The organism is Companilactobacillus mishanensis, assembly GCF_003946505.1.
In the GTDB taxonomy this organism is placed as follows: Bacteria; Bacillota; Bacilli; order Lactobacillales; family Lactobacillaceae; genus Companilactobacillus; species Companilactobacillus mishanensis.
The window spans coordinates 1-57,671 of the sequence record NZ_RHON01000005.1; the positions used below are offsets into that span (position 1 = coordinate 1).

Consider the following 57,671-nt stretch of genomic DNA (forward strand, 5'->3'; position numbering starts at 1 on the left):
CTCCAAGTTATCGCTCTCGCTCTAACTCTTTGGCGCCGTTGCTCTGTCGCAACAACAAATAATATATTACCAATTCACTTTGTCTCTTGCAACCCTTTTTTACAAAAAAAATCAGAAATTATTTGCTGTTAGTAATTTGCTTCATTGCATCCCTTATCCAGGTGCTTTTTTGGTCTTTTATAGTCTGATATCCGATTGAATTCTTGTAGTTCGTCCAAAAATGTTTGTGTAGGATTGGTCTACCGTATTTAGTATCTTGTAATGCTCTTATAGATAAGCTGACTTTCTGATTGTATTCATCTATATCCATTACTACTACTTCTACTCTATCACCGACTTTGTACTCATTTTCAATGTCAGTTACAAAACCATGCTTCAGTTCTGAAATATGAACCAGTCCCTGTTTTCCATTCGCTAAATTAACAAAAACCCCGTATGGCTGTATCCCTGATACTTTTCCTGAAATCCGATCGCCAATTTTCATAGCCTATCTCCTTTATCTTTTATACAATTCTGTGTCACAATGTCTTTATACCTATATCATATAGAAAATGGTGACAATTAAATGACAGACACAATCTATGACATCGTAATTATTGGTGGAGGTCCAGCAGGAATGTTTGCTGCTTATTACGCCTCACTAAGAAAACTTAAAGTTGCTCTCGTAGAGAGTTTACCTAATTTAGGTGGTCAACCGCAAACTTTATATGCACAAAAAGAGATTTTTGACGTTGCTGCCTTACCTAAAGTATCTGGTACTGAATTAACTGATCAACTTATACAACAACTGAATTTTCTAGACGTCGATCAATTATTGAGCACTTCAGTAACTGATATCAAACAAACTAATGATAACATTTGGTCACTTACGACTAATAACGGAACAATTAATACTAAGTCGATAATAGTAGCAATTGGAAATGGTGCATTCAAACCTCGTAAGTTAACTTTTGATTATGATCCTTCTATAGAAGAAAACAATCTTTGCTATTTCGTAACAGACATTGATGAATTCAAAGATAAGAACATCGCAATCGCTGGCGGTGGAGATTCCGCAGTCGACTGGGCCATCCATTTAAATGACATTGCGAATGAGACTGCCTTGATCCATCGCCGTAACAAATATCGTGCTATGGAATCTAGTGTAGATAGTTTGAACGACTCAGATGTTGAACAACTCAATCCTTACATAATAAAAGATGTTAAGTACAACAACGATGACAATAAGAAAATCGATGTTACTTTGAAGAAGATCAGAGCCGACGAAGAAAAAGTTATTACTATAGATAAACTTCTTGTTAACTATGGCTTCGTTTCTGATTCAAAAATTCTAAAAGATTGGAATTTAGAACTTGAAGGTCCTTTTATAAAAGTTACCCAACAAATGGAAACTAACCTACCAAACGTTTTCGCAATCGGAGACATTGTTACATACCCTGGTAAATTACAACTTATTGCAACTGCCTTTGCTGAAGGTCCTATGGCCGTCACTAAAGCAATCAAAAACATTTATCCTAACAAAGACTACTTCGAACACAGTACTTCACTATTCAGTTAATAAGATCTGAATTTTTCGAAGTCTTTAATGTTATTTTAAGGTAACCTGTTATAATGGAGTTTAATTTGAATTTAATGGAGTTGATTGATTGAGTTACGTTATGAGTCTAGTCGACTTTATTCTCCATATTGATGCTCACATGGTCAATATTGTTAATAACTTTGGCATTTGGACATACCTAATATTATTTCTGATTATTTTCATCGAAACAGGTGTGGTCATCCTTCCATTTCTCCCCGGAGATTCACTAATATTTGCAGCAATGGCGTTAGCAGCCAACCCTGATTACATCCTTTCACCGTGGTTACTGTTTCTGGTATTTTTCGTCGCCACAGTTTTAGGTGATTCAATGAACTATGAAATTGGAGAACATTTTGGTGAATTTGCAACGAGAAACAAGTATTTAAGTAAACTGATAAATAAAGAACATTTAGACGAAGCACATGCCTTTTTCAATAGACATGGTGGAAAAACTATCGCAATCGGTAGATTCATCCCCTTGATCCGGACATTTGTTCCATTCGTTGCCGGAAGCGGTACGATGCCTTACGGAAGATTCATCAAATTTAATATGCTTGGTGGTTTTCTATGGGTACTTCTTTGTTCCAGTGCGGGATTCCTCTTCGGAAACATCCCTGCTGTACAAGAACACTTTTCAATTATCATAATTGGAATCGTAGTTGTTTCCTTGATTCCTATCTTGGTTACAGCCTTGAGAAATAGAAAAAAAGCTGCAGAATAACAAAAAGACTAGAATTTGGTTTTCATAACCAAGTCCTAGTCTTATTTTTTTTGAAAATATTTATAAATGTTCAATCCTTCGAATAACACGAAGAATAATACAAAACACTGTGTAAAGAACTCTTCAGGTAATACGTCGATTATTGGATCAAGTGATGCGTCGAACAGCCAATCGTTATTTCTAAAAAGAATCTTGTGGAAAATTACAAAAAAATCGTCGAAGTCTACTACCATTAATGCTGCCAAAATCACTCCAACAATAGCTATGTAAAGGAACACTTTGTTATAGTAGGCGCGCTTTTTGCGATTGAGCCAGACGTATATTCCAGAAATTATCAAGACAGCAAAATTTAACATGAAGAGTTTTTTGCAGTCCTCAAAATGGGTCCTTCCGGACAGTGACGACCTGAAATCGTCGAGGTGCCAGTGCCAGTCGAATGGATTTATCAAGTAGTACATCATTTGATTGTAATTATGCATCAGTCTGGATGAACTCATATTTGCTTCTTGATCTAAAAAGTAATGCCCAATATCAAAATGAAAAATGGGATAACTAGCAAAAATAGTGACCGTGATGGCTAACGTAAAAAAGAATAGTGCTAACCCAATTGTGTATATACCATCTTTTTGACTATTTGACATCCCACTCAGCCAAACTTTCAATTTGATAAGTTGGTTTACGTTCTTCCTTGGCAATATCTTCATGTGTGCTGAAACCTGTATATACAAGTAAAGTATCTAGTCCGGCATTTAATCCACACAGAATATCAGTATTGTAGTTGTCTCCGACCATGACTGCTTTACTACGGTCAAATCCCTTAGCTGAAACAGCATAGTCCACAATATCAGTTTCTGGTTTTCCAATATATTTAGCTTTCATTTGAGTCGCAGTTTCAACTAATGAAATAACTGATCCAGCACCAGGCACTAGTCCACGTTCATTCGGCAAATTAGTATCTGCGTTAGTCCCAATGAAAAATGCTCCACGTTTGATAGCTAATGTTGCAACCTCAAACTTGTGATAAGTAACATCGTAATCCAATCCGACTATCACTACATCAGGGTTATCTTCATCTAATTTGATTCCAGTTCCAAAAATGGCGGATTTCAAACCAAATTCACCGATCACATATGCGGTGTGATTGGAAACATCGTCGTCAAACATATGACGAACATAGTCAGCAGTTGCTAAAGAAGGTGTAATTACCTGTTCTGCAGTAGCGGTGATTTGGTGATTATTCATCAAATTATCGGCAACCTGTTGAGGTGTCTTAGTTGAGTTGTTGGTTAAAAAATAATAATTGATATTATTTGCGTTTAGTCGATCTACAAAATCGTGTGCTTCTGGTATTTTATCTTTTCCACGGTACATTGTTCCGTCAAGATCAATTAAGTATGTTTCGTAATTAGTCATTATTCTCTCGCTTATCTAGTTTTCTTATCTTAAATGTACGTGTACCGCTATTGGTATTTGTACGTTTCTTTGCTGGCTTGGCTGAACTATGGTGATTATTTTGAACCGCTAATTTATTCTTGCGAATTTGTGGCTTCTTCTTATTTGGAGTTCGCTTTGCATTCGATTTATGGTTTGGACCATGAGTTGTCTGTTTACTATTTACATGATGAGTCTTATGAGCATTATTCTTATTTCTCTCATTATGATGACTACTGTTCGTGTGGTTGTTAGGTCTATTACCTTTAGCATGTGCAGAATGATGCTTTGGCTTTGTAAGTGGTAACTTGTCCACTCGTTCCAAAATAAAATAAGCACATCCAAAATTACAGTATTCTATTAGATAGTCCTCGAGATGTGAAATCTTGTTATCCAAGTTACTTTCAAATCTCTTATCCATGAAAAAGCCTTTGAATCGCAGCTGGTCATAGCCCCAATCTCCAACTATGTAATCATATTTATCTAAAACAGTATTGTAACGTTCTTCAATTTTTTCACGATCAAAACCGTTATCATGATTTTCAATCAAGCGGTATTTGTTGCCATTGATCATAAACAAATCTTCTTCAAGCATGACGACATCAGCCTGTTTTGTTTCTTTTGGTTCAGCTGTATTTTCAGCCTTTTCTTTTGTTTTCTCTTGCAAATGATCACCTCAAATCGGGTATTTTTCTCTTAAATATTCTGCAAAAACGTTTCTCAAAAAGTCTGGATACATGATTTCATTTTCACCAACGATTTCAATAGTTGGGAAAAACGGAACGAACATATAATGGTCTAATAAAGCCAGTTTATATTCTTTGTTCATTTCCAGTTCATGTCCATTTATGTAAACATTTCTTTTTTTATCGATGGTTATCCCTCGATAAACTAGCTCGCCAAATATCTTACCACGAAAACCCATCCCTTTTTGCAAATGACGACGTAAAAACGGACGATTTTTTTCCATTTCCATAACCATGCGCCAAACATTATTACCGGTCATCGTAGTTTTCATAACGTGAATCGCATGAGGAAGCATGTTGTGTAGATCCTTTGCAGTAACTATTCCCGCTTTCAAATCAGTCAGAAATAATCCTGAGCTTAACACACCAGCATCGGCATCAGTAAATTTCTGGATTGCATTCAATCCTTCTTCAATTACTGGATGCTCACCATTGATATCTTTGGTCATTGTATAAGGAAGTTTGGCGATTTTCTTTTGGTCAAGTATCTGTTCACCTTGATCATACTTTTTCTGAATCCAATCATCATCGTTTGCTTCTGAAGGTAAACTAGCAGTCTCAGTAGTAAAAGCCTGCTTTGAAATGACTTTATTCTTATTCAACTGTAACTCAATGGTTCCAATATGTTGTCCATATTTACCAGCGGCAGCCAACAATACACCATTATCCATCTCACCATTTTTAAATAAATGATGCGTATGTGAACCAATTATGACATCGATTTCAGGATACTTATTGGCGATCATTCGATCCATTGAAACGCCTAGGTGTGATAGAAGTACTACTACATCACAGTTTTCATCCCTCAGCTTGGTAAGAACTTTTGGCATTTCATCTTGCATCAATCGAATATCCCAACCAAGTAATGGATATGTCAGTATATAAGGTGCAGTGAACCCGATAACACCAATTTTTGTTCCTGCCTTGGTCGTGATTGTCTTATATTGCTGTGCAAAATTAGCAATTTCCTCAGTTTTTTTATCATAAAGGTTTCCTAATATTACCGAAAAATTAGCGTCATCATATAAATGACTTAAATGCTGGTAATCGTTACCCAGTCCCTCATTGTTTCCGATAGTAGCACCATCATAATGTTGTAAGTTCATCCAATCGATATTTGCTCGTCCATCGGTTGCTTCACTTAGTGGATGCGCACGATCCATCGCATCTCCGATATCAAATAAGAAAAATTCACCATGTTCTGAACTCTGACGTTCTTGCTTGATAAAGCGCTCAATTTTTGGAAAGTTTTCAAAATGAGAATGTAAATCGTTTGTGTGGATAATTTTTATATTTTCCATGAAATCACTACTTTCCTTGTGTTTTCGCTAAAACAATCTTTTTCTTCTCGTACATCTCGATTATTTCTTCACCACGTAATGGAGAACCCCATGGTAAATCTTCACTCAAATACTCTCGTTCTGGAGCATCTACACCAATATTGATGTTTTCAGCAACCGGAACACTATAATGGTGAATATGACCGTGCAAATTTAAGATTTGTTGGACTTTTCCAAGTAACATTGGGTAGTGAGTACAGTAAAATTGCATATGATCAAATTTCAATAATGCTCCAACATCTTCAAATCGGAATCGTGGCAAACCATCTTCCATTGTTTCATTATGATGGTCTAAGAATTTGAATAATGAACGATAATCATGATTCCCCTTGATCAAAATCATATGTCCCTTTAATTGTTTTAAAATATCGTACGTCTCTTCATCTGTCGGAGTATCTTGAGGACGCATCGAAATGTCACCTAGATGGTATACTGTGTCTTTATCTTCAACACGTGCATTCCAAGCATCGATCATTTGTTGATTCATTGCGGCGCCATTTTTGAAGTGACGGGGAGCAAAGTCGTTAGGTTCTAATAGTTGATAGTGGTAAAAATGTGTATCTGATATAAAATAATTCATTCTCCCTCTAGTCTTCCTTTGCAATTATTTTATTTGCTTTTAGAATATCATTAAACGCGTCTCTTATTTTGCCTTCTGGCTTCTTGTACTCGATCCATTCGGTCAGTTCCATTGGTGGTACGGTATAATTTTCATTAACGTAATCTTCATAGATTCCAACTGCTGATGAATGTGGAATGTTCAATTTCAAAATTCTTACTTCCTTAATAAGCCCTAGCTCGGCAGCCTTTTCAGCACGTCCGTTCATTACCACATTACCAATTTCATAATATTTTGTACCATCATTACGCGTTATTTGCTCAATCATATCTAAAGTCTGTTGTTCATTATCCATCTATTTTTCACCTCAGTAAAATAATATCGTTTATAATAGTACATATCCAAAATTAGGAGTTTAATATGCACTCAAAAAATTTTCTTATAACAAATCTTGCTGCCATCGTTTTTATTTTCATATTCGGCAGTGGCTTCTCTGTCATTGGACATCGAGGAGATCCTATCAAAGCACCAGAAGAAACCTTTCAAAGTTTTGACACAGCTTTCCACGAAGGTGCTGATTATGTTGAGTTAGACCTACATGTGTCTAAAGATAATGTTTTGGTCGTGTCTCATGACCGTAACTTAGAACGAATCACAGGAACACCTGCTATCGTTTCTCAACAAAATTTCTCATATTTAAAAACTTTGACACAAAAAAATGGAGAACCTATACATAGTTTAGACGAAGTCTTCGCCCACTACAAAGATAATCCTAATGCAAAATTCCTAATTGAAACCAAAAAGACTAAAAAAGGCAGTCCCAAAAACATGGAGGATCTGCTAAACGTCTGTATAAACAAGTATGGAATGCAAAATCGCGTGATGTTTCATTCATTTTCTGCCGAAAGCTTGAAGAAGGAATCCGAATTGATGCCTTCCATTCCAAGAATTTTCATTGCTGGTACGATCAAACGTGTTAACTTTGAAATTCTACAATACGTCACAGGCGTTAACCTTTCATCAAATATAGTGACTCCAGAAATAATCGACGACATGCATTACATGCACAAAACCATTTATGTCTGGGATGAAATGAACGAGAGTCCAAGTAAGTGGAATACGTTAGTCAACATGCCGATCGATGGTGTTGTAACTAACTTCCCCGCTACTGGTAACGAGTATCGAAATTTGAAGGATAAATCTAAAGAGACCAGTTTCAATCAGAACACTTATTATTTTGGAACAAAAGACTTACCAGTCTACGAAAATCCTTATCGACAAATTAAAACCAAGAAACAAGTCCATCCACTAGATGGATATCATGTTTCGAACATCATTAATTTTGAAGGTCAAAAATACGTTCAAATTGGTGAAAATGAATTTGCCAAAGCCACGGGATTCAATCCTGATTCAGAGCTGCTGGGACTAAAACCTTATTATGGTGCAAAAGCAATCTATCGTGGTCAACAATCAAACAATTACCTATATAATGATCCAGCTGATCCAGACAGTCTTGCTGGTCGTCTAACAATCAATAAACCCGAAAAAATATTCAACATTCAAAAAATCGGTTCCGAAACTTGGTTGCAACTTTCAAGTGGCTGGATCAATTCAAAGAATGTCCTGATTCAACTAAACAATTCAAATTACAAAGGTATCAATAGTAAAGATAGTTATTTTGATTTAACCAAAGGACAACGATTCAACAATGTAGATTTGATGAAGAATTTCCAATTTCTGAAATCGAATGGACAAGATGTCTCTAGTAGCAAACTATTAAAGCTGTTCGATCATGTACCTTTCATTGTTAATCAAAAATCGTATAACAGTTCAATTAATAAAATCTAGCATAATTAGCCATTAGCTACTTAGTTTGATAGAATGGTTTAAATTTATATCGGAGGTTATTTATATGTCAATCGATTGGGAAAAGGAAGTTTCACACCGTTCAGATGAATTACTCAATGATCTTTCAGAATTACTTAGTATAGATAGTTCTAGAGACATTGAACACAAAACCGATGACTTTCCATTAGGTCCTGGACCTGCAAAAGCTTTGCAAACATTTTTACATTTTGCAGACCGAGATGGATTTTCTACTAAAAATGTCGACAACCTAGCTGGTCGCATCGAATACGGCGAAAGTAAAGATGCAATTGCCATTCTTGGTCACGTTGATGTCGTGCCTGAAGGTGCTGGTTGGAACACCAATGCTTTTGAACCAACCATAAAAGACGGCAGAATATATGCACGTGGAACTTCTGATGATAAGGGCCCTAGTATTGCAGCATATTATGCACTAAAAATAATCAAAGAACTCAAGTTGCCCGTTTCCAAATCGGTTCACATGATTTTAGGAACTGATGAAGAAAGTGAATGGGTCGGAATGAATCGCTACATGGAAACTGAACAAATGCCTGAAACTGGCTTCTCACCAGATGCTGAGTTCCCTGTTATCAATGGCGAAAAAGGTATCGTTTCATTCGATCTACAATTCCCAGTTTCCAAAAATGGCGTCGTTAAGAGTTTTGAGAGTGGCCTTCGTGCAAAAATGGTTCCGCAAAATGCTACTGCTACTATCGACACAACTGATGTTGATATCACAGACTTGATTGAGACTTTCAATGAATACTTAAAACAAAATAGTGAAGTGACAGGAAACATTTCAAATCAAGAAAATATCTTTACAGTATCTATCGAAGGTAAAGGTTCACATGCAATGGAACCGTACAATGGAGTGAATGCAGCAACTTATTTAGCAAAATTCATTACTCTATTGCCTCTAAACAACGCTGAAAAAACATATTTTGAATTCATCACTAATTCACTTCATTTAGACTTTTATGGAAACGGCTTATCGATCAACAACGAAGACGGTGTTATGGGCAAACTAACAGTTTCTCCTGATATACTAAAATTCGATCACGAACAAGCTTCTATCCTATTAAATATACGTTATCCAAAAGGTGATACTGGTGATACATTGACAGAAAAGCTCAACAACGTTTTACCTACCAATGTGACTGCAAGTATTGATGGTCACAATCAACTACCTCACTTTGTATCAGCTGATGATCCGCTTGTTCAATCATTAATGGATGCTTATCGAGCCCACACAGATGACGAAACTTCAGAACCATTTACCGTTGGTGGTGGAACTTATGGCCGAATCTTGAAGCACGGCGTTGCGTTTGGTGCAATGTTCCCTGGTGATGAGAACGTTATGCATCAAGCAAATGAATACGTCGTTTTTGACAATTTACTTAAAGCAACAGCAATTTATGCAGACGCAATTTACCGTCTGATCAAATAGAACAGAAGCTCTGTGGAATTTAAATTTCACAGAACTTTTTTGTTTTTGAGCGTATAATATATTTTTATTATATAATTAGACCATGTAACTTTTTAAAGGGGCTTATCTAAAGTTGAAAAATTTGTGGAAGAGTATTGTTGCCAGCTTTAAAGGAATCAATAGCTGGTCAGATTTTGCCACTAAGGCAAATCTAACAATCGAAGTTATCCGAAGAATCGTTTTATACATTATAGCGGGCATTTTTGTCATGCTTAGCTTGGCCATCGGACTTGGTCTTGGTTATGTTTCTGCATTAACTAATCAAGTTGCGGTTCCAACAAAATCAGAAATGTCAGCACAATTAAAAGATGTAAATAATTCAGCATCGTTATACTTTGCCAATGACAAGAAAGTTGAAAGTCTTCAAAAAACCTTAGTTGGTAATCGTGTACCGTTATCGGAAATGTCACCTTATTTGACCAAAGCGGTCGTTGCAACTGAAGATAGTGACTTTTACCGCCATAACGGTGTTGAGCCTAAATCACTTTTCAGAGCCGTCTTGTCTGACGTTACCGGTATCGGTACTCAAACTGGTGGTTCAACTTTGACTCAACAAACTGTCAAAATGCAATTACTATCATCTGAAACTACTTGGAAACGTAAAGCTGTCGAGATATTCTTGGCTATGCGTGTCGATAAGTACTTCACTAAAGATGAAATACTTGAAGACTATTTAAATGCCGCAACACTTGGACGTAACAACAAAGGTCAGAATATTCAAGGTGTTCAAGCAGCTGCCAAAGGTATATTTGGTAAGGATGCCTCTGACTTGAATTTGGCTGAATCAGCATTTATCGCTGGTTTGCCACAAAGCCCTTCTATCTATACCCCTTATGATGTTAAAGGAAGAGTCAAAGATGATATCAGTCTAGGGATGAAACGTAAAAACATCGTCCTCTACAGAATGTATCGAGACAATAAGATTTCTGAATCCGAATATAATCAAGCCAAGAAATTTAATTTGAAAGATGATTTCATCAAACCTGGCAAAGCCAGCACCAAGAAGATCAAATATGGGTATGTCTACAACTTACTTACAGAACAAACTCGCACGATTTTGATCAAACGTTTGGCTAAAAATGATGGTATCTCATATAACGAACTCAAGAAAGACAAGAGTTTGTACCAAAAATACTATACTCAAGCAGACACTGAACTACATGATAAGAACTACCGTGTTGATAGTACTATTAATAAAAAGCTCTATACTGCCATGAATGAACAAGCTCAAGGATTCAAGAGCAACCTTGGTACTAGTCATACTGATACAGCTCAAGACCCTAATACTGGTAAAACTATCAAAGTTGCAGAACCTGTTCAAAATGGTTCAGTTCTATTAGATAACAAGTCTGGACAAGTTCTTGCCTTCGTTGGTGGTGTCAACTTCAAGAAGTCTCAATTGAATCACGCATTTGACACCAACCGTTCTCCAGGTTCATCGATCAAACCATTGATCACATTTGCTCCAGCAATTGAAAATGGAGTAATCGGATCTCAGTCAATGTTGGCTGACTTTAAGACTAAATATAACGGGTACGCTCCTACTGATTATGGTGAGACGATTCAGAATCGTTTTATCTCTGCAAGAGAAACACTTGAAGAGTCATACAACATTCCATCAGTTAACTTGTATAACTACCTGATGAAGAATGGTGTCAGCTCCAAGTCATATATGGAAAAGATGGGTATTCATCTTTCTGATAATGAATATAAACAACTTGGGATCACACTTGGTGGTACTGCTACTGGTGTAACAGTTCTTCAACAAGCTAGTGCCTTCTCTACCTTTGCTAACAAAGGTGAGCACGTGGATCCATACGTTGTTGATAAAATCACTGACCCAACAGGTAAAGTTATTTATCAACATAAGCATGCTAAGAAACGTGTCTTCACCAAACAAACTTCATATATCATTCAAAACATGTTACATGGTGTTGTTACGAAAGGTACTGCTTCCGCCCTATCATATGAATCAAACTTCAGTACGAAGAATATGTTTGGTAAAACAGGTACATCTAACGACTACCGTGATAACTGGTTTATTGGAAGTACTGATGGCATCACACTTGCTTCATGGATCGGATACGACAACTTTTATGGTAAGAATCACAACTTAGCAAGTAATTCGACTGATATTAATCAGGAATTATGGTCGCGTATGGCTAATGCCGTTTACAAAGACAGTCCAGGTATCATGAATGTCCACAAGAAGTTCAACCGACCTTCTGGCGTTCAATCTTACAAGGTCGACAAAGAAACTGGTACAAGAACTGGCTCGATCGAATACAATGGCATGACTTCAAAAGTCAGTCAACACACGACCCAATCGCTCTATTACAAAGGTAATCCTAAGTCAATGTCTTATGGAAACTTTGCAATTGGTGGTAAAGCTAAAAACTACAAGCTATTCTGGAACAACTACTTTGGACGTGACAACGGATATGGTGTTGTTAAACAGTTAGGTAAGAGTTCTAAGTCTGCCAAAGAAATCGCTGCTGAAAACGGTAGTGGTAAGACTACTGGATTTAGTAACAGTACAAATGGTGACGGTTCTTCTGAAGTTATAACTAGTGGCTCAAGCAGCACTACAACTTCGAGAACATTCAATAACTCAACTACCACAAATGGTAATGCTGAAACCGGAACTGGTAGTTCTGGTGGATCAGGTTCATCATCTGGCAGCGGATCATCCGTTGGTTCTGGTGACGAAACAACTACTGAAAACGGTACAGGTGGAACAGGTTCTGCTGGTGCCGGTGGTGAAAGCACACAATCTGGTGGTACTGGATCATTAGGTAGAGAATAATAGAAATTCAAAAAAGGAGCAGTGACTGAAGTCACTGCTCCTTTGCGTTTTCTGACATTACAATTTTATATTAAATACGATTTTCTTTTTGAAACTAGAACATAATGATAAACTAATATCAGTTACTTTTAAGGAGTCTTAAATATGTACATCAGTCCAATTTTTCTACAAACAGCTCTATACATCGTGGCAGCTATTTTAATTATATTTATAATCGGGATAACAATATTTAAATATCGAAATAAATTAAAGCTTTGGGACAAGTCAATGACTCTTGCCTCAGTTGTCCTGTTAAACTGCATATACTCGATTCTCTCCTACTTCTTTGACTTCCCTTATGAACTAAGCTCCATCATCACTGGTGGTCTCTCATTGGTTGCATTTGGGTACATCGTAGTTATCATTTGGGAATTGATCAAGAATAAAAAAGCTGCAGATACTAAATAAGCGACCAACCAATTAGGTTGATCGCTTATTTTTTTAATTATCTTGTTGATTCACGTTTTACAATACTATATGGCAATTTAATTGTATTTTCGTCAATAGATTCTTGATTCATCATCTTAGTCAATAGACGCATAGCAACAGCACCAATATCGTAAAGTGGTTCTTCGACTGAACTCAATTTAGGACGTGTTACTTCACAAAGCACTGTGTTATTACTTGTAAATACTTCAAAGTCTTCGGGAACTTTTGTACCAGACTTCATAGCTGAGTTTAGAATACCTGCAGCAAGTAAATCTTCTGTAACGTAAGCAGCAGTAGCACCACTATTCTTAACAGCATCCCAAATGGCTTCTCCAGCACGAACTGAGTATTCAGCTTCAAATACTAAGTTTGATGAGAAGTTGATATGTGCTTTTTTCAAAGCTTTTTTGTAACCGTCCAAACGGAATTTACCGTCGATAGGATTCTCAAGACTACCGCCAACAAAGGCAATCTTCTTGTGTCCGTTTTGAACCAATGTATTAATTACATTGTAAACAGCATCAGTAAAATCAATGTTTACACTAGCTGTCTCGTTGTTGCGATCAACTGAACCTGCAAGAACGATAGGTGTCTTTGAATTGCTGAGAGTACGTTTTACTTTTTTAGAAAGTTGTTTGCCCATGTATATCAATCCATCAACTTGTTTTGATAATAGATTATTCAAAATTTGTTCTTCATCACCAATAGACTCTTGTAGTGACGTCAAAATAATGTTGTATTTATACATTGATGCAACGTCATCGATACCTTTGGCTAATGAAGCGAAATACAGGTCTGTGATATCCGGGAGGATAACTCCAATGGTTGTACTCTTCTTGCTTGCAAGACCACGTGCTACAGCGTTAGGACGATAGTTCAAACGATCGATCACTTCTAGTACTCGTTTTCTTGTTTCTTCTTTAACGTTTGCATTTCCATTGACGACACGTGAAATTGTGGCCATTGAAACATTTGCAGCCTCAGCCACGTCGTAAATAGTTACCACTTTTTTTTCCATAGATGTTTCACTCTTTCAGTTTTTTCATTTAGCTACTACAAATTTATCAAACTATAAAGAAATTTGCAAGCGGTTACGAGCTGAATCTGACAAGTTTTCATATATTTTCACAAGGAAAATCATTTTCAGTGTTATACTCTGGATAGATTGGAAAAAGGAGAGATATTATGAAGTCACAATTATTGGATCTACAAAAATATCTTGGTGAGAATAACTACGATATTGCTTACATATCAGACCCTACTGATATAGATTATTTTACAGGATTTTATAGTGATCCTATTGAGCGTATCCTTGCCCTATTGGTATTTCCTGACAAGGATCCATTTATTTTTGCACCACAATTGGAAGTAGAATCAGTTAAGAAAGCTGGTTGGGATAAAGATGTCTTTGGTTATTTAGATAACGAAGATGCTTTCAAATTAATTGCAGGACACATATTAGATGTTACAAAATCAGCTCCTAAAGTTTGGGCATCAGAAAAAGATAATCTTTCTGTTCAAAAACTTGAAGCAATCAAGCAAAACTTCCCTGACGCAGAATTCCCAGGTAACTTATCCAGATACATGGAAAAAGCTCGTTTGATCAAGACACCAGAAGAGATCAAATTGCTTGAAGCTGCTGGTGATGAAGCTGATTATGCATTTACAGTCGGATTTAATGCTATCAAAGAAGGACGCACAGAGCAAGAAGTAGTTGCAGAAATCGAATATGCAATGATGAAAAAAGGTGTCATGCATATGAGTTTTGATACAATCGTTCAAGCCGGCGAGAATGCTGCTAATCCACATGGTGGACCAGAAAAGAACCCTATCCACAAAGATGAATTGGTTTTATTCGACCTCGGTACTGTTCATCAAAGATATATCAGTGATGCTTCAAGAACTGTTGCTTTCGGAAAACCAAGTGATAAAGCATTGGATATCTACAAAGTTGACCTAGAAGCACAATATGCTGCAATGGATGCTGCAAAGCCAGGAATTACTGCCGCTGAATTAGATAAGGTTGCACGTGACGTTATCGACAAAGCCGGTTATGGTGAATACTTCATTCACAGACTAGGACATGGTATCGGAACTTCAGAGCACGAATTCCCATCAATCATGGAAGGAAATGATCTCGTTCTTGAACCAGGCATGTGCTTCTCAATTGAGCCAGGAATCTACATCCCTCACGTAGCTGGAGTTAGAATTGAAGACTGTGTTCATATTACCGAAAATGGTAATGAACCATTCACACACACAAGTAAAGAATTGAAATATATCGATTAGTTTATATTAAATGGAATACAGGCATTAATTGCCTCTGTATGCACTTATTAGTATTAATTAATATAATGATACCGAATAAACAAATATTCCGTATAAACGAATATAAAGGGATTGAGCCAATTTGAAGTGCAAGACAAAAGTTAGACAAAATTAAATTATTTAAGCAGCTAAGGCATGTTCCCGGTATTTTACTGGTGACATGCTTTTTGTTTCTCTTGAGATTCTTACATTGTTATACCAGCTCACGTATTCTTGAGAGATTGTTTTCAGTTCCTCTATATTTTTGCACGGTGGGAATCCTACTAAACATTCGGTCTTATATATGTGAAAGAAACTCTCTATTGGTGCGTTATCCAGACAATTTCCCTTCCTAGACATACTTTGAACAAGATTGTTTTCTATTAGAGTCTCGGTGTAATAGCTTAGTTGATAGTGCCATCCTTGGTCAGAATGTATGATGGGTTTTGCCCAATCAGGTAGTTTTTTGAGGAGTTCACTTAATGTATCTTTTATCAGTTCTTTGTTAGGACTATCGTTTATTTGGAATGCCAAGACTTCTTTACTAGCTTCGTCTGTTATCGCTGAAATATAAGCCCATTTATTACTGGCTAATTTAACTTGTGTAACGTCTGTATGAAGAACCATGTAGGGCTCTGTTTCTTCAAATAATTGATTCAATGCATTGATACAAACTTTCCCGACCTTACCTTTAAATGACGAGTAATGATGATTGATGTGTTTGTTATACATAGTTACCTGAATGCCCATCTCTGACATTAACTTTCGAATAGTATCTCCACATAGATGTATTCCACGTTTAGCTAGTTCATCGCCGATTCTACGGTAACCATATGTTAATCTGCCACGAAATGTACCATCTTTAGCTATCTCCAGTATTGTCTTTTTCTCTTGAACATACTTATCCTTATGATTCTTGATCCGTTTTCTCTCGTCGTGATAAGTTGCCTTATTTAGATCAATTACACGAAGTAAGTCACCAATTTTATATCTTTCTGCCTTTGGTAGTTCTGCTTGGTCAGCCCTGATCTGATCGACTATTTGTGTTTTTTGACGCCCTTTGAAGGTCCGAACAGGGTCATTGATTTTTTTAGTATATCTCGCTCCAACTTTGTGTCATAAAGCTCCTGATTCTTCAGAGCCAGTTCCTCTCGCAAACGATCAACTTCATTCTTGTTAACCAATTTACGTACTTGTTTCTTGCTTCTCTTCTTCAATGGATTCCTACCTTTTTGATGAGGCTGGAGAGCTTCAATCCCGTTGCAATCAAACAATGCATTCCAAGAACTTACTTGAGAACGCAAGATATCATATTTAGAGGCAACTTCTTCAGTGGACTCATCGTGAGTTTTATAGTAGTCTATCACACTAAGCTTGAACTCTGCTGTGAAGGTACGTTTACCTTTACGTCTGACAAGGGAATCCATTCCAGATAACCGATATCTTCTTATCCAGCGGCCAATTTCCTGGGAGGGCAAGTTATATTCTTCAGCTAAATCGTTGTAACTACAGTTTCTCTGTAGATAATTATTTATTACCTCAGCTTTGAGAAGCAGATCATATTTGGTCATAAAAAAAATACCCCACAATTGTTAGAATTTTTGTCTAACAATTGTAGGGCACTTTAATTAGCTCGATTCCTTTTGTCATTGTCGATCAAACCCACTAAAAAAGGATTAAGCTGATTAGCTTAATCCTTTTTGTCATCTGTATTTTTAATGTCTTTTTCATCAAAAACAATATCTGTTGTATCTTCATCATCAGCGTACTTTTGAGCTTTGTCGATCATAGTATCTTTCAAAGCATCAGTCTTTTCATTGAAATTGTTGATCAAATTATTTTTGTCAGCTAATCCCATACCACCATTGTTGAAATCGCTACGAATTGTTTTGATATTTTCTAGAACTTTTTGGCCAGATTCACTTACCAAATATCTTGAAGCGAAATATCCAGCAACACTACCTAGGATAACTCCTACTAAAAATCGTCTTTTTTTCATGACTATTTCTTCTTTCCAGGCATGAACTTAGAAATACCCTTAACGATAGTTGCTGCATTAGCAAGGCTCAAAATGCTTTGTAATCCGAAACCACTTGCCTTTGGCTTGTCTGAAGTTGCATCAGCAGCCTTGTTACCAAGATTTTCAACTGTATCAAACAATGGATTCAATTTGCTTGATTTACTATTAACGTCATCCATCAATGTGTTTGTCTTATCAACTAAACGACCACTTTGATCCAAAATACGATCAGTATTCTTTGTGATAACAGTCAACATAGTTGTTGTTTCCTTTATTGTATCTTGTAACTTCTTCAATAATTTTGCCGCTTGAACTAATGTTACAGCTAAGAAAATTACTAATACTACGAATGCAATAGCTGCAATAAGTCCTGCGATTTGTCCACCAGTCATAATAATTCCTCCTAAAAATGTTATAGCAAGTTAATACTAGCATTATTGTGATACTACGGCAACGCTTACCAAATTATCCAATCTTGCCATTTTGACTCAAGCTTCCTGATAGCGTTACCACGATGGCTGATTTTATTTTTTTCTTCCATTGGAACTTCAGCCATAGTTTTTCCTAATTCTGGTACATAAAACAATGGGTCATAACCGAATCCATTGTCTCCCTCAGGAAAATTAGCGATTCTACCTTTGACCTCACCCTCAACAACAAGGTCTTCAGGATTATTTGGGTTGGCAAACACTAAAACTGTCACAAAACGTGCGCTTCTTTTTTCCTCAGGTATACCACCCAAGTTTGAAAGTAACTTCGCGTTGTTGGCTGCATCATTGTGGTCACCAGCATAACGTGCTGAACGAACCCCTGGTTGTCCAAATAGCTCGTCCACTTCAAGGCCAGAATCATCAGCAATCGTTGGTAAATGATATTTTTCCATAACCGTATGTGCCTTGATCGTCGCATTCTCCTGGAAAGTGTCACCAGTTTCTCGGATCTCAGGTACATCTGGTAAATCTAATAAAGTCTTTATTTCATATTTATCAGTGTCAAAAATACTTCTAAATTCTTTTGCTTTATTGGGATTACTAGTTGCTATGATTATTTCCTGCATTGTTGTCCTCCAAGTTTACTAAATCCACTTTATTAAATTTACCTTCGAGCCAATCAGTTGCCAATTTTTTGAAAGTTTCTAAATTAGCAGTTGTGTGTAGAATTATATTTCCAGCAACATCTGAACCAAACATATCGTTTTCTTTTAAGTATGTTGAAACCTCTTTGACTGTTTCGATACTAGGATTGACCAATGTAATACTGTCACCCAAATATGAATTGATATCTTTAGCAATCATTGGAAAATGAGTACAACCTAAAATCAAAGTGTCTATTTTTGTTTCTTTGTAGGGTTCTAAAGTTTCAGCAACCTTGGTCATCGACTTATCAGTTCCAGTTTGGTCACGTTCAACTAATTTAACAAAGCTCTGAGCTGCAACACCAATAACATTGATTTCGGGATCCAAGTCATCAACGTATAATGAATAACTTTTTGAATCAATAGTTGCTTGAGTACCAATTACTCCGACTTGTTTATTCTTGGTGATTTCTGCAGCGGCTCTTGCACCAGGTTTGATAACTCCAAACATTGGAATGTCAAATTCACGTTGCAACTTTGGCAATGCTCTTGCTGTAGCCGTATTACATGCATAAATAATTACTTTACAATTTTCATCGATTAAATATTTCACCATTTCGCGAGTATATTTAATAATTTCTTCGGTTGTTTTAGTTCCATAAGGCATATTTGCTTCGTCACCAATAAATACAATGTCTTCATTGGGTATCTGATTCATAACTTCTTTGACAACTGTTAGTCCACCGACACCAGAATCTAACAATCCAATTGGTCTTTCATCACTCATATATGACACCTCACTAATAATTTAAGTAAAATTTGTGTAAAATCGTAACTTTGTTTAATTTGTAACGACGTTCCGCCTTAAAAAGGTCATAACCTAATGATATAATAACTTCATGCAAAAGGAGTACGAATAATGGCTAAAAATACAAAAAATAAAGAAAAAGACAATGTAATTGAAAATTCAGAGTCCATCGAACATGAAGAATCTGTTGACACTGACGGTACTCTAACTGAAAAATACTTTGCCGTTTCAGTACTTCGTGATTTCGTTCTACCAGATCTCTTAGACAAAGATACTCCTGAACTCTTATATTGGGCAGGCAAAGATTTGAGTAGACGTTTAGCTCTTCAAGACATGAATGATCTGACAGGAGTTTTCAAAAACGCTGGGTTTGGCATTTTGAGCATCACCAGTCAAACCAAAGGCAGTTACAAATATAAGCTAAATGGTCCAGAAGTTTTGCGTCGTTTTGATATCAACAACGACAAACCTGAATTCTCATTAGAAGCAGGTTTGATCAGTGAAACCATTCAGAATACTATCGGCGCTTATTGTATGGGTAGTTTCACCCTAGATTTGAAGAATAAAGAAGTTACGATTCTTATACAAATCGAACGAAACTAAAATATACACCAAAAGAGGCTCAGATGTTAATACATCTGGGCCTCTTTTTTATAAAAATTAATCTGTATAACCGTCAAGAATCTTAGCTAATTGAGCCTTGCTGTGGAATCCTGTTAACTTATCGACAACTTTACCATCTTTTTTGATGACCAAAGTTGGAATAGCCATAATTCCAAATGATTCTGGAGTTTTAGGATTGGCATCAACGTCCATCTTAGTAAATTTAACAGCATCGTTTTCGCCAGACAATTCCTCGATTACTGGTGATTGCATACGACAAGGACCGCACCATGTAGCCCAAAAGTCAGTAATAACTACACCGTCTTTTGTTTCTTCTTCGTAATTTGTATCTGTTAGTTCATCAACCATATAGCTCACTCCTTTTATTCATACTAAAATACTATCACTGAATTTATCAATTAAATACTATTTTGCTCATACTACAGGTCAACAATAGTTGCACCTGAACCACCTGAACTGGCTGGAGCATAACCAAATGATTTAACTCTAGGATTCTCACGTAAGTACTTAGTAACAGCATTTCTGATTACCCCTGTACCGAATCCATGGACGATAGTAACTTGATTATAACCTGCAAGTAATGCTTCATCAATATAGTTATCCAAATCAGTCATTGCCTCATCGTAGCGCTCACCACGAAGATCTAACTTAGTTGAAAGTGTAGAACTCTTGGTACGACGCACCATTGTTGGCTTTGGTTCTTCTTTTTCTGGTTTCTGATTAGATTTCTCCAAATCGGAACCATCAAATTTCATCTTCAAAATACCTAACTGAACTTCATACTTATCATTTTTATCTTTTCGAACAATCGTTCCAAATTGGCCATAAGGAATTGCTTTGACTTCGTCACCGACTTTTAGTTCTTTCTTACGCTTAGCGCTACGTAATACACGGTTTCTCTTTGCTAAGTCTTCCTGATGTAAATTCTTCAAGTCTGTACGAGCAGAAATGATTTGATCAGCCTTAACAGCGTTACCAGAGCGTTCCAATTCTTTCAATCGATCAATGATTTTCTCGGACTTCTTCTTAGTACTCGAGACAATTTGATTAGCTCTGACTTTAGCTGCTTGAATCTCGCTGTCCTTAGAGTTATCCAGTTCAACTCGCTTACTTTCAAAGTCATCTTGAATCTTCTTATTCTTAGATAGCTGTGAATCAAGCTCTTCATTCTTAGTTTCAAATTCTTTACGACGTTTTTCCAAGTCACTGATCATATTATTAAGGTCTTGGCTTTCGCCACTCATCAATGATTCACCACGCTCTACAACGCTACGATCCATCCCTAATCTGGAGGCAATGTTGAAAGCATTACTTGCTCCAGGAATACCAATCAGTAATCTATAAGTAGGCTTAAGTGATTTATCATCAAACTCCATACTTGCATTGATTGTATCTTCAGTGTTGTAGGCATAAATTTTCAATTCTGGATAATGGGTCGTTGCCATGATCACACAATCTGATTTAGAAAGTTTTTCCAAGATTGCGATGGCAATTGCGGCACCTTCTTGAGGATCAGTACCGGCTCCCAACTCATCGATCAAAACTAAACTATGCTCTGAGACATTCTTCATAATATTGATGATGTTATCCATATGAGACGAGAATGTACTCAAATTTTGCTCGATCGACTGTTCATCACCAATGTCGACGAAGACTTCATCGAAAACTGCAATCTGACTTTCCTCATGTGCAGGAATAAATAATCCTGCTTGAGCCATGATTTGAATCAACCCTAGCGTCTTCATGGTAATAGTTTTACCACCAGTATTAGGTCCAGTGATCAACATTGTCTTATAGCCATCACCGATTTGAATATCATTAGCTACGACCCTATCAGCGTCTATGAGAGGATGTTTCGCTTCTTTCAAGTCAACAGTGTGGTCATTTGAAATCAATGGCTCAGTGGCCTTTATTTGGTTACCATACTTGGCCTTAGCATTGATCAAGTCAAATGAAGCCAGAACTTCATTGTTCTTTAAAATATCATCTATTTCAGGGCGAACTAAATCTGATAATTCTGCTAAAATTTTGATTTCTTCTAGTTTCTCTGAAGTTTGTGCATCGTGCAATTGATTATTCAAACCTACAACTGCCTGTGGCTCAATATAAAGCGTTTGACCACTGGCACTCTGATCATGAACTACTCCACCAAATTTGGTTCTATATTCAGTTTTTACCGGCACTACAAATCTGTCATCACGCAAAGTTACAATGGCTTCGGTCAAATACTTAGTATTCTTACCACGTGTATATTGTTCCATTGATTGACGGATCTGATCATTGAAACGATTAATCTGGTTTCTGATATAACTCAAATTTTCTGAAGCAGTATCAAGTACTCGTCCAGTATCATCTAATGATTTATCGATTCTTTTTGTTAGTTCAGGATTATCGATCAAATCCTCACTCATACCGTACAACTCACGTAATTCAACTTCGTCATCATGTAATGTTTCAAAAAATTCTTTTAGTTCGCTGGTATTCTTTAAGACTTGTCCGATTGCAGCCAGTTCAGTTCCATTCAGGTTACCATCTTTTTTTAGACGATTAGCTTGGTCATGTAAATCGGCCAACTTACGAACTGGAATCTCACCCTTTAATCTAACAATATCCATACCATCTTTTGTCTGATCTATCAGTCTTTGAACGATTGATTCGACAGACATGGGCATTAATTTCTTTAATAATGTTTTCCCACGTGATGTAATCAGATATTTGGCAATTTCATCTTTGATCTTGTCAAATTCCAATACATTCAAAGCTTTATTATTCATATATAATCTCCGTTAAAAAATTTAAATCATAATCAACAATCTATTCTAATACGAAAAGTGTAAAAAAGGTTAATTCTCCACTTATCTATGCAAAGAATTAACCCACTTTTATTATTAATTTATTTTAAACTGATGCAATCCACAATGAAGTTAATCCCTTTGTCAGCAAAGGTGATCCTTCAATAATGGCTGATGCCACAAACGAATGGCTCAAAGCGTGCTGAATTCCTGAAACAGGAATCATTGCAAGCATTAATAGAACCATGAATATAGTCACGTATGTAACTAAAAGTCCTAAAATCCCACCACTCAATAAGTTAACATCATTGTACATTGGAACATAAGTTAAACGTTTGAAATATAAACCTGCAAAACGAATAATTATCCAACCTACAAAGCATACAAAAATAAATGCAAAGGCACGATAAAATGCATCATCAAGTTCCATTCCAACTTTTGTTGAGAAAAAAGCAAATTCACTACCCAAACTTGCGGATGGATATGGAACAATCATTTCAAATTTTGGTCCTAGAAATCGGAAAGAAACTAAAGCCAAACCAAAAAACAAGCTATATCCAATTGTATAAAAAGCTTGCATGGCCAATCCACGTCTAGCACCTACGTAAAAACCGTAAACTAAAAGTAAAATAATTAACAGACTTAGCATTGTATCCCCTTAAAATTAGTTCAGTGTATTGATTAATTTTAGCACAATAATTGAACAACCAATAATTGTTATTGATATCTTCATGAAAATAAGAAATTACGAACCATGAAATAACGGATTCTTACTTCATGGTTCGTAATTTTAGATATCCTGATCGTCATCAGTTGTAAATGTGTTTAGTACTTCTTGTACCATGTCCCATTCTTCTGGATCTTCAATGGGATCAAGCTCACCAGCGTCAACGTCTCCGTTTTCGTCTGGTGAAAATGAAAATGCTTGAACTTCTATTTCCTCCGAGTCTTCAGCATCTTTTGGATACAAGAAAACATAAGATTTGCCATAATCATCTGAATCAAATGTAAAGAGAATTTTGTATGTTTCCTCATTGCCTTGATCATCGCTTAAAATAACTTCGTTCATTTCGTTATTTGATTCTGGTTTTTCACTCATAATATCACCTAATTTCGTGTTAGCTTTCCTTTGGCGTCCAAATAATTTTGTAAAATCATTTCAGCGGCTATCTTGTCGATAACTTTTTTTCGCTTGTTTCGTGAAACATTTGCTTCATCAACTAACATTCGTTCAGCTTGAACGGTAGTAAGTCGCTCATCAATAAAATCGACTGGTAATGAAAATTTATCTTCGACCATTTTGCCATACTCACGTGATTTTTCAGCTCTTGGACCTTCGCTGTTATTCATGTTTTTTGGTAATCCCAAAACGACCCCAGTAGCCTGTTTATCCTTGATGATCTCACCAAGTCTATCCAAACCAAAATCCTCTTTATCTTCATCGATCCTAATAATTTCTACACCCTGTGCGGTCCAACCTAACAAGTCACTTGCTGCGACCCCAACTGTTTTGGAGCCAACATCCAATCCCAATAAGCGCATTATTTATTCTGGTTGAGATAACTTTTAACTAATTCTTCGATTATCTCATCTCGCTCATGTTTTAAAATCAGATTTCTAGCATCATTATGACGTGGAATGTAGGCCGGGTCACCAGAAAGAAGATATCCAACAATTTGATTGATTGGATTATATCCTTTTTCCTCTAGTGATTGATAAACACTTTGCAATGTTTCTTTGACATCTTTGCCTTTATTTTCATTAAAATCAAAACTCATAGTTTTATCAAGAGAACTCATGGCAAACCTCCAATTAGCAAGTATTAGTGACTGTTAGTAATTCACTTACCATTATAGACCACTTTAAGAATTTTTAATAATATCTTTAGCTTTTTGTAATGCTTTTGTTAAACCAGCTGGATCTTTGCCACCGGCTTGGGCCATATCTGGACGACCACCACCGCCACCTTTGATTTCTGATGAAATTTGTTTGATCAAATCTCCAGCCTTTAATCCTTTGGCTTGAGCATCTTTTCCGACAGCAACAACCAAGTTTGCTTTTCCGTCACTACCAGCACCAAGAACTAAAATATCTGAGCTGTTTTCACTCTTCCATTTATCAGCAAGTTGTCTCAATGTCGACATATCGTCGGCAGCAATAACTGTTGCAATAACCTTTAATCCATTGATATCCTCAACGTTATCAAATACTTCATTTGATTTTTGAGCAGTCAATTGAACCTTTAGGTTTTGGTTATCACGTTTCAATTGTTTAATTTCTTCAACTAATTGAGCAGCACGATTTGGTACTTCCTTTAACTGGTTGACTTTCATATTTGTTGCAGAAGATTCCAACAACTTGAGATTATCATTCAAGTATTCGAATGCTTCTTCGCCTGTTACAGCATCGATACGTCTAATACCTGAACCAACAGCTGATTCTGAAGTGATTTTAAATAGTCCCAATTCAGAAGTATTTCTGGCATGAGTACCACCACAGAATTCAGTTGAATAATCATCGACTTCAACAACACGGACAACGTCACCATATTTTTCACTAAACATGGCAATGGCACCTTTCTTCTTCTTTGCTTCTTCAATGGGAAGCACTTCAGTAACAACTGGGATTGAAGCCCAAATTTTTTCGTTGACGATCTTTTCAAGTTGGCTGATTTGGCCATCAGTTAGTCCTTCATTACTGTTGAAGTCAAAACGGAGATAGCCAGGTTCAACCAATGAACCAGCTTGATGAGTTCTTGGTCCCACAACATCCCTCAAAGCTTGATCTAACAAGTGGGTTGCTGTGTGGTTGTGACGTACTTTTTCACGGAAATCTGTATCAATCTTCAAGACATATTTTTGATTGACGTCCAATTCAGAAACAACGTTGACCAAATGAATGTTTTGTCCATTTGGAGCATGTTGAACATCCAAAACTTCAGCTACTTGGTTATTATTTTGATCATAGATATTACCAATATCAGCAACTTGACCACCCATTTCTGCGTAGAAAGGAGTCTTATCAAAAATCAATTGAGCTTTTCCAGTAACAGAAGTTGCTGTATCAACGATTTCATCATTAACAATAATATCTTTCAAAGTTGCTGTGACTTCATCTTGATCATAACCAACGAACTCACTGTCTGTCTTTATTTCCATCAAGGTTTCATCTTGCATACCCATTGATTGCAAATCGCCACGAGCCTTACGTGCACGTTCTCTTTGCAATTCCATGTTTTCCTTGAATCCATCTTCATCGACATTCAAGTTTTCATCATGAGCATATTCAACAGTCAATTCAAGTGGAAAGCCATATGTATCATAAAGTTTAAAGGCACTTTCACCGTCAATAACTTTTTCATTCTTTTTGTGTAAGTCTGCAATAACACCATTCAATAATTCGAGACCATCATTCAATGTATCTGAAAAACGTTTTTCTTCTTGTTGAATAGATTTTGCAATAAATTCTTGTTGTTGACTAACTTCTGGATAGTAACTTTCCATAATTGATCCAACTATTGGAACTAATTTATACAAGAAAGGTCCATCGATACCCAATTTTTTACCATTCAAAACAGCACGTCTGATCAAACGTCTAATAACGTATCCACGACCCTCATTTGAAGGCAATGCTCCGTCACCAACGGCAAACGAGACAGTTCTAACATGGTCAGCAATGATCTTGAACGAAATATCATCAGCATCGCTTGTATCATACTTACGACCATCACTAAGCTTTTCAACTTGGTCAATGATTGGCTTGAATAAGTCAGTCTCAAAATTAGTTTTTGTTCCTTGAATAACAGATACCAAACGTTCCAATCCCATACCCGTATCAATGTTCTTATGAGGTTGTTCAACGTATTTACCAGAAGGTAAATGGTTTAATTCAGAGAAAACAATGTTCCAGACTTCAAGGTATCTTTCATTCTCTCCACCTGGATAACTCTCTGGATCATCTTCTGATAGATTATTGAAGCTTTGTCCACGATCAAAGAAAATCTCTGAGTCAGGTCCACAAGGGCCTTCACCGATATCCCAGAAGTTGTCCTCAACTTTGTAAATGTGCGAAGGATCTACTCCAGCTTCTTGCCAAAGTTTTTGAGTTTCAGTATCTTTTGGATAAGTTGTGATATAAAGCTTATCAATGTCCATATCCAACCATTCTTCACCAGTCAAGAACTCTAAAGCCCAAGGAATTACTTCTTTTTTGAAATAGTCACCTACTGAAAAATTACCAAGCATTTCAAAGAATGTTTGGTGACGAGCAGTACGGCCAACGTTTTCAATATCATTGGTTCTGATACATTTTTGAGCATTAGTGATTCTTGGGTTCTTAGGAATTACGGAACCATCGAAATACTTCTTTAATGTTGCTACACCAGAGTTGACCCACAAAAGTGTAGGATCATTTACTGGTATAAGTGAAGCACTAGGTTCGATCGTATGACCTTTTGATTGGAAAAAGTCTAAAAACATTTGTCTGATTTCAGCACTTGATAAATTCTTCATAGTTCTCCCTTAAAACAAAAATCGTTGCAACTTCAAGGACGCCCATGCGCGGTACCACCTTGTTTGCAACGATTATCGTTAGCCTCTCAACAGAATATATATTATTTTTTAATTTGGCAGCAATAAACAATTTTCATCTAGGCATTTTCACCGACTAGCCTTCTCTTTTCGATTTCAATTACTTATTATATCCATTAAAAATTTTAATTGGAGGAGCCCCAAATGTCAATATTTGTGGACTATATTTAATTTTATTTACCGCGACGTGCTTTTCTCAAATCACGTTGTTCTTGACGGTTCTTGATCTTTCTCTGTTGTCTCTTTTCAGTATTGATAGCAGACTTGATCTTCTTTTTATAACCTGGCTTCTTCTTGACCTTTTGCTTTTTAACAAAACCAACTAGTTTTGTATCAAGCTTCTCAGTTGTAGCATGACGTTTCGTACGACGTTCACGATCGTAACCGTCCACGATTTCATCATTCTTCAGCTCTTTAGGCTTGAACTTAATTCCCATGTGTTCGATCTCAGCAACTTTGTTTTCTTCTCCAGGATTATACAAAGTAATTGCAATACCAGACATACCATTACGACCTGTACGTCCAACACGATGGATGAAGAATTCAAGGTCATCGGGAATTTCAGCGTTGATAACGTGAGAAACACCCTTGATGTCAATACCACGAGCAGCTAAATCAGTTGCCACTACAAACTGATATTCCATGTTTTCAATTTGTCTCATGACACGTTTACGTTCACGAGGAGTTAGACCACCGTGAATACGTGCAACGTTTAGACCTTGTTGTTTCAAATATTCATATATTTCATTAACTGACTTTTTTGTGTTAGCAAAAATCAGTGCCATATATGGTTCACCCAAAGTCATCAGCTTGTATATCAAAGCCTTCTTATCACGACCATGCGTGAACATTAGCCAATTATCGACGTTCTTAGCGATAACATTTGGATTTTGGATCTCAACACGTTTTGGACCAGTCATATATTGTTTCAAGAATGGTTCCAATTTTTGTGGGATAGTTGCTGAGAAAACAGCAGTTTCATGGACTTCTGGCATCTTAGCAGCAATGTTATTAACATCATCCAAAAATCCCATATCAAGCGTCATATCTGCCTCATCAACGATAAATCTTTCGACATCGTCAATACGCAAATCATTTTCTTTGATCAAATCCCAAAGTCTACCTGGTGTTCCAATAGCTATTTGAGGTTGATGTGCTTGCAATTTCTTTTGTTGACGTTGCTTATCTGTTCCACCAACAAAGATAAAGGCATTGTATTCTTCTGGATAATTCTTAAGCATATTTTGTGTATCTTCATAAATCTGATATGCCAACTCACGACTAGGTGTTGCGATAAGTGCCTGAACTGTTGGTTCTTTGGTGATCGAATTTACGATCGGTAATAAGAAAGCATGTGTCTTACCTGATCCTGTTTGGGATTGGACAATTACATCTTTCTTCTTATTTACAAGTGGTATAACTGCCTCTTGTACTTCTGTAGGTTCATCGAAATGAATCTCTTTTAATGATTTGTTGACCATATCATTAAAATTGTATTGTGAAAATTTTGTCATCTATTCACCTTTCTGGTAAAAGTCTTTAACTAATTCAATCAACTCATTAAAAATTTGATCTACTTCGGCTAAATCTTTTGCATTAGCACCACTGGCTAAAGGATGTCCTCCACCAGTATGTTCCTTAGCTAATTCGTTAATGACTGGTCCTTGTGAACGCAAATGGATCCTAAATGTTCCGTCATCTTTTTGTACGGCTTCGACCCATGAGTGGACTTCTGCTAAACGTCCTGGTGTCGAAACAACTGAGTTAGCCTGTTCTCTAGTAATTCCTAATTTTGTCATCAAATCTTCGTCGATCACTGCCATTGCAGCACCTGATTCATCAATTTTAAGACGATTGAACAACTCACCTTGTAGCTTAGCTTGTTGTAACGTAATCTCATTCATATTTTGATTGATCCCAGCGAAATTAATGCCAGTAGCCATCAGCTCGCCAGATACGTTCATAGTATGCTGAGTTGTTGATGGATAAAGGAAGCGACCAGTGTCACCAACTATACCAGCATAGAGATAATATGCAACCTCTTTAGTCAATTTAAATTCAGCATTTTGACTTATCAGGTCGGCAATGATTTCCGATGAGGAACTTGCCTCAGTATCCACAAACAATTGATCACCATAAGCATCGTCATTTGGATGATGATCGATTTTTACCAAGTACGCACCGGAATTGAATCTCTCATCGTCTATACGAGGAGTGTTGGCGGTATCACAAACAATTACAAGTGAACCTTCATAATCCTCGCCTGTAACTTCATCCATGGTCGAAAGCCACTTGAGTCCTTCAGCGTTACCCCCACCGAGTAAAACTTTTTTATTTGGAAAAGCTTGCTTAATTGCTGTTGCCAATCCTGTTTGTGATCCCAATGCGTCAGGATCGGGATTTTGGTGTCTAAGAACGATTATTCGATCATACTTTTTGATTGTCTCTACTATTTCTGAAAGTTTATTCATTTTTGTCCTCACTTGAAAAAAGTTTTAGCGATACTTCTTCGTACGATAATGGGTCTAAATTAGTAAGCGTTATTCCCAATAACCTTATTTTCTGATCATGAATATCAAGCTTGTCATAAATATCGCAGGCAATTTGATAAATTTCTGCTTCACCTTGAACATAATCTTGAAAGGTCATTCGTTTAGTTATCGTTTCAAAATCAGAATTACGTAATTTCAACACAACTGTCTTACCGTGTTGCCTACGTTTCTTCAAATCTTGGCTGACCATATTAGCAAGCTTCTTGAGCTGCTGTTTTATATCAGCATCATAAACGATGTTCCTATTATATGTCCGTTCCCGACCGATCGATTTACGAACACGATTACTTTCCACAGGTGAATCATCAATTCCATGCACACGACGGAACATCACATACCCCATTTTACCAAATGTCTGGATAAAAGTATCCTGGTCTAAGTTTTGTAAGTCTTCTCCATTAAAAATATTCATATCATGAAGTCTCTGCTGAGTAGTTTTCCCAATACCATTAAATTTTTCTATCGGAATAGGTTTCAAAAAATCTTCCGCATACTCACCAAGTATAATCGTTCTACCAAAAGGTTTTCGATAATCTGATGCCATTTTAGCCAGAAACTTATTATAGGAAATACCGACCGAGCATGTCAGCCTAGTTTCTTTGACGATCCGCTGCTGAATATAGTTTGCGACCTTAATAATATTAGTTTCATGTAACTTATTTTCAGTTACATCAAGATAAGCTTCATCTAATGCTACAGATTGATAGGTTTCAGTCACTTCTCCGAAAATATTATGAATGTATTCTGAAGTACTTCGATATAATTCAAAATTTGGTGGCACAATGACCAATTTTTCTTTTGGAATCAATTCAATAGCCTGTTGGGCCGGCATCGCGGAATGTGCACCATATTTTCGTGCATTATAATTGGCGGTCGTCACAACTCCATGGTGGTTATTTTTGCGTGGATCAGGAGCAACTAATAGACATTTCTTCTTATATTCTGGATGTTCACGTTCTTCTACAGACGCAAAAAAAGCATCCATATCGACATGGATGATTTTTCGGTTTTCTTCAATTCTGATTGGTATTTTTAGGAATCCGATGAACGTTCACCACCAATTCTAGTCTGCCCACACCCATGAATTACCATCTTTTTCGAGTAATTCAGATGCAGCATCTGGACCCATTGTATTACTTTCATAATTAGGGAAATCTGGAGTTTCACTATCCCATTTTTGACGAATTATATCAACATATTTCCATGCGTTCTGCAATTCATCCCACATTGTAAAGTGTATCTGATTGCCATCAAGTATGTCGATCATTAGGCTTTCATAGGCCTCACGAGCATGGTCGAAATAATCTTCCTTCTCAGGGAACTTGATGATGTCCTGATTTGATTCAAGATAATCAATTCCATTGACCAAGATATAACTGCCATCTTCAGGTTCGATCAAAATCGTAACTGTCGTATTTGGACGGATACCAATTTCTTCAGCAGCATCATTATAAACAATATCGATTCTTGATGACTTGGCAGGCATTCTCTTACCTGAACGAACGTAGAATGGAACACCACCCCATCGCTCACTATCAAATTCAACTTTACCGGCAACAAAGGTTTCAATATCAGAATTTGCATCGACATTATCTTCGTCGCGATAAGCTTTTTGCTTACCAGTAATATCCTCACCGTATTGTCCACGAACAAAGTTCTTATCAACTTCGTCAGGAGTCAAATCTTTCAAACTAGCAAAAACCTCACGTTTAACTTCGTGGATAGATTCTGAATCCAGTTTCGCAGGTTCATCCATAGCAACCGCACCGATAATTTGCATAATATGATTTTGAATCATATCACGTAGCACACCGGCAGTTTCGTAATAGCCGCCACGATCTTCAACACCCAATGATTCCGACAATGTCACTTGGACATTAGAAACATATTTGTTATTCAATGACTTCTCAAAAGTCTTGTTCTTCAATCTTATACGGGTCAATTGTTGAACCATTTGCTTACCTAAATAGTGGTCCATACGGTATATTTCATTTTCAGAAAATGTTTTTGTTAACGAACCATTTAATTCACAGGCACTGTCATATGAACGGCCAAAAGGCTTTTCGATAACCAAACGATTATATCCTGAAGTTTTAAGACCTTCAGAGTTGATATGTTCAGCAACTGTACCGAAAAATCTTGGAGCAATGGCCATGTAGTAAATACGGTTTTGGTCAGTCTCAAACTGATCATCCAATTTGCTTGCTAATTTTTTCAGAGCAATGTAATGGTCAGAATCTGTAACATCATGTGATTGATAGAAGAAATGCTTAGCAAAAGCCTGCATCTTTTCTTGGTCATCATCGATGTCTAATAGTGAAGTGACGACTGTCCCTCGATAGTAGTTGTCACTCCATGCACGTCTTGCAGTTCCGATAACTGCAAAGTGTTCTTTTAAAATTCCTGCTTTATATAGACCGTATAAAGCTGGATATAGTTTACGATGGGCAAGATCTCCAGATCCCCCAAATATAATAAAAACCGCTTTTTTCTCAGCTGCCATTTTCCTTACTCCTTTTACAAGCATCATACGTTCTTATTTTACAACATGAGTTATAAAACTTCTTTAATAAACTTTCATTCGACAAATTTTTAAAAACATATCTAATGAAACATAATAATAGACCCTCGAGTGTACTCTAAGGCAATAGTTTTTTTGCTTTTATGCAAAAAGAGCAATAATTATCGGAATCAGAATAACCATAATTAAAATTGCAGCAATAATCAAACCCACTTTTGCACCTCGAGATGCCGTAGCCAAAGCACTTTGATCCACATTATTACCAAAATACAGACCTACAAATACAAAAAGTAGTAGTAATAAAGAAGTAATATGTTTATTCATAATCCCAGTTTGTAACATAAAATAAATAATTATCTCGGCAACAAAAATGGAATATAAAGTAATGATCATGTTACGCATATCTTTTCCCATTATTATTCGACTCCTTTAAAACGTATACACAACAAGTAAAGTATACAGTAAAATCACCCGATATTTATGATAAGTTATTGACTAATTTATCAATTAGTTAAGCGGATACATTCATACAACAAAAAAAATATGCCATCGGCATATTTTTTAATTAGTCTTTGTCAGAATCGTCAGCTTTTGTATCGTCTGATTTTTCATCAGCAGCTGGTGCCTCTTTTGTTTCTGTTTCTTTAGCATCGTCAGAAGCTTTCTCGTCAGCAGGCTTTTCGTCTTTTGATTCAGCTTTCTTTTCGATATTCTTGTTTGTACTGTCTTTAACGTTATCTTTTGATTCAGCTTTACGAATAAAGTTCAAATCAAATGTTAAGTAAATACCGTCACAATCAACAACAACTTCTTTGTTGTCACGATCAATAGACTCGATTGTACCTTTGATACCACCAAGAGTAACAACCTTGTCGCCTTTGTCCATTTGTTTAAGCATTTCTTGACGTTTTTGTTGTTGCTTTCTTTGAGGACGAATAGAAATGAAATACATACCTACAAATAAAATTACGATGAAGATAAGCATTCCGTATTGTCCAAATGAATTACCAGCAGCAGCAGCGCCTAATGTTAATATATTCAAATTTTTCACCTCGTTAATTTATACCACATAATATAAGAATAACAAAAATTACAATTTCAATCCAGAAAATGAAACATATTTTTAATTAAATTAGAAATTTTTGGCATTCTTTTTATTAAATCCGTACTCTTCAAAAACATGTTCTCTGAATTCTAGCAAATTATCATCACGAATCGATTGTCTAACATCTGCCATTAGTTTCAATAGGAAATATAAATTATGATAACTTGTTAAATGTGTTCCAAACAATTCATTAGCATTGATCAAATGTCTGATATATGCACGACTATAATTACGACAAACATAACAATCACAGTTTTCATCAAGTGGTCTGAAATCACGTGCATACTTCGCGTTTTTAACAACTAATCTACCCTTGGTTGTCATACAAGTACCATTTCTGGCAATTCTAGTAGGTAGAACACAGTCAAACATGTCAATTCCACGAATGACACCGTCGATCAATGAGTCAGCGGAGCCGACACCCATCAAATATCTAGGCTTGTTTTCTGGTAAAAATGGTGCCGTGAAATCCAAAACATGATTCATTTCTTCTTTAGACTCACCAACCGATAACCCACCAATGGAGTATCCAGGAAAGTCCATACTAACAAGATCTTGCGCACTCTGTTTACGTAAATCTTCAAAACCAGCACCTTGAACAATTCCAAATAGAGCTTGCCAATCAGGATTACGATGGGCACGAAGTCCACGTTCAGCCCAACGACTAGTACGTTCAACAGAATCCTTGATGTAATCGTAGCTTTCGAAGAATGGAGGACATTCATCCAAACTCATCATAATATCCGGTCCCAAATCATTTTCGATTTGAATTGCTTTTTCAGGAGAAAGAAATTCACGACGGCCGTTCAAATGGTTTCGGAAATGCACACCAGCTTCAGTAATATCTCTAGTTTTAGCAAGTGAGAAAACTTGGAAACCACCAGAATCAGTCAAAATTCCCTTGTTCCAGTTCATGAATTTATGCAATCCACCAGCTTCCTTAACAATATCCTCACCAGGGCGTAGCCAGAGGTGATAAGTATTAGAAAGAATAATGGAAGCACCAATCTTTTCAAGATCCTCAGGTGACATATTCTTCACAGTAGCCTCAGTACCAACAGGCATAAACATAGGAGTTTCGAAAGTACCATGTGGAGTTTCAAGAAGACCTAAACGGGCACCAGTGTGCTTTTCTTTTTTGATTAAAGTGTATTTTACAGCAGGATCCATAGGATGAAGTCCTTTCTATTTAGAGAGTGAAAGACGCCGGGAGACTTCGAGCATTACCTAGGCAAATGGTTAATGCGTTTTCGGCATTCAACATTTGGCGTAGTAAGCGGAAAAGTCTGGCGTCTGTAACTCGTTTTGGCTATTTAGAGTAAAGCGTTTTATTTGTGTACGATTAATTTATTTCTTAGGATCCGAAACGAGTTCCACAAGCCAGATCCCTCCGCTTAGCCTAGGTTAGTAAAGGATGCCAAAAACGCATCATTCACTAACCTAGGCTATGCTCAGGATCTCCCGGCTTGTTGCACTCTCTGTGTTCCTATTTTATAAACATTGCATCGCCAAAGCTAAAGAAGCGATACTTCTCATCAATTGCATGCTGATAAGCATTCAAAATATTTTCTCTTCCGGTAAATGCGGCCACTAGCATAACCAATGTTGATTTTGGTAAATGGAAGTTTGTTATAAATTCATCTACTACTTTCCATTCATATCCAGGTTTGATAAAGATATCTGTCCAACCGCTATCTGCCTTGATTTCACCATTGAATTTTGTACCGATTGTTTCCAACGTTCTAATTGATGTTGTTCCGGTTGCTACGATCTTCCCACCGTTTTTGCGCACATCATTCAATGTCTTTGCTGAATCTTCATCTAATCTATAGAACTCTGAGTGCATGACATGCTTGCTGATATCAGATTCTGTTACTGGTCTAAATGTTCCTAATCCAACATGAAGTGTCAAATAAACTAATTTAACACCCTTTTCTTGAACTTTTTCTAACAAATCTTTAGTCCAATGTAATCCAGCTGTTGGAGCGGCTGCTGAACCATTCTCTTTTGCATAAACCGTTTGATAACGGTCAGGATCATCTAGTTTTTCTTTGATATATGGAGGAAGTGGCATTTCACCTAACTTCTCCAAAATTTCTAAGAAAATACCATCGTAATGGAATTCGATAATTTTCCCACCATGTTCCAAATCTTCCAGAACTGTGGCTTTCAATTGTCCATCTCCAAATGTCACAACTGTACCTGGATGGGCACGTCTAGCGGGTTTCATTAGTACTTCCCACTTGTCACCCTCGGTATTATTCAAAAGTAAGACTTCTTCGTGGCCATCTGAGTCCTCTTTTGTACCATAGAGTCTAGCTGGCAACACTCTTGAGTTATTCATAACTAAGGCATCCCCTGGATTCAAATAATCCAAAATGTCATAGAAATGTTTATCGGCATATTCGCCTGTCTCATGATCCAAAACTAATAATCGTGAGTGGTCACGATCCTTGATTGGTGTTTGTGCGATTAGTTCTTCTGGTAAATCGTAATCAAAATCTTCAGTAGTTAATGTCATTTTTGTTCCTCCTCGGGGTATGGATAGCCTAAATGTTCGTATCCTTTTCTAGTTACAATTCGTCCACGAGCTGTTCTTTTCAAGAATCCCATTTGCATCAAATATGGTTCGTACACGGATTCGATTGTTTCTTGGTCTTCACCTATATTGGCTGCAATCACTTTAATACCAAGTGGTCCACCATTATACAATTCAATCATCATAGTCAAAATTCTTCGATCAAGACTATCTAATCCTGCATCATCAACTTGTAATTGATTCAAAGCAGATTTAGCAATGTCGTAATCAATTTTGTCTTTATTCCCTACTTGTGCAAAATCTCTAACACGTTTCAAAAGCCTATTGGCAATACGAGGTGTTCCTCTTGAGCGGCGTGCTAATTCATGTGCACCGTCCTCATCGATTTTAATATTCAAAACTTTTGATGAGCGGAAAACAATTTTAGTTAATTCTTCTACGCTGTAATACTCCATATGTTCTACGATCCCAAAACGGTCACGCAATGGTGCGGAAAGTCGACCAGAAGTCGTTGTTGCACCGATTAAAGTGTATGGAACTAATTCATGATGAAGTGAACGAGATTCTGTACCTTGTCCAACAATAATATCGATATAGAAATCTTCCATAGCTGAATAGAGCACTTCTTCAACTGCTTTAGGCATACGATGGATTTCATCAATAAATAGAACATCCCCTGGTGATAATTCATCTAATACAGCAACCAGATCACCAGATTTTTCAATTGATGGTCCCGTGGTTGTATGAATATTTACACCCATTTCATTAGCAATTATCATAGCCAAAGTTGTTTTACCAAGCCCAGGAGGGCCATAAAGTAAGACATGGTCGAGTGTCTGTTTACGCTGTTTTGCAGCACGAATATAAACATCTAATTCATGTTTAGCTTTTTCTTGACCAAGATAGTCCGCAAAAGTTTGTGGTCTTAATGTTTGTTCAGCCATGTCTTCTTTTTCGTTCAATGCATCAGCATCAGTCAAACGATCATTATCATCCATAAGCTACCTCCTTTACTTCGTTAATAATTTTAACCCTGCACGCAAATATCCGTCAGCTGAATCCAAATTCTCAGCTTTTAATTGATCTTTTATTTTGGCGATTTCTCGCGTTGAATATCCTAGAGATTGTAACGCTGCCAACCCATCCATCAATTCTGGAGATTCATTCCCGTTACTCAATGGAATTGGAGCTTCTCCTAAGGTCATCTGACCTTCAGCAGTAAATTTGCCACTAAGATCCAAAATAATTTGTTGTGCAGTTTTCTTACCAATTTTAGGAAACTTCGTCAAAAACTTAACATCGTTATTTTCGATGGCTTGTATCAATCCACTATGGTCCTGTCCCGCTAAAATGGCTAGTGCACTCTTTGGTCCGATTCCAGAAACGCTGATCAGATTCAAGAAAATATGCTTTTCATTCAAATCGTAAAATCCATATAAGGATTGTTCATTATCACGAACGATTTGTTCTACATAAATTTTAGCAGATTGATTTTCTTCATAACGATACGGATTAGCAACATGCACTTTATAACCAACCCCATTAACATCAATTGCTACATAGGCTGGATCAATATAGGTAATGGTTCCATTTAAGTATTCAAACATTATTATTCACTTTCTCTTGTGTCATGCGAATCTTGGATCCGCTTGAACATTTTTTCCAAATCTTTGTTACTAAATTGTACCAATACTGGTCTTCCATGTGGACAATTATAAGGATTTTCACACTTGGTCAAATTGTGCAAAAGATGCATTGCTTGGTTGTCGTCTAAATGGTGATTGGCTTTGATAGCACGTTTACAACTCATCATGATGGCATTTTTCTCTCGGAAAGCTGCCACGCTGATTCTTGAATCATTCAATACATAGTCAACCATCTCACGTATAGTCGATTCTTCTTGACCGGTAACAAACCATGTTGGATGTGTGTTAACAACAAAACTATTTTGTCCAAAGTCTTCCAAATAAAGCCCAATATCTTCGAGAATATCTTTTTTATCTTTGATCATAATTGCTTCAGTATTTGAATAATCCAGAACCAGTGGGACCAACAGTCTCTGTTGATCACGAGAGACCTTCCCAATCTCTTCACGATAGTATTCATAATTAACACGTTCTTGAGCGGCATGTTGGTCCACTAAATAAAAGCCATCTTCACTTTCAGCAACTAAATACGTTCCGTGGATCTGTCCAATATATCTTAAATCAGGAAATTCTTGATAAGTCTCTTCTTTTGGCAATTCGGGGGTCTCATCATTATTTGAGACATAAACGTTTTTGGTACTTTCTGCTTGTAAACGTTGGTCCCATGCCTGCAAGTGTTGAGTATCTTCAAAAATCGGAGTACCGGTCAAAGTTGGCTTTGTATCAGTTGTTTCAGACATTTCTGTTTTAGGTTCATCGATAGTCTGGTCAATTTTGTTCAAAGTTGATAAATCACCAAAACTGATTTGTTCAGGCTTATATGTTACAGGCCTTTTGGTTTCAATTTCAGTCTTTCTACCTAAATTTTTAACAGCATCAGGTATTAAATTCTGATCGGACAACCTACTTCTAATACCTTCACTAATAAGTTCTTCGATTCTGGATTCATTAGTCAATCTAACTTCTTGCTTAGTTGGGTGAACATTGATATCCACCAAATTTGGATCAAGCTTGATGTCAATTACGGCAACTGGGAAACGACCAATCATCAACTTGCTACCATAACCCCTAACAACAGCGTTGGAAAGGTGATAATTTTTGATATAACGGCCGTTTAAAATCATTGAAATATATGAACGATTTGAACGAGTTGTATCCGGTTTTGAAAAGTAACCTTTGATCTCATAATCAGAATCTGAGTTTTCAAACTCCAACATGTGACTAGCAATACTTCGACCATAAATTCCCGCAATGGCTTGTTGTAAATTGCCATTTCCAGACGTCCACACTAAATCTTTTCCTTCATGGATCAATCTAAAGGAAATATCAGGATGTCCCATTGCCAATCTATCAACAATATCAACGATTCGGTTCAACTCTGTATGAAGCGATTTGACGTATTTTAATCTTGCGGGAGTGTTGAAAAAGATATCTTCAACTGAAATAGTCGTACCTTTTGAGCGTGCAAAAGTTTCTTTATTGAGTAATGTATTTCCTGCAAAATCGGCCTTAACAGCTGATTTTCCATCAATACTAGTCAATATGGTCAATTTAGAGACTGAGGCGATACTAGCTAGAGCTTCACCACGAAATCCTAATGTCCGAACTGAAAACAAGTCATGATCAGTCGAAATTTTACTAGTTGAATGTGGTTGAAAAGCTATTTCAACGTCATCTGGTGATATTCCATCACCATTGTCACTGACCTCGATTGACTTCAATCCAGATTGAGATACTGTAACTAAAATTTGATCAGCATGGGCGTCTATCGAGTTTTCGACAAGCTCTTTAACAACAGATGCTGGTCGTTCGATTACTTCACCAGCGGCGATTTGATTACTTAATTCAACTGGTAGTTCATGAATTTTACCCACACTTCTCACCTTCTTAATTTAATTGTTGTTTCCATTTATATAGTAAATTGATTGCATCGATCGGAGTTACATTCATCAAATCTTGCTTTTGCAATTCTTCAGCAACTTCTTTGGCTTTCAATACTTCCGGATCATCCTCAGGGAATAACGAAAGCTGTTCTTCATCCGACTTAGTTGGTGCTTTAACTTCAGGTTCTAACTTAGGTTCAGAAACAGCCATAGGTTCATCGTCTTTCACTGGTTGAATCTTTTCGGTACCTTCAGCTTCCAAATTAGACAAGATAAAATCAGCTCTGGTCAATACTTGATCAGGCAATCCTGCTAATTTAGCAACATGAATACCATATGATTTATCGGCTGGACCTGGTAAAACTTTATGCAAGAATACTAATGTTCCATTTTCTTCAGAAGCATCAACGTGAACATTCTTGACCCCAGATAATTGTCCTTCTAAGTCAGTCAATTCATGATAATGAGTCGAAAACATAGTCATCGCATGAACGTTTTTATCGATATATTCGATAATAGCTTGAGCCAACGCCATACCATCATATGTGGCTGTTCCACGACCTATTTCATCGAAAATTATCAAACTGTTATCAGTCGCATTCTTCAAAGCATCATTAGCTTCTCGCATCTCGACCATGAAAGTACTATCTCCAGAAATCAAATCGTCGGCAGCACCGATTCGTGTAAAGATATGATCAAATACTGGTAGCTTAGCCGATTCAGCGGGAACAAAACATCCCATTTGAGCCATAATCACAGTCAAAGCCAGTTGCCTCATATAGGTCGATTTACCAGACATATTAGGACCAGTTATCAACAATACATCTGTGGAATTGTCGAAAGTTACATCATTTGGGATGTAGCTATTGTTGCTTAAAACTTTTTCCACCACAGGATGGCGTCCATTAACGACTTTTAATTCATGCTTAGAAACAAATGTTGGTTTCACGTAATGATAAGTTTCACTGACCACCGCAAAACTTTGCAACACGTCTAATCTTGAAAGAATGTTTGCGAGTGATTGAAGTCGGCTGATCTGTTCTTTGATAGTCTTTCTAACTTCATCAAATAGGTGATACTCCAAAACTTGAGATTTTTCTTGTGCTTCTAAAATCAAAGTCTCTTTCTCTTTAAGTTCAGGCGTAATATAACGTTCGGCATTCGTCAAAGTCTGTTTTCTTTCATAGCGACCTTCTGGAACTTTATCCACATTTGAACGAGTAACTTCGATATAGTATCCAAATACTTTGTTATAACCGATTTTCAAATTGTTGATCCCAGTTACTTCTTGCTCTTGAGCTTGAAGTTCGGCGATCCACTTTTTGCCATTTTTAGTAGCGTCATTGTATTGGTCCAATTGTGGATTGTAACCATCTTTGATCAATCCACCACCAGTAATAGAAATCGGTGCATCATCAACGATAGCCTTATCGATCAATTCATAAACATCTTGGCATTCATCAATGTTATTAACATAGGCACTTAACTCATCATCAGAAATATCCAAAAGAATCTCTTTTATCTTTGGAACTTGTTCTAATGATGTCTTCAGCTGAATCAAATCACGTCCGTTAACGGTCCCATATGCAACACGACCTGATAAGCGTTCCAAATCATAAACCTTAGTTAAATAGTCTTGGAAAGAAGATCTTTGGAAATAATTATCCAAAAATACTTGAACGATATGTTGACGACTTTTTAGATTTTTTTCATCTAACAACGGTCTAGATAACCATTGCTTCAACAATCTTCCACCCATAGCTGTCTGAGTGGAATCCAACAGCCAAAGTAATGTACCAGATTTTTTATTAGTTCTGATATTTTTGAAGAGTTCCAGATTACTCTGAGCATTGTGATCCATACGTAAATAAGCTGTTGTTTGATATGTTTCAGCAGCTTTCAAATGATCCAAAGAACGCATTTGAGTTTGAATCAAATAACTTATCAATGTCTTAACTGAACTAACTTGCAGTTCCTCGACAACCTTACTGAAATCATAAGTAAAATTATCATCAAGCTCTTCAATCGTGGATACCAGGATGCCAATTCTCTTCATGGGATCCAAGTACTTCTGTGGAAATCCTTCTAACACGACTGTTTCCTTGGTATTCAAATTCTGTAATTCATTGATCAGATCGGTCATATTATTGATCGATGTTACTTTGACTTCACCTGTTGAAAGGTCAGCATACGACAGTCCAAAACGATTCTTAGCATACGAAATCCCTGTAATATAGTTATTTTCAGTAGCTTGATTGGCAGATTCGTCCATAATTGTTCCAGGCGTCACGATTCTAGTAATACCGCGTTTGACCATACCAACTGCTTCTTTAGGGTTTTCCAGCTGGTCACAAATGGCTACTTTATAACCTTTATCCACTAAAATATCGATATAGCTTTGAATGGCATGATGAGGTACTCCACACATTGGGATACTTTCATCTGCCTTTTTATTTCTTGAAGTTAATGTCAATTCAAGAATTTGTGAGCCTTTTACAGCATCGTCATAAAACATTTCATAAAAATCACCAACACGATACAACAAAAAAGCATCTGGATATTCTTTTTTCATATCCAAATACTGTTCCATCATTGGTGTGCCTTTTGTCTTTTGTGGCATGAACTTCCTCCACTAATCTAAGAATTTTTTATTGTCTGGATTGATTACATAATTGTGAATACTACGAGCATTATTTGTTTGATCATTAATGTCTACAACGCAAAAACCAATTTGCATTCTACCGTCATCATCAACTTCAAACTTATTTGGACGTTGTGTCAAAAAGCGATTCAGAATCGGCTCTTTTTTAACACCTAATATACCGTCATAAGATCCTGTCATTCCTACATCCGTTAAGTAGGCTGTTTCCTTATTAAAAATGTGAGCATCATTAGTCTGGACATGCGTATGTGTGCCAATAACTGCTGAAACTCTTCCGGTCAAATAGTTTCCGATAGCAATTTTTTCACTAGTCGTTTCTGCATGAAAATCAACAAACTTAATTGCATCTTTATCCAAAGTTGGCAACAATTCATCAAACGCATAAAACGGATTATCGATGGGTTGCATCAAAGCATTCCCCTGCATATTAATTACGTAAACTTTCTTCTGATTAACCTTTATTTCAATACATCCACGTCCGGGAACATTTTTTCCAGGATAATTATATGGACGCAATATTTTTTTGCCGGGATCATCTATAAAATCCATCACTTCACGTTTGTCCCAAATATGATTTCCACCTGAAACAACGTCGGCACCGGCTACCTGAATTCTTTGATAATCTTCAACTTTGATACCCTTACCACCATTAGCATTTTCACCATTTACTATAGTCAATTGTGGCTTAACTCTCTGCTTGATTTGTGGCAAATAGTTTTCTAAAGTATCAAGCCCGATTTTACCAACTACATCCCCAACGAAAAGTATTTTCATTATATTAGAATCCCCAATCTTTACCTATAGTATTGTATCAATTTTACCATCGATTTGCTACGTGCGGCAGAGATTACGGTGCTGTGGGACCGTCCTCGGCCAAAGTGCGGTCCGAGGGCTCGATTCTAAGCCTGACATGGTTCTTGTCAGTCTTAGAACTCGTCCACGCTGTAAGTTGATTCTCAGCTAACAGCGTTATCACTGCACCTTCATCTCTGTCCTCCTCCGCCTTTACTTCATGTTTCACTTGATTATAGTCGACTCCTAAAAATCAAATCACTTTTTATTTATACCTGCATCAGGGCGAAATCCATTTTTCTACTTAATTTCAAACAGTACTCAGAACATCAATTTTAGAACAGAACTACAGCAATGTCATCTAATCTGAATCCCACCCACCAATAAAGAACAAACATACTGAAATTAGCCGAAGGGGAACTGGAATGTAACCAGCTGTGAAAATTTACCAAGCTGGCAAAGCCAGCCGGTAAATGGGCGACTTCGAAGACACGCAAAGCGTGGCTTCAAAGCGAGGCAGAAGCCCGTCGGCTGGAGCCGTCCCCACAGCAGGTGGAATTCCAGTCCCCCGAAGGCGGCAAAAAAAAAAAGACAACTGCTAACATAGCAGTTCCCTTCACAATTTTAATTTTTAACAAGCAAACTATCAGGATCAAAACTCTTTGAAAACTCAGCTAAATGAACCAAGTTTCGTAAGTAATCGTGAGTACTTGCTTCGTAATGATGCTTGAGACCAAGATCATAAATAAATCCGTTAATGTAATCAACTTCTGTGGGACGGTTCTTAGACATATCTTGATACATTGATGGAAAATGCAATGGCATGCTGGTCGTGCTTGCATACTTGATTGCTTGCCACTCTTCTTCTCGCGTATTCAACAATTTAATATCGTCTCGTTCACAGACATCGAAGGCTTCATTGATCAATTGGCGTCCTAATTTTTCAGCTGTCGGTGCTTGAATAAACTCACCCATACGGATCTCAAACATCGTACATAATGTATTCAAAACTGAATTTAGAATAACTTTTGACATCAATGTTCCCATAAAATTAGTTGTCAATTCAGGATTCAAATTTGCTTTTGAAAATTCATCGACGATTTTATGTGTCATTTCGTCTGGTTGTTCGTTTTGGTTAACTATCTTCATACTTCCGGCACCGGCAGGTCCCATAAAATCAACATCACCAGGCCCATTCAGTACAGTCGCAATCATGGCAGTCCCACTTAAAACTTTGTCTGCATCAAAATATTGATTTAGTTTTTCGACATGGCCGATTCCATTCATTGGAGCAACAACATATTGTTTGTCGTTAAATAAATTCTTGCATCGTTTCAATGCATCGGCTAGTTGCATTTGCTTAACAAATACGATCCAAACATCTGGATCACCTTGATACTCTTCTGGAGAATAAATATTGATCGGTACTAGATGCTTGTTTTCACCATCTCTGGAAACATAGACACCATTTTGTTCTTTAACTTTTTCGATTTCCGGACTCCAGATTTCAACAAAATCAACTGGAAATCCGGCTTCTTGTAACAAGACACCATATCTCAAACCCATGGCACCTGCACCTAGTACTGCATATTTCATAAAAAACGCCTCCATTTAATCAATTGTTAAACATTATTAGACAAATTATAATAAATGTCAATGTAGTTTAATATTAATCAAAATGGAGGCTTTTATTAAGTGTTTTCAAATTAGAATAATTGCAGAATCGGTACAACGATAATTGGAATTGCTAGTGCAGGTAAAAGGTTTAAGACGCTTATCTTTTTAATTTCCAAAAGTCCTAACCCTGAAGCTAAAATAAGAATTCCACCCACGATAGTCAATTCTGTGATCATATTATTGTTGATGGCACCTTGTAGAAAATACGTAATTGCATAAATGCTACCTTGCCAGATAAAAACAGCTCCGGCTGCGAATGCAATTCCTAATCCAAAGGTAGAAGCCAGAACTATTGAAGTAATTCCATCCAGCATCCCATTTGTAAACAGAAAAGTATAATCCTGTTTCAATGCAGCTTGTATTGGTCCAAGTATTGAAAGTGAACCTATACAGTAAAGTAAGATTGCCGTCGCCAGTCCTTCGGCTAAGTTTCCTCCTGAGAATCTGCCAACTAAATGGTCAAAGTGAGACTGAATATTTATCCACTGACCCAAAACCCCTCCGACCGCCAGACTGACAATGAACATAACAGGATATTTACTATTAGGCATATTTTGAACAACCGCATTAACCCCGATGACCATTGCTGCCAATCCTAGTGCTTGAGTCAGAATCTTTTGATACTCGGCTTTTAACCCATTGTGTAAAAACTTTCCAATCACACTACCGACCAAAATCATCGTGACATTAAATATTGTCCCTATCATTAATTTTTCCCCTCAAGTGAAAATGTAGTTTTAATTTTACCATTGCTTAGTCTTGTACACGGATTAATTCTAAATACGTAGAAATTAATTCATCACGATATTTTTTAATAACCGAACCCTTAGGAGAAAACAAATCTTTATTCAGTAAATAATAATGAACTAAACCTATCCAGGTATTGAACATCATCGTTGAAGGAATATTCTTTAACTTCATACTATTACGTTGGAGCTTTACAATTGTCGCAAATGAACGCGCATTGGACAGTTGAAGATTCAAAAACATCAATCTCGCCTCATCTGGTAATAAATCTTTTTCACCAATTAATCTGATGTAAAACTGTTCATTCTTTTGGATCACATCCATATAATTTATTAGAAAGTTTTCAATCCCCTTAGGACTACTTAACGGAACTATAATGGTCGATCTTAATTTAAAGGAGAAGTTTCTGACTAATTGAATGATCAAATCTTCCTTGGTTGAAAAATGAACAAAGATAGTTCCATGAGATACACCTGCTGCTTTAGCAATATCCAGAGTAGGTGCAGCAAATCCATTCTTCGAAAATACCTCAAATGCACATTTAAGTATTTTTGATCTAGTCTGATTTTTTTGTTCTTCTCTTGTCGTCATGTCGTGGTATTCCTCATTATTTAATTAAGTGTTTACTCATTGAGTTGACACTTATTATAACAAAAAAAAAAAGGACTTGCTCTACGCAAATCCTTCTCTTTGACGGTATTTATTCTATAAACTTCTCATTGTTTTGGTATTCGTTCAAAACAATCTATCACCCGTTTGCTGGGGTTTCGATGGGGAATGCTCGTGCATTCCACCTAAGTTTATTTGTTTGATTGGAGTTTTATAATCTAGATCCGAAACGAGTTACAGTCACCAGACTTTTCCGCTTACTACGACAAATGGCGAATGCCTAAAACGCATTAACCACTTGTCTAGGTAATGCTCGAAGTCTACCGGTGACTTACACTCTCTGATTCGAAACGAGTTGCAAGTCCCAGATTCTTCCGCCTGCTACGAATAGTGCATGCGTCACTTCGTGCCACCTACACTATCCTAGGCAGTGCTCGGAATCTACCGGGACTTTCCACTCTCTGATTGAAACGAGTTGCACAAAACAACTTCCTCCGCTTACTACGCCTGGCAAATGCGACACTACGTGTCACCTTCACCTGCCTAGGTAATGCTCAGAAGTTAATCGTTTTGTTCCACTCTCTACATCATTCCGCCCATGCCTGCGGCTGGGTTTGCTGGTGCTGCTGGAGCTGCATCTTTTGGTTCTGGTTTGTCAGCAACGACTGCTTCTGTTGTTAACAACAATGCTGCAACACTGGCTGCATTTTGTAATGCTGAACGTGTAACTTTTGTAGGATCAATGATTCCGGCATCGACCATGTTTTCCCACTTGTCTGTTGCTGCGTTGTAACCTACTTCTTTGTCTTGTGACTTCATATGTTCAACGATAACTGAACCTTCAAGTCCGGCATTTTCAGCAATTTGACGTACTGGTTCTTCAAGTGCTCTAAGAACGATATTGATACCTGTTTGTACATCGCCTTCGGCTTTAACTGCTTTAACAGCATCTAAGATGTTCAATAGTGCTGTACCACCACCAGCTACGTAGCCTTCTTCAACAGCAGCACGTGTGGCGTTAAGTGCATCTTCAATTCTGTATTTACGTTCTTTTAATTCTGTTTCAGTGGCTGCACCAACTTTAACAACTGCAACACCACCAGCTAATTTAGCTAGACGTTCTTGTAGTTTTTCACGATCAAAGTCTGAAGTTGTTTCAGCAATTTGTTTCTTGATTGTTTCAACACGTTCGTCAATGTTCTCTTTTTGTCCTGAACCTTCAACGATTGTTGTGTTGTCTTTTGTAACTGTAACTTTACCTGCTGAACCTAATTGATCCATTGTTGTATCTTTCAATTCAAGTCCAAGGTCTGATGTGATAACTTGTGCACCTGTTAATGTGGCGATATCTTCGAGTTGTTCCTTACGACGATCACCAAAGCCTGGGGCTTTAACAGCTACGACGTTGAATGTTCCACGAATCTTGTTCAATACAAGTGTTGGTAGAGCTTCACCATCAATATCGTCAGCAATGATCAACAATGCTTTACCTTGTTGAACGATTTGTTGTAGTAATGGCAAGATATCTTGGATGTTTGAAATCTTCTTGTCTGTTATCAAGATGTATGGATTATCTAAGTCAGCTTCCATCTTGTCATTATCAGTAACCATGTATTGTGAAATGTATCCACGGTCGAATTGCATACCTTCAACAACGTCTAATGTTGTATCGATACCCTTTGATTCCTCAATTGTGATAACACCATCGTTACCAACTTTTTCCATGGCATCGGCGATCAATTTACCTGTATCTTCACTAGCTGATGAAACTGAAGCTACTTGAGCAATATCTTTCTTACCTGATACCTTGTGTGAAATCTTGTGTAATTCGTCAACAGCAGCTTTTGTTGCCTTTTCGATACCAGTTCTGATACCAACAGGGTTAGCACCGGCTGTAACGTTCTTCATACCTTCACTGATAATTGATTGTGCCAATACAGTAGCTGTAGTAGTACCATCACCAGCAATGTCATTAGTCTTTGAAGCAACTTCAGAAACTAACTTTGCACCCATATTTTCAAAGTGGTCTTCTAATTCAATACTCTTGGCAATAGTAACACCATCATTTGTGATCTCAGGTGAGCCATAGCTCTTTTCAAGAACAACATTACGACCCTTAGGTCCGATTGTTGTTTTAACTGTGTTAGCAAGTTTGTTAACACCATCAAGCATTTTTGAACGTGCATCTTCTGAAAATTTAATTTCCTTAGCCATTTAAATTTCACACTCCATTAACAATTTGTTTTATTATTATTTGTTTGATTTTTATTCAACGATTGCCATGATATCTTTTTCGTGAAGGATCAAGTAATCTTTTTCATCATACTTAACTTCTGAGCCAGCATACTTATCAAAGAGAACTTTATCTCCAGCCTTAACTGTCATTGCTATTGTCTTACCCTCTGGTGAAACTGCACCAGGACCTACAGCAAGAACTTCTGCTGTTTGTGGTTTTTCTTTAGCGTTGTTAGCAAGAACAATGCCACCAACTGTCTTCTCTTCTTCTTTATCGACTGTTACAACGATTCTGTCTCCAAGTGGTTTTAACAATTTATATCCCTCCGATGAATTTTTAAATTTATTTTATTTAGCACTCAAACATTCTTTGTGCTAATCACAACTTTTATATTAACATTTTATGTAAAACATGCAAGTATTTACATCATAAAAAGAACCTTTTTTCACCTTAAAGAGCAAAAAAATACTATTGCCAAATTGTTTCTGACAATAGTAATTTGATATTTAAAACATATGACCGACGATGCCTAGACCACCACCGAAACGATTATCCTGGAATTCTCCATTAACCACCTTCAAGTACAAATCCGATAGATCTTTGGAAAGTTCTCTACGCATAGCTAAAGGAGTGAATGCTCCCCTTAATTCTCCACAAATTTTTGGAAGGTAGCCTTTTTTCTCAAGCTGTTTTTTTGCATCAAGCAAAGCTTCTCTTTCAAAAGGCGTAATATCTAACCTCAAATCTGCATTTACAAGTTTAAGCAATTCATCTGCTTTGTTAGTTTTCATGTGATACCTTCCATTTATTAAATTGAGATAACTTATTGTAACTTTCATATTACCACTTACATTATAGTAAGATAGAAGTTATATTACACAAATAGGAGTTCATATGAAAAATACGACTAATCAATTAGTTACGTTATTATGCTATTTAGTTCTATCCGTCGTTGGAACCATATTATCGGCACTATCGATCACTGGTCACGCTTATTTTGGAATTATTACTACATTATCGCTAGTTGCGACAGTAGCGATGATCTATCTGGTTCAAAAGTCTGGTAAAAACGAATTTGAGTTACCCAAGTTCAATGCTAAAAAGTTTGTTACCTGGGTACTTATTGGAGCCATTGGTGCTATCCTTATCCAAATTGGATTAACCTTCGTCGAACAAGGATTGTTACATATTGCTACCAACTCGCAAAATACTGCTTCGATGTTGACCCAGATCAAGGGCTATCCTTATTACATGCTGTATGTTTTAATATGTGCCCCAATTATGGAAGAAATCGTCTTCCGTAGGATATTCTTTGCTGATTTGATACGACCAACTAATATCTATCTAGCCATCATCATCTCATCAGTTCTTTTTGCTTTCATGCATCAGGATACTCGCTTCGTGATATACCTTCTGATGGGAGCTTGGTTCTGTTTCGTTTATTACAAATCAAAAAATATCTATGCTAGTGCCACAAGTCATATCATCATGAATCTTGTCGTCTTTGGACTTAGCATCGTTTAGAAAAACCATTTGGAGTTTACTATGAAATATAATAAAGAGACTGCCGATAAAATTTTGAAATTAACTAATGAGTGTTTGGATGATCCAGAAATTTCCAGTGACGAAAAACTTAATTCATTACTTGGTGAATTAAATCAAAAAGTTAAATACCAAAAGAGATTCAAAAATTCGACTGGTCTGCGCAAACAAGTTGGAGAATATGTTCGAAAACACGGATTTCAAATGCCACAAAAGCTCAGTGACCTGTTAGAAGCTTTGAGTGCGGCTAATGCCAATTCAGGATCAAAACGAAACTGGTTATCTGGTTTCCAAAATTAAAATAGCAGTTATTTTGACTATCAATCAAAATAGCTGCTATTTATTTTTTCTTGTTTTTACGACTAAAAATTGCTGGCTTTGAAGTCAATCCACGTTTGACAACTTGCCAGAATGTCAATGACTGAACAATATGATCAGCCGGTATATGCTCTCTAATGGCTCTCAAAACACGCTTAGGATCTTTAGAAGAGAATGAGAACATCCCATCTTTTTTGGTCTTTAGACCGTATCTGGGAATCCATTTACCATGAAACATAATTGATGCCACGACATAATCGACTTGATCCCATGGAATTTGGATAAAATCTTTTTTATCTCTGTCATTGTAAAACTCAAAAGCTTTATCGCCTATCATTATTTTGCCATATGTAGTCATTCCCATATGTGAGTTTGCAGTGATTACTAATTCAGACTTCTTATTTAGTGATTCGACCATTTATATTCCGTCCTTAATTACTTTTGTTAAAACATTTAATTACATTATATACAAAAAAAGATGAACTCCAAAGAGTTCATCAGATTTATTAATCTTTTTATTACATAATACCTAAGTAGTGGAAACCAACACCAATAACGAACAATCCAAGAATTTGGATGATTGGTGAAACTTTCTTTCTTAATAACCACATACATAAGAATGTTAATAGTAATCCAGCAAGTCCTGGAATCAATAGATCCAAGTTATCTTGCAATGTTGTAACTTGATGCATTGTTAACGATAGACCATCTTTTTGTTGTATCAAAGCTTCTTTGACACCAGTCAAACCTGATGGCAAGCTACTCCAATCAATGTAAGCACCTTTTTGGAGTTTAGTTGTCGAAACTACCGGAGTGAACTTAACAACAACCCACCGGTCGATCAACGCTCCTAGGATGAACATACCAAGAATAGAAGCACCCTTTGTAACATCTTTCAACAAACCACCTGACATATCATCAGTGATCTTTGAACCTGCTTTATAACCGAATTCTTGTGAGTACCACATGAAGGCCATTCTGATTACATTCCAAGCAACGAAATATAGAATAGGTCCCATAATATTACCTGCATATGCAAGTGAAGCGGCAACGGCACCAATAATAGGCTTAACAGTGAACCAGAACACAGGATCACCAATACCAGCCAATGGACCCATCATACCAACTTTAACACCTTGGATAGCAACATCGTCGATATCTGCACCATTGGCACGGTCCTCTTCTAGAGCCATAGTAACACCTAAGATTGGTGAAGCCATGTAAGGGTGACAATTGAAGAATTCCAAGTGACGCTTCAATGCTGCGGCACGGTCCTCTTTAGTTGTATATAATTTTTTCAAAACTGGGATCAATGAATATGCCCAGCCACCGTTTTGCATACGTTCATAGTTCCATGAACCTTGAATGAAGGTTGAACGCCACCAAACGGACAAACGATCTTTTTTTGATATTTTAACTTGATCAGCCATTTTTATTCTTCCTCCATTTTAGTAATTATCTATAATATCTCCGACCGGATCTCCGGTATTAGAACCGCCAGCACCACTGTCGCCAGAACCTGAACCTGATCCACCACTCTTTTCAAGTTTGAGGTAGATAAGTGCAAGTGACAAACCAATAGCACCGAGACCGATAAGAGTCAATTTATCAATAGCTGCTAAAACGAAACCAATAGCAAAGAATGGCCATACTTCACGTGAAGCCATCATGTTGATAACCATCGCATAACCAACGGCAACAACCATACCACCACCGATAGCTAAACCATCAGTAAGCGTCTTAGGCATCATATGTAGCAATGCCTTAACAGGACCAGCACCTACAGCAAGAATCATTGCGGCAGGAATAGCAATACGTAAACCTTGTAAACAAATAGCAATGTATTGCCACATTTCAATTTTTCTAAAACTACCTTGTTCTGCGGCTCTATCCATAATATGAACGATACCAGTAGAAATTGTACGAACTAAAATAGTTAGTAGTAAACCGGCAACAGCCAAAGGAATAGCAACAGCGAAAGCTGAGTTGATACCTTTAGCATCGAAGTCGCCACCAAGTACTAAAATAATTGATGAAGCAACAGAAGCCAAAGCAACATCAGGTGCAACAGCGGCACCAATGTTTGCCCAACCAAGAGCAACCATTTGTAAAGTACCACCTAAAATTACACATGGAATTAGATGTCCTGTTACCAAGCCGATCAATGTACATGCGATAACTGGTTGGTGGAAGTGGAATTCATCCAAGATACCTTCCATACCAGCAAGGAACGATACAAGAACGACTAATATTATTTGAATTGCATTTAATTGCATTAGTATTAATCCTCCATTAATAAAATATATATCCGCTAAATATTATTTCTTTTTATTTAATTCAGATTGAGCTTTATCTAGAATGTTTTGCATATTGTCTTGTCCGTCTGTTGGGACTTTTCTAACATCGAATTTAACGCCAAGATCTTTTAGCTTATTAAATGTATCGATATCTTCTTGACTGAATGCCAAAACTTTATTAGGTTGAACTTTTCCTTCAGAATGAGCCATTGAACCAACGTTCAATTCCTTCAAAGGAACGCCACCTTCAACTGCACGAAGAGCATCTTCTGGAGTTTCAAAAAGCAATAGAGCTCTTTGACCACCAAAATGTTGATCATCTTTAGCAATCTTGATCATTTGGTCAACTGGTACAACGTGAGCATAAACACCAGCAGGTGCAGCTTGTTGAATCAATTGTTTTCTCAAATCATCCTTGGCAACGGCATCTGACACGACAATGATACGTGTAGGATTTGTTGTTTTAGTCCAAGCAGTTGCAACTTGTCCGTGAAGTAAACGTGAATCAATACGTGCTAAAACGTATTGGAATGATCCAGGTTGTCCACCTGTAACTGCTTTGGAAGCTTCTTCTTTCGGAGCTGCAGCGTCATCTTTAGGTTCCAATGATTCAGGACGAATCTTGACACCTTCTTTAGCTGTCTCAATAATGTGAGCAGCAATTTCATGAGCGCTATCCATGGATAATCTTGAAGCATAGGCTTCGATCAACATTGGTAAATTCAAACCTGCGACGATAGCCCATTTGTCTTTATGTGCTTCAAACAACCCATTAACTTGGTTGAATGGAGTACCACCCCAAAGGTCTACTAGGAACAATACTTCGTCTTGGTTTGAAAAAGATGCAATGGCTTCTTCCAATTTGGCTTTCAAATCGTCGGGACCCATACTTGGCATTAATGTTACAGCTTTTACATCTTCTTGTTCTCCAAAGATCATTGATCCAGATTGCAAGATGCCTTCGGCAAATTTACCATGACTAGCAATGATAATACTTACCATCCTTATACCTCCTATTTTTACTGTTACCACCTAATAGGTAATAACTGAAAATAATGCATGCCCCCGCGGCGAGGTTTCAATTATTAACTGAGGATAATAACTGAAACACACCTTAAAGACTGCCTCAAACATACATATACTCCCCAGCATTCCAAAAGTATAGTCATGCGAACGCATTCCTAAAAACTTTTGTAAACGCAAAACAGGTATATTTATGAAAGAAATAATCCAAGTTATTTTGATAAATCACATCATTTTCTCACTGACATCAACGTTTACCGCGACGTTAAATATCTTGATCCTGATTGCCAGTATAAATGAAGCGCTTACTTCAATCAGAAAAAGTGACCCTAAAATTTCAAATGAACGTAATATAATCCAAAATAATTTGCTTAGATTGAGCTCACCCTTCTTGTGAACCTTTTCATAATAGCATTATTCGGGAAAATTCGCGATACTTTTAAGGTGATTTTAAATGCAAATTAAATATTTTTTAAACATCAAACTAATGGAATAAACCAACATTTCCCAATGTGAACGCTCTCATAACGTTTTCAGGAAAAATGGTATAGCCCTCCAAATGTGATTACTTTTTTTGCCCGATTTTACAGCATTTCCATAACATGAATATATTAATTGTTTTCATATATACTTTGATAAACGTAATATTTACAGAAAAATAACCGCTAAAAGTGATTTTTCACTTCTAACGGTTATCATCTTTCAATAGATCAGCAATTTTCAAAGTCGTACGACTATTGCGAATACTGACACATTTGTAAAAAGGTTGAGCTAAACTTTTTGAAAAGAAGCTCTTACTGTAATTAATTTTGAACGGTGCTGTCCAAAATATCATCTGATCAGCAATCTCGACTTGATCAAATCCGGTTATGTTATCCAAAATAAGTTGTCGATATTCATCTTTAAAAGTTGGAAGTATAAATAACGCATTATGTCTTAATGTATCATCCTTATTCCAACATTCAGGAGCCTGAGCAAGGTCTCCTAGATATTCTGGCTTATCAAGGACCAAAAATTCAACCGTAAAGTCGTAATTTTCTTGAAGCAAATCATTCATTTTCTGAATAACTTTATCTTTACTATCGTCAGATTCGAAAATAACGTTGCCACTATTGATATAGCTGACAACGTTATTAAAACCCTCTTCTGTTAATAATTTACGAAGTTTCGGCATCGAAACTCTTCGATTACCACCAACATTTATTCCACGGAAAAGAATCACATATTTCATTTATTTTTCTCCTGATTCAGATGCGATGATATCCAAGTCACCAACAATAGTCCATTTTGAAACGGTAGCTGGAACAATCAAATGAATACCCTTTTCCAACTTGTAATCATTACCATCAACATTGATCGAACCGTTTCCATCTATAACAGAAATCAAAGTGTATGCTCCAATTTGGTGAGTAAATATTGCTGTTTCTTTTAATTGCCAACGATATACAGCAAAGTATGGCGAAATTGGTGGTTGGACAAATGTTGTAAATTTGTTTTTGCCATCTTCTCTAGTTACGATATCCAATTTAGGATCGTGATGAGGAACTGTAATTGTATCCTCAGATTGTTTGATATGTAATTCACGTTTTTTACCAGTACTCTTTTCAACACGATCATAATCATACAATCGATATGTTGTATCGCTACTTTGTTGCGTTTCAAGCGCAATGATTCCTTTATTCAAAGCATGGACTGTACCACTAGGAACATAGAAGAAATCACCTGTTTTAACTGGGACCTTGCGTAACAAGTCATCCCAGTCACCTGATTCGATCATCTGATCTAATTCTTGCTTGTTCCTAGCGTTATGACCGTAAATCAAATATGATCCAGGCTCAGCATCAATAATATACCAGCATTCAGTTTTACCTAATTCATGTTCATGCTTCTCAGCATATTCGTTGTCAGGATGAACCTGAACCGAAAGACTGGCCTCGGCATCAAGAATCTTAGTTAAAAGTGGGAATACTTCCCCTTTAGGGTCGCCAAATAACTCCTTGTGATTTTTCCACAAGTCATCAACATATTGACCAGCAAATTCCCCATTTTCAACTTCAGAACGGCCATGTGGGTGTCCAGAGATTGCCCAACATTCTCCAATCTTTCCATCTGGAATATTGTAATCGAAAGCTGTTTCTAACTTTCGACCACCCCAAATTTTATTATGAAAAACTGGTTTTAAGAACAAAGGTTCACTCATCGTTACACTCCCAAAAATATTTTAGTCTAATTCTTTAGCGTCTTTATCACGGTCTAAGAAGAAAATCAAAGTTTGTAATTCATTAGCCAAATCAACGTAATGAACTCGAATTGTGTTTGGTACGTTAATAATAACCGGTGTGAAGTTCAAAATACCTCTTACACCCGCTTTAGCTAATTCATCAGCCGTAGTTTGCGCTGCATTCTGTGAAACTGTTAGAATACATACATCGATCTGTTGCAAACTAAGTTGCTCTTTGATCTCGCTAATATCATAAACTGGAACGCCGCTCTTAACTGTACCAACTATTGATTTATCGATATCAAAAGCTGCTGCAATACGAACATTATTCGTTCGAGAAAAGTTATAATTTAATAAGGCATTACCCAAATTACCAACACCAACTAGCGCTACGTTAGTACGCTTGTCTTGGTTAAGTAATTTCTTAAAGAATGCGACTAACTCATTAACATCATAACCGTAACCACGTTTACCTAGAGCACCCAAGTATGAGAAGTCTCTACGGATCGTAGCGCTATCGATTTTGATGCCTTCAGATAATTCGCCTGAAGAAATTTTTTGAGTTCCCTCGTCCTTTAAGAACTGGAAATATCTATAATATATAGGTAATCTTTTAATAGTTGCGTTTGGAACTGTTGTTTTTGTCATAATCCACCACCATGTGCGTGTTTTCACTAATAACTATAGTAAATAAAAAGTCGCAAAAACGCAATGTTTTAAGCAAAGAAAGACAATATTTCGTTAAATTCATAGTATAATTTGTGAATATATAAAGGAGTTTTAATTTGATTTTATTACAAGCACAAAATATCACAAAAAATTTTGGGACAAAAAGACTTTTTTCAGACATCAGTTTTGAGGTCCAAGACAACAGTCGTATCGGTCTTGTTGGCCGTAACGGTGTCGGTAAGTCTACCCTGCTTAAAATACTTTCAGACCAAGAAAGTTATAACTCAGGAAACATTGCGTTAAAGAAGGACACAAATATTGGTTATTTGGCCCAGGACTCTGGTCTTAACAGCGATAATCAGATTTTCGCTGAAATGGAGCTTGTCTTTGCCTATCTCAAAAAACAGGAGAAGCAAATGCATGAGCTTGAAGCTCAGCTCGCCGATAACACTATAAACGATTATGACCAACTTTTAAAGACGTATGATCAATTACAGAATACTTTCCGTCAAGAAAATGGTTATGGATACCAGTCTGAGATCCGTAGCGTTCTAAAAGGTTTCGGTTTTGACGAGGACGTTTGGAAAGAAAAAATCTCCACACTCTCTGGTGGAGAACGTTCCCGACTCGCTATGGCTAAAATGCTATTGGAGCATCACGATATACTCTTGCTAGATGAGCCTACCAACCATTTGGACATCGATACGGTCGAATGGCTCGAAGGTTATTTGAAGAACTATCGCGGCGCTCTGATCATTGTTTCTCATGACCAATACTTTTTAGATAAAGTTGTTACAGAAATAGTTGAGATCAACCAACATTCTTCTAAAAATTATTCAGGAAATTATACTTTTTACTTACAAGAAAAGAAAAAGAATCAAGAAGTCGAATGGAAACATTACGAAGAGCAACAAGCTGAGATCAAGAAAACCGAAGAATATATTCAAAAAAATATTGTTCGAGCATCAACGACTAAGATGGCTCAAAGTCGTCGTAAGAAATTAGAAAAAATGGACATTATGGATCGACCTGGTAGTGATCAGGGCTCCGTACACTTCAGTTTTCAAATCGATAAACCAAGTGGTAACGATGTCTTGTTGATTCGTGATGCAGCAATTGGATATACACCTGATGAAGTGATGTCAGAACCAATCAACCTTGATGTTAAAAAAGGTGAACGTATTGGTATCATTGGACCTAATGGTATCGGTAAATCTACCCTACTCAAATCAGTTTTGGGAAAAATCCCATTGTTGAAAGGAAGCTTCCAATTTGGTGCTAACGTTGAAACTGGTTACTACGACCAGAATTTATCCAATTTGGATCCAAAAAAAGATGTGCTTCACGAAATATGGGATAGATATCCTCGCCTTGATGAACAAGTTATTCGCAATACATTAGGCGCATTCTTATTT

General features: G+C 36.8%; 58 protein-coding genes (1 of these 58 running past the window's edge). 11 read left to right on the plus strand and 47 right to left on the minus strand.

Annotation, left to right across the window (positions count from 1 at the left end; genetic code table 11):
* Positions 1 to 118 precede the first annotated feature (118 nt).
* A complete protein-coding gene (locus EKM63_RS06555; RefSeq protein WP_125704944.1) occupies positions 119 to 484 on the minus strand; it encodes a CvfD/Ygs/GSP13 family RNA-binding post-transcriptional regulator in 366 nt (121 codons plus the stop codon).
* Between the two features lie 81 nt (positions 485 to 565).
* Here EKM63_RS06555 and EKM63_RS06560 point away from each other — a divergent pair, with 81 nt between their 5' ends.
* Positions 566 to 1,558 (plus strand): NAD(P)/FAD-dependent oxidoreductase, encoded by a 993-nt coding sequence (locus EKM63_RS06560; RefSeq protein WP_125704946.1) that lies wholly within the window; start codon positions 566 to 568, stop codon positions 1,556 to 1,558.
* Positions 1,559 to 1,658: 100 nt separating this feature from the next.
* The gene (locus EKM63_RS06565; RefSeq protein WP_164504928.1) at positions 1,659 to 2,300 is read left to right on the plus strand and encodes a DedA family protein; all 642 of its coding nucleotides are present in this window, start codon (positions 1,659 to 1,661) and stop codon (positions 2,298 to 2,300) included.
* A gap of 41 nt (positions 2,301 to 2,341) precedes the next feature.
* Here EKM63_RS06565 and EKM63_RS06570 read toward each other — a convergent pair whose 3' ends face one another.
* From EKM63_RS06570 to EKM63_RS06595, 6 genes are read right to left on the minus strand one after another with little or no spacing between them, the layout of a single operon-like run.
* Complete coding sequence (locus EKM63_RS06570) at positions 2,342 to 2,941, minus strand: TIGR01906 family membrane protein (protein WP_125704950.1); 600 nt, start codon at positions 2,939 to 2,941, stop codon at positions 2,342 to 2,344.
* Positions 2,931 to 3,713, minus strand: coding sequence for a TIGR01457 family HAD-type hydrolase (locus tag EKM63_RS06575; RefSeq protein WP_125704952.1), 783 nt, complete (start codon positions 3,711 to 3,713; stop codon positions 2,931 to 2,933). The genes EKM63_RS06570 and EKM63_RS06575 overlap by 11 nt, the downstream gene beginning before the upstream one ends.
* The gene (locus EKM63_RS06580) at positions 3,706 to 4,398 is read right to left on the minus strand and encodes a YutD family protein (protein ID WP_125704954.1); all 693 of its coding nucleotides are present in this window, start codon (positions 4,396 to 4,398) and stop codon (positions 3,706 to 3,708) included. Before EKM63_RS06580 ends, EKM63_RS06575 begins: the two co-directional genes overlap by 8 nt.
* 9 nt (positions 4,399 to 4,407) lie before the next feature.
* The gene (locus EKM63_RS06585) at positions 4,408 to 5,778 is read right to left on the minus strand and encodes a bifunctional metallophosphatase/5'-nucleotidase (RefSeq protein ID WP_125704956.1); all 1,371 of its coding nucleotides are present in this window, start codon (positions 5,776 to 5,778) and stop codon (positions 4,408 to 4,410) included.
* A 7-nt stretch (positions 5,779 to 5,785) separates the two neighbouring features.
* On the minus strand, positions 5,786 to 6,397 hold the full coding sequence (locus tag EKM63_RS06590) for a metallophosphoesterase (protein ID WP_125704958.1): 612 nt from the start codon (positions 6,395 to 6,397) through the stop codon (positions 5,786 to 5,788).
* A gap of 7 nt (positions 6,398 to 6,404) precedes the next feature.
* The gene (locus tag EKM63_RS06595) at positions 6,405 to 6,731 is read right to left on the minus strand and encodes a hypothetical protein (RefSeq protein ID WP_125704960.1); all 327 of its coding nucleotides are present in this window, start codon (positions 6,729 to 6,731) and stop codon (positions 6,405 to 6,407) included.
* Between the two features lie 65 nt (positions 6,732 to 6,796).
* On the opposite strand from EKM63_RS06595, the gene EKM63_RS06600 reads away from it, so the two are divergent.
* The 4 genes from EKM63_RS06600 (at position 6,797) to EKM63_RS06615 (ending at position 12,981) form a co-directional block, all read left to right on the plus strand.
* Positions 6,797 to 8,224 (plus strand): glycerophosphodiester phosphodiesterase, encoded by a 1,428-nt coding sequence (locus EKM63_RS06600; protein WP_125704962.1) that lies wholly within the window; start codon positions 6,797 to 6,799, stop codon positions 8,222 to 8,224.
* 64 nt (positions 8,225 to 8,288) lie between these two features.
* On the plus strand, positions 8,289 to 9,689 hold the full coding sequence (pepV, locus tag EKM63_RS06605) for a dipeptidase PepV (protein WP_125704964.1): 1,401 nt from the start codon (positions 8,289 to 8,291) through the stop codon (positions 9,687 to 9,689).
* A 112-nt stretch (positions 9,690 to 9,801) separates the two neighbouring features.
* Positions 9,802 to 12,534 carry a transglycosylase domain-containing protein gene (locus tag EKM63_RS06610; RefSeq protein ID WP_125704966.1) on the plus strand — a complete coding sequence of 911 codons (2,733 nt, stop codon included), beginning with the start codon at positions 9,802 to 9,804 and terminating at the stop codon, positions 12,532 to 12,534.
* Between the two features lie 144 nt (positions 12,535 to 12,678).
* A complete protein-coding gene (locus EKM63_RS06615; protein ID WP_125704968.1) occupies positions 12,679 to 12,981 on the plus strand; it encodes a hypothetical protein in 303 nt (100 codons plus the stop codon).
* 37 nt (positions 12,982 to 13,018) lie between these two features.
* Here the strand turns inward: EKM63_RS06615 and ccpA are convergent, their stop codons facing one another.
* On the minus strand, positions 13,019 to 14,020 hold the full coding sequence (ccpA, locus tag EKM63_RS06620) for a catabolite control protein A (RefSeq protein ID WP_125704970.1): 1,002 nt from the start codon (positions 14,018 to 14,020) through the stop codon (positions 13,019 to 13,021).
* A gap of 167 nt (positions 14,021 to 14,187) precedes the next feature.
* On the opposite strand from ccpA, the gene EKM63_RS06625 reads away from it, so the two are divergent.
* The gene (locus EKM63_RS06625) at positions 14,188 to 15,291 is read left to right on the plus strand and encodes a M24 family metallopeptidase (RefSeq protein ID WP_125704972.1); all 1,104 of its coding nucleotides are present in this window, start codon (positions 14,188 to 14,190) and stop codon (positions 15,289 to 15,291) included.
* 159 nt (positions 15,292 to 15,450) lie between these two features.
* Here EKM63_RS06625 and EKM63_RS06630 read toward each other — a convergent pair whose 3' ends face one another.
* From EKM63_RS06630 to murI, 6 genes are all read right to left on the minus strand, one after another.
* The gene (locus tag EKM63_RS06630) at positions 15,451 to 16,395 is read right to left on the minus strand and encodes an IS3 family transposase (protein ID WP_125704974.1); all 945 of its coding nucleotides are present in this window, start codon (positions 16,393 to 16,395) and stop codon (positions 15,451 to 15,453) included.
* The gene (locus EKM63_RS06635) at positions 16,347 to 16,880 is read right to left on the minus strand and encodes a helix-turn-helix domain-containing protein (protein ID WP_125704975.1); all 534 of its coding nucleotides are present in this window, start codon (positions 16,878 to 16,880) and stop codon (positions 16,347 to 16,349) included. The genes EKM63_RS06630 and EKM63_RS06635 overlap by 49 nt, the downstream gene beginning before the upstream one ends.
* 119 nt (positions 16,881 to 16,999) lie before the next feature.
* A complete protein-coding gene (locus EKM63_RS06640; protein WP_125704977.1) occupies positions 17,000 to 17,308 on the minus strand; it encodes a hypothetical protein in 309 nt (102 codons plus the stop codon).
* A 2-nt stretch (positions 17,309 to 17,310) separates the two neighbouring features.
* On the minus strand, positions 17,311 to 17,721 hold the full coding sequence (locus EKM63_RS06645) for a DUF948 domain-containing protein (RefSeq protein WP_125704979.1): 411 nt from the start codon (positions 17,719 to 17,721) through the stop codon (positions 17,311 to 17,313).
* A gap of 65 nt (positions 17,722 to 17,786) precedes the next feature.
* A complete protein-coding gene (locus tag EKM63_RS06650; RefSeq protein WP_125704981.1) occupies positions 17,787 to 18,386 on the minus strand; it encodes an XTP/dITP diphosphatase in 600 nt (199 codons plus the stop codon).
* Positions 18,361 to 19,191 (minus strand): glutamate racemase, encoded by an 831-nt coding sequence (gene murI / locus EKM63_RS06655; RefSeq protein WP_125704983.1) that lies wholly within the window; start codon positions 19,189 to 19,191, stop codon positions 18,361 to 18,363. The genes EKM63_RS06650 and murI overlap by 26 nt, the downstream gene beginning before the upstream one ends.
* A 132-nt stretch (positions 19,192 to 19,323) precedes the next feature.
* On the opposite strand from murI, the gene EKM63_RS06660 reads away from it, so the two are divergent.
* On the plus strand, positions 19,324 to 19,815 hold the full coding sequence (locus EKM63_RS06660) for a DUF2507 domain-containing protein (RefSeq protein ID WP_125704985.1): 492 nt from the start codon (positions 19,324 to 19,326) through the stop codon (positions 19,813 to 19,815).
* Between the two features lie 57 nt (positions 19,816 to 19,872).
* On the opposite strand, the gene trxA is transcribed toward EKM63_RS06660, so the two are convergent.
* From trxA to EKM63_RS06790, 26 genes are all read right to left on the minus strand, one after another.
* Positions 19,873 to 20,184: a thioredoxin gene (gene trxA, locus EKM63_RS06665; RefSeq protein ID WP_125704987.1), complete on the minus strand. Its 312-nt coding sequence runs from the start codon at positions 20,182 to 20,184 to the stop codon at positions 19,873 to 19,875.
* Positions 20,185 to 20,255: 71 nt separating this feature from the next.
* Positions 20,256 to 22,610, minus strand: a complete 2,355-nt coding sequence (locus EKM63_RS06670; protein WP_125704988.1) for an endonuclease MutS2 — start codon at positions 22,608 to 22,610, stop codon at positions 20,256 to 20,258.
* 124 nt (positions 22,611 to 22,734) lie between these two features.
* Positions 22,735 to 23,277: a CvpA family protein gene (locus EKM63_RS06675; RefSeq protein ID WP_125704990.1), complete on the minus strand. Its 543-nt coding sequence runs from the start codon at positions 23,275 to 23,277 to the stop codon at positions 22,735 to 22,737.
* Between the two features lie 141 nt (positions 23,278 to 23,418).
* Complete coding sequence (locus tag EKM63_RS06680) at positions 23,419 to 23,727, minus strand: DUF1292 domain-containing protein (protein WP_125704992.1); 309 nt, start codon at positions 23,725 to 23,727, stop codon at positions 23,419 to 23,421.
* Positions 23,728 to 23,735: 8 nt separating this feature from the next.
* Entirely contained in the window at positions 23,736 to 24,170 is a 435-nt protein-coding gene (gene ruvX, locus EKM63_RS06685; protein WP_125704994.1) for a Holliday junction resolvase RuvX, read from the minus strand.
* Positions 24,170 to 24,427, minus strand: a complete 258-nt coding sequence (locus EKM63_RS06690; RefSeq protein WP_048703872.1) for an IreB family regulatory phosphoprotein — start codon at positions 24,425 to 24,427, stop codon at positions 24,170 to 24,172. The genes ruvX and EKM63_RS06690 overlap by 1 nt, the downstream gene beginning before the upstream one ends.
* Before the next feature lie 63 nt (positions 24,428 to 24,490).
* The gene (gene alaS, locus EKM63_RS06695) at positions 24,491 to 27,139 is read right to left on the minus strand and encodes an alanine--tRNA ligase (protein WP_125704996.1); all 2,649 of its coding nucleotides are present in this window, start codon (positions 27,137 to 27,139) and stop codon (positions 24,491 to 24,493) included.
* A gap of 251 nt (positions 27,140 to 27,390) precedes the next feature.
* The gene (locus EKM63_RS06700) at positions 27,391 to 28,731 is read right to left on the minus strand and encodes a DEAD/DEAH box helicase (protein WP_125704998.1); all 1,341 of its coding nucleotides are present in this window, start codon (positions 28,729 to 28,731) and stop codon (positions 27,391 to 27,393) included.
* Positions 28,732 to 29,688, minus strand: a complete 957-nt coding sequence (locus tag EKM63_RS06705) for a DHH family phosphoesterase (protein WP_125705000.1) — start codon at positions 29,686 to 29,688, stop codon at positions 28,732 to 28,734.
* Positions 29,681 to 30,814, minus strand: coding sequence for a DNA polymerase IV (dinB, locus tag EKM63_RS06710; protein WP_225418274.1), 1,134 nt, complete (start codon positions 30,812 to 30,814; stop codon positions 29,681 to 29,683). Before dinB ends, EKM63_RS06705 begins: the two co-directional genes overlap by 8 nt.
* A gap of 18 nt (positions 30,815 to 30,832) precedes the next feature.
* Positions 30,833 to 32,272, minus strand: coding sequence for a glucose-6-phosphate dehydrogenase (gene zwf / locus EKM63_RS06715; protein ID WP_125705005.1), 1,440 nt, complete (start codon positions 32,270 to 32,272; stop codon positions 30,833 to 30,835).
* 159 nt (positions 32,273 to 32,431) lie between these two features.
* A complete protein-coding gene (locus EKM63_RS06720; protein ID WP_125705007.1) occupies positions 32,432 to 32,704 on the minus strand; it encodes a hypothetical protein in 273 nt (90 codons plus the stop codon).
* 151 nt (positions 32,705 to 32,855) lie between these two features.
* Positions 32,856 to 33,332: a preprotein translocase subunit YajC gene (gene yajC, locus EKM63_RS06725; RefSeq protein ID WP_125705009.1), complete on the minus strand. Its 477-nt coding sequence runs from the start codon at positions 33,330 to 33,332 to the stop codon at positions 32,856 to 32,858.
* A 90-nt stretch (positions 33,333 to 33,422) separates the two neighbouring features.
* Entirely contained in the window at positions 33,423 to 34,565 is a 1,143-nt protein-coding gene (gene tgt, locus EKM63_RS06730; protein ID WP_125705011.1) for a tRNA guanosine(34) transglycosylase Tgt, read from the minus strand.
* 316 nt (positions 34,566 to 34,881) lie between these two features.
* Positions 34,882 to 35,916, minus strand: a complete 1,035-nt coding sequence (queA, locus tag EKM63_RS06735) for a tRNA preQ1(34) S-adenosylmethionine ribosyltransferase-isomerase QueA (protein ID WP_125705013.1) — start codon at positions 35,914 to 35,916, stop codon at positions 34,882 to 34,884.
* Positions 35,913 to 36,932, minus strand: coding sequence for a Holliday junction branch migration DNA helicase RuvB (gene ruvB, locus EKM63_RS06740; protein WP_125705015.1), 1,020 nt, complete (start codon positions 36,930 to 36,932; stop codon positions 35,913 to 35,915). The genes queA and ruvB overlap by 4 nt, the downstream gene beginning before the upstream one ends.
* Before the next feature lie 12 nt (positions 36,933 to 36,944).
* A complete protein-coding gene (gene ruvA / locus EKM63_RS06745; protein WP_125705017.1) occupies positions 36,945 to 37,541 on the minus strand; it encodes a Holliday junction branch migration protein RuvA in 597 nt (198 codons plus the stop codon).
* Positions 37,542 to 37,543: 2 nt separating this feature from the next.
* Positions 37,544 to 39,454, minus strand: a complete 1,911-nt coding sequence (gene mutL, locus EKM63_RS06750; protein WP_125705019.1) for a DNA mismatch repair endonuclease MutL — start codon at positions 39,452 to 39,454, stop codon at positions 37,544 to 37,546.
* 13 nt (positions 39,455 to 39,467) lie between these two features.
* Positions 39,468 to 42,083 carry a DNA mismatch repair protein MutS gene (gene mutS, locus EKM63_RS06755; protein WP_125705021.1) on the minus strand — a complete coding sequence of 872 codons (2,616 nt, stop codon included), beginning with the start codon at positions 42,081 to 42,083 and terminating at the stop codon, positions 39,468 to 39,470.
* A gap of 12 nt (positions 42,084 to 42,095) precedes the next feature.
* Entirely contained in the window at positions 42,096 to 42,899 is an 804-nt protein-coding gene (locus tag EKM63_RS06760) for a TIGR00282 family metallophosphoesterase (RefSeq protein WP_125705023.1), read from the minus strand.
* 642 nt (positions 42,900 to 43,541) lie between these two features.
* A complete protein-coding gene (locus EKM63_RS06765; RefSeq protein WP_125705025.1) occupies positions 43,542 to 44,513 on the minus strand; it encodes a ketopantoate reductase family protein in 972 nt (323 codons plus the stop codon).
* 110 nt (positions 44,514 to 44,623) lie between these two features.
* Positions 44,624 to 45,301 (minus strand): DUF554 domain-containing protein, encoded by a 678-nt coding sequence (locus EKM63_RS06770; protein WP_125705027.1) that lies wholly within the window; start codon positions 45,299 to 45,301, stop codon positions 44,624 to 44,626.
* Positions 45,302 to 45,347: 46 nt separating this feature from the next.
* Positions 45,348 to 45,932, minus strand: coding sequence for a TetR/AcrR family transcriptional regulator (locus EKM63_RS06775; RefSeq protein WP_125705030.1), 585 nt, complete (start codon positions 45,930 to 45,932; stop codon positions 45,348 to 45,350).
* Between the two features lie 600 nt (positions 45,933 to 46,532).
* Complete coding sequence (groL, locus tag EKM63_RS06780) at positions 46,533 to 48,164, minus strand: chaperonin GroEL (RefSeq protein ID WP_125705032.1); 1,632 nt, start codon at positions 48,162 to 48,164, stop codon at positions 46,533 to 46,535.
* Between the two features lie 51 nt (positions 48,165 to 48,215).
* Complete coding sequence (gene groES / locus EKM63_RS06785) at positions 48,216 to 48,500, minus strand: co-chaperone GroES (RefSeq protein ID WP_125705034.1); 285 nt, start codon at positions 48,498 to 48,500, stop codon at positions 48,216 to 48,218.
* A 192-nt stretch (positions 48,501 to 48,692) separates the two neighbouring features.
* On the minus strand, positions 48,693 to 48,977 hold the full coding sequence (locus EKM63_RS06790; protein WP_125705035.1) for a bacteriocin immunity protein: 285 nt from the start codon (positions 48,975 to 48,977) through the stop codon (positions 48,693 to 48,695).
* A gap of 103 nt (positions 48,978 to 49,080) precedes the next feature.
* Between EKM63_RS06790 and EKM63_RS06795 the strand changes: the two genes are divergently transcribed.
* Entirely contained in the window at positions 49,081 to 49,710 is a 630-nt protein-coding gene (locus EKM63_RS06795) for a CPBP family intramembrane glutamic endopeptidase (RefSeq protein ID WP_125705037.1), read from the plus strand.
* A 21-nt stretch (positions 49,711 to 49,731) separates the two neighbouring features.
* Positions 49,732 to 50,028, plus strand: coding sequence for a hypothetical protein (locus tag EKM63_RS06800; protein WP_125705039.1), 297 nt, complete (start codon positions 49,732 to 49,734; stop codon positions 50,026 to 50,028).
* Between the two features lie 40 nt (positions 50,029 to 50,068).
* On the opposite strand, the gene EKM63_RS06805 is transcribed toward EKM63_RS06800, so the two are convergent.
* The 7 genes from EKM63_RS06805 to EKM63_RS06835 all read right to left on the minus strand — a co-directional run bounded on the left by EKM63_RS06805 (position 50,069) and on the right by EKM63_RS06835 (position 56,235).
* On the minus strand, positions 50,069 to 50,464 hold the full coding sequence (locus EKM63_RS06805) for a DUF956 family protein (RefSeq protein WP_125705041.1): 396 nt from the start codon (positions 50,462 to 50,464) through the stop codon (positions 50,069 to 50,071).
* Positions 50,465 to 50,564: 100 nt separating this feature from the next.
* On the minus strand, positions 50,565 to 51,476 hold the full coding sequence (locus tag EKM63_RS06810) for a PTS system mannose/fructose/sorbose family transporter subunit IID (RefSeq protein ID WP_125705043.1): 912 nt from the start codon (positions 51,474 to 51,476) through the stop codon (positions 50,565 to 50,567).
* Between the two features lie 18 nt (positions 51,477 to 51,494).
* Positions 51,495 to 52,322, minus strand: a complete 828-nt coding sequence (locus EKM63_RS06815) for a PTS mannose/fructose/sorbose transporter subunit IIC (protein ID WP_125705045.1) — start codon at positions 52,320 to 52,322, stop codon at positions 51,495 to 51,497.
* Between the two features lie 42 nt (positions 52,323 to 52,364).
* Complete coding sequence (locus EKM63_RS06820) at positions 52,365 to 53,345, minus strand: mannose/fructose/sorbose PTS transporter subunit IIA (protein ID WP_125705047.1); 981 nt, start codon at positions 53,343 to 53,345, stop codon at positions 52,365 to 52,367.
* Between the two features lie 706 nt (positions 53,346 to 54,051).
* Positions 54,052 to 54,597 (minus strand): DUF1697 domain-containing protein, encoded by a 546-nt coding sequence (locus tag EKM63_RS06825; RefSeq protein ID WP_125705049.1) that lies wholly within the window; start codon positions 54,595 to 54,597, stop codon positions 54,052 to 54,054.
* Positions 54,598 to 55,566, minus strand: coding sequence for a mannose-6-phosphate isomerase, class I (gene manA / locus EKM63_RS06830; protein WP_125705051.1), 969 nt, complete (start codon positions 55,564 to 55,566; stop codon positions 54,598 to 54,600). It abuts the gene before it with no gap.
* A 21-nt stretch (positions 55,567 to 55,587) separates the two neighbouring features.
* Positions 55,588 to 56,235, minus strand: a complete 648-nt coding sequence (locus tag EKM63_RS06835) for a redox-sensing transcriptional repressor Rex (protein ID WP_125705053.1) — start codon at positions 56,233 to 56,235, stop codon at positions 55,588 to 55,590.
* Between the two features lie 137 nt (positions 56,236 to 56,372).
* On the opposite strand from EKM63_RS06835, the gene abc-f reads away from it, so the two are divergent.
* Positions 56,373 to 57,671, plus strand: partial view of a ribosomal protection-like ABC-F family protein gene (gene abc-f, locus EKM63_RS06840; RefSeq protein ID WP_125705055.1) — the 5' portion only. Its footprint extends 618 nt past the window's final position; 1,299 of the gene's 1,917 nt are visible here — the first part of the coding sequence; its start codon is at positions 56,373 to 56,375; its stop codon lies beyond the right edge, outside the window.

Coding starts and splice junctions, on each gene's coding strand:
- groL (WP_125705032.1), bottom strand. CDS start 48,164: ATGGCTAAGGAAATTAAATTTTCAGAAGATGCACGTTCAAAAATGCTT.
- EKM63_RS06835 (WP_125705053.1), bottom strand. CDS start 56,235: ATGACAAAAACAACAGTTCCAAACGCAACTATTAAAAGATTACCTATA.
- EKM63_RS06560 (WP_125704946.1), top strand. CDS start 566: ATGACAGACACAATCTATGACATCGTAATTATTGGTGGAGGTCCAGCA.
- EKM63_RS06795 (WP_125705037.1), top strand. CDS start 49,081: ATGAAAAATACGACTAATCAATTAGTTACGTTATTATGCTATTTAGTT.
- EKM63_RS06575 (WP_125704952.1), bottom strand. CDS start 3,713: ATGACTAATTACGAAACATACTTAATTGATCTTGACGGAACAATGTAC.
- EKM63_RS06810 (WP_125705043.1), bottom strand. CDS start 51,476: ATGGCTGATCAAGTTAAAATATCAAAAAAAGATCGTTTGTCCGTTTGG.
- EKM63_RS06585 (WP_125704956.1), bottom strand. CDS start 5,778: ATGGAAAATATAAAAATTATCCACACAAACGATTTACATTCTCATTTT.
- EKM63_RS06640 (WP_125704977.1), bottom strand. CDS start 17,308: ATGAAAAAAAGACGATTTTTAGTAGGAGTTATCCTAGGTAGTGTTGCT.
- EKM63_RS06720 (WP_125705007.1), bottom strand. CDS start 32,704: ATGGGAAAAGATATGCGTAACATGATCATTACTTTATATTCCATTTTT.
- murI (WP_125704983.1), bottom strand. CDS start 19,191: ATGAGTGATGAAAGACCAATTGGATTGTTAGATTCTGGTGTCGGTGGA.
- EKM63_RS06790 (WP_125705035.1), bottom strand. CDS start 48,977: ATGAAAACTAACAAAGCAGATGAATTGCTTAAACTTGTAAATGCAGAT.
- EKM63_RS06765 (WP_125705025.1), bottom strand. CDS start 44,513: ATGAAATATGCAGTACTAGGTGCAGGTGCCATGGGTTTGAGATATGGT.
- EKM63_RS06805 (WP_125705041.1), bottom strand. CDS start 50,464: ATGGTCGAATCACTAAATAAGAAGTCTGAATTAGTAATCACTGCAAAC.
- EKM63_RS06645 (WP_125704979.1), bottom strand. CDS start 17,721: ATGACTGGTGGACAAATCGCAGGACTTATTGCAGCTATTGCATTCGTA.
- manA (WP_125705051.1), bottom strand. CDS start 55,566: ATGAGTGAACCTTTGTTCTTAAAACCAGTTTTTCATAATAAAATTTGG.
- ruvX (WP_125704994.1), bottom strand. CDS start 24,170: ATGCGCTTATTGGGATTGGATGTTGGCTCCAAAACAGTTGGGGTCGCA.
- EKM63_RS06675 (WP_125704990.1), bottom strand. CDS start 23,277: ATGCTAAGTCTGTTAATTATTTTACTTTTAGTTTACGGTTTTTACGTA.
- ruvA (WP_125705017.1), bottom strand. CDS start 37,541: ATGTTTGAATACTTAAATGGAACCATTACCTATATTGATCCAGCCTAT.
- queA (WP_125705013.1), bottom strand. CDS start 35,916: ATGACATTAACTACTGAAGATTTTGATTACGATTTACCAGAAGAACTA.
- EKM63_RS06555 (WP_125704944.1), bottom strand. CDS start 484: ATGAAAATTGGCGATCGGATTTCAGGAAAAGTATCAGGGATACAGCCA.
- EKM63_RS06705 (WP_125705000.1), bottom strand. CDS start 29,688: ATGAATAAACTTTCAGAAATAGTAGAGACAATCAAAAAGTATGATCGA.
- alaS (WP_125704996.1), bottom strand. CDS start 27,139: ATGAAGAATTTATCAAGTGCTGAAATCAGACAAATGTTTTTAGACTTT.
- EKM63_RS06570 (WP_125704950.1), bottom strand. CDS start 2,941: ATGTCAAATAGTCAAAAAGATGGTATATACACAATTGGGTTAGCACTA.
- ccpA (WP_125704970.1), bottom strand. CDS start 14,020: ATGGAAAAAAAAGTGGTAACTATTTACGACGTGGCTGAGGCTGCAAAT.
- EKM63_RS06650 (WP_125704981.1), bottom strand. CDS start 18,386: ATGCAGGAAATAATCATAGCAACTAGTAATCCCAATAAAGCAAAAGAA.
- mutS (WP_125705021.1), bottom strand. CDS start 42,083: ATGCCACAAAAGACAAAAGGCACACCAATGATGGAACAGTATTTGGAT.
- ruvB (WP_125705015.1), bottom strand. CDS start 36,932: ATGGATGATAATGATCGTTTGACTGATGCTGATGCATTGAACGAAAAA.
- trxA (WP_125704987.1), bottom strand. CDS start 20,184: ATGGTTGATGAACTAACAGATACAAATTACGAAGAAGAAACAAAAGAC.
- EKM63_RS06680 (WP_125704992.1), bottom strand. CDS start 23,727: ATGAGTGAAAAACCAGAATCAAATAACGAAATGAACGAAGTTATTTTA.
- EKM63_RS06700 (WP_125704998.1), bottom strand. CDS start 28,731: ATGACAAAATTTTCACAATACAATTTTAATGATATGGTCAACAAATCA.
- EKM63_RS06760 (WP_125705023.1), bottom strand. CDS start 42,899: ATGAAAATACTTTTCGTTGGGGATGTAGTTGGTAAAATCGGGCTTGAT.
- EKM63_RS06565 (WP_164504928.1), top strand. CDS start 1,659: ATGAGTCTAGTCGACTTTATTCTCCATATTGATGCTCACATGGTCAAT.
- EKM63_RS06825 (WP_125705049.1), bottom strand. CDS start 54,597: ATGAAATATGTGATTCTTTTCCGTGGAATAAATGTTGGTGGTAATCGA.
- EKM63_RS06815 (WP_125705045.1), bottom strand. CDS start 52,322: ATGCAATTAAATGCAATTCAAATAATATTAGTCGTTCTTGTATCGTTC.
- EKM63_RS06775 (WP_125705030.1), bottom strand. CDS start 45,932: ATGACGACAAGAGAAGAACAAAAAAATCAGACTAGATCAAAAATACTT.
- pepV (WP_125704964.1), top strand. CDS start 8,289: ATGTCAATCGATTGGGAAAAGGAAGTTTCACACCGTTCAGATGAATTA.
- EKM63_RS06670 (WP_125704988.1), bottom strand. CDS start 22,610: ATGAATAATAAAGCTTTGAATGTATTGGAATTTGACAAGATCAAAGAT.
- zwf (WP_125705005.1), bottom strand. CDS start 32,272: ATGGCAGCTGAGAAAAAAGCGGTTTTTATTATATTTGGGGGATCTGGA.
- EKM63_RS06595 (WP_125704960.1), bottom strand. CDS start 6,731: ATGGATAATGAACAACAGACTTTAGATATGATTGAGCAAATAACGCGT.
- EKM63_RS06820 (WP_125705047.1), bottom strand. CDS start 53,345: ATGGTAAGTATTATCATTGCTAGTCATGGTAAATTTGCCGAAGGCATC.
- EKM63_RS06660 (WP_125704985.1), top strand. CDS start 19,324: ATGGCTAAAAATACAAAAAATAAAGAAAAAGACAATGTAATTGAAAAT.
- EKM63_RS06590 (WP_125704958.1), bottom strand. CDS start 6,397: ATGAATTATTTTATATCAGATACACATTTTTACCACTATCAACTATTA.
- EKM63_RS06615 (WP_125704968.1), top strand. CDS start 12,679: ATGTACATCAGTCCAATTTTTCTACAAACAGCTCTATACATCGTGGCA.
- EKM63_RS06690 (WP_048703872.1), bottom strand. CDS start 24,427: ATGAGTTCTCTTGATAAAACTATGAGTTTTGATTTTAATGAAAATAAA.
- EKM63_RS06635 (WP_125704975.1), bottom strand. CDS start 16,880: ATGACCAAATATGATCTGCTTCTCAAAGCTGAGGTAATAAATAATTAT.
- EKM63_RS06600 (WP_125704962.1), top strand. CDS start 6,797: ATGCACTCAAAAAATTTTCTTATAACAAATCTTGCTGCCATCGTTTTT.
- EKM63_RS06770 (WP_125705027.1), bottom strand. CDS start 45,301: ATGATAGGGACAATATTTAATGTCACGATGATTTTGGTCGGTAGTGTG.
- tgt (WP_125705011.1), bottom strand. CDS start 34,565: ATGGATCCTGCTGTAAAATACACTTTAATCAAAAAAGAAAAGCACACT.
- EKM63_RS06800 (WP_125705039.1), top strand. CDS start 49,732: ATGAAATATAATAAAGAGACTGCCGATAAAATTTTGAAATTAACTAAT.
- EKM63_RS06625 (WP_125704972.1), top strand. CDS start 14,188: ATGAAGTCACAATTATTGGATCTACAAAAATATCTTGGTGAGAATAAC.